At 61.9% G+C, this 57,309-nt stretch carries 51 protein-coding genes and 1 pseudogene (2 of these 52 running past the window's edge); 32 read left to right on the top strand and 20 right to left on the bottom strand.

What is annotated here, in order from left to right:
* A protein-coding gene (locus FEZ63_RS10640) for a hypothetical protein (protein WP_150944066.1) crosses the window boundary here: on the bottom strand, window positions 1-23 show its beginning. It extends 403 nt beyond the left edge of the window; only the first 23 of its 426 coding nucleotides appear in the window; it begins with the start codon at window positions 21-23; its stop codon lies beyond the left edge, outside the window.
* A gap of 205 nt (window positions 24-228) precedes the next feature.
* Here FEZ63_RS10640 and FEZ63_RS10635 point away from each other — a divergent pair, with 205 nt between their 5' ends.
* Window positions 229-810 (top strand): hypothetical protein, encoded by a 582-nt coding sequence (locus FEZ63_RS10635; protein ID WP_150944065.1) that lies wholly within the window; start codon window positions 229-231, stop codon window positions 808-810.
* 75 nt (window positions 811-885) lie between these two features.
* Here FEZ63_RS10635 and FEZ63_RS10630 read toward each other — a convergent pair whose 3' ends face one another.
* Window positions 886-1,626, bottom strand: a complete 741-nt coding sequence (locus tag FEZ63_RS10630; protein ID WP_150944063.1) for a TerC family protein — start codon at window positions 1,624-1,626, stop codon at window positions 886-888.
* Between the two features lie 270 nt (window positions 1,627-1,896).
* Here FEZ63_RS10630 and FEZ63_RS10625 point away from each other — a divergent pair, with 270 nt between their 5' ends.
* The 8 genes from FEZ63_RS10625 to FEZ63_RS10590 all read left to right on the top strand — a co-directional run bounded on the left by FEZ63_RS10625 (window position 1,897) and on the right by FEZ63_RS10590 (window position 10,892).
* Entirely contained in the window at window positions 1,897-2,673 is a 777-nt protein-coding gene (locus tag FEZ63_RS10625) for a FadR/GntR family transcriptional regulator (protein WP_150944061.1), read from the top strand.
* 23 nt (window positions 2,674-2,696) lie between these two features.
* On the top strand, window positions 2,697-3,728 hold the full coding sequence (locus tag FEZ63_RS10620; RefSeq protein ID WP_150944196.1) for an ABC transporter ATP-binding protein: 1,032 nt from the start codon (window positions 2,697-2,699) through the stop codon (window positions 3,726-3,728).
* A complete protein-coding gene (locus FEZ63_RS10615; protein WP_150944059.1) occupies window positions 3,725-4,822 on the top strand; it encodes an ABC transporter ATP-binding protein in 1,098 nt (365 codons plus the stop codon). The genes FEZ63_RS10620 and FEZ63_RS10615 overlap by 4 nt, the downstream gene beginning before the upstream one ends.
* Window positions 4,823-4,848: 26 nt before the next feature.
* The gene (locus tag FEZ63_RS10610; protein WP_150944057.1) at window positions 4,849-6,348 is read left to right on the top strand and encodes an ABC transporter substrate-binding protein; all 1,500 of its coding nucleotides are present in this window, start codon (window positions 4,849-4,851) and stop codon (window positions 6,346-6,348) included.
* A 72-nt stretch (window positions 6,349-6,420) separates the two neighbouring features.
* Window positions 6,421-7,368, top strand: coding sequence for an ABC transporter permease (locus tag FEZ63_RS10605; RefSeq protein ID WP_150944055.1), 948 nt, complete (start codon window positions 6,421-6,423; stop codon window positions 7,366-7,368).
* Entirely contained in the window at window positions 7,365-8,234 is an 870-nt protein-coding gene (locus tag FEZ63_RS10600; protein ID WP_150944054.1) for an ABC transporter permease, read from the top strand. Before FEZ63_RS10605 ends, FEZ63_RS10600 begins: the two co-directional genes overlap by 4 nt.
* 20 nt (window positions 8,235-8,254) lie before the next feature.
* Window positions 8,255-10,048 (top strand): gamma-glutamyltransferase family protein, encoded by a 1,794-nt coding sequence (locus tag FEZ63_RS10595; protein WP_150944052.1) that lies wholly within the window; start codon window positions 8,255-8,257, stop codon window positions 10,046-10,048.
* 274 nt (window positions 10,049-10,322) lie between these two features.
* Window positions 10,323-10,892 (top strand): extensin-like domain-containing protein, encoded by a 570-nt coding sequence (locus FEZ63_RS10590; RefSeq protein ID WP_162419725.1) that lies wholly within the window; start codon window positions 10,323-10,325, stop codon window positions 10,890-10,892.
* A 25-nt stretch (window positions 10,893-10,917) separates the two neighbouring features.
* Here the strand turns inward: FEZ63_RS10590 and FEZ63_RS10585 are convergent, their stop codons facing one another.
* The 3 genes and pseudogenes from FEZ63_RS10585 to FEZ63_RS10575 all read right to left on the bottom strand — a co-directional run bounded on the left by FEZ63_RS10585 (window position 10,918) and on the right by FEZ63_RS10575 (window position 13,591).
* The gene (locus FEZ63_RS10585; protein ID WP_150944048.1) at window positions 10,918-11,157 is read right to left on the bottom strand and encodes a BrnA antitoxin family protein; all 240 of its coding nucleotides are present in this window, start codon (window positions 11,155-11,157) and stop codon (window positions 10,918-10,920) included.
* A 298-nt stretch (window positions 11,158-11,455) separates the two neighbouring features.
* Complete coding sequence (gene hutC, locus FEZ63_RS10580) at window positions 11,456-12,196, bottom strand: histidine utilization repressor (protein ID WP_150944046.1); 741 nt, start codon at window positions 12,194-12,196, stop codon at window positions 11,456-11,458.
* Between the two features lie 35 nt (window positions 12,197-12,231).
* A pseudogene (locus tag FEZ63_RS10575) lies at window positions 12,232-13,591 on the bottom strand (formimidoylglutamate deiminase).
* Window positions 13,592-13,739: 148 nt separating this feature from the next.
* Between FEZ63_RS10575 and hutI the strand changes: the two are divergent.
* The 5 genes from hutI to FEZ63_RS10550 are packed head-to-tail and all read left to right on the top strand — an operon-like array spanning window position 13,740 to window position 19,576.
* Window positions 13,740-14,948: an imidazolonepropionase gene (gene hutI / locus FEZ63_RS10570; RefSeq protein WP_150944044.1), complete on the top strand. Its 1,209-nt coding sequence runs from the start codon at window positions 13,740-13,742 to the stop codon at window positions 14,946-14,948.
* Window positions 14,945-16,492 carry a histidine ammonia-lyase gene (gene hutH / locus FEZ63_RS10565; protein WP_244622733.1) on the top strand — a complete coding sequence of 516 codons (1,548 nt, stop codon included), beginning with the start codon at window positions 14,945-14,947 and terminating at the stop codon, window positions 16,490-16,492. Before hutI ends, hutH begins: the two co-directional genes overlap by 4 nt.
* Window positions 16,489-17,343: an N-formylglutamate deformylase gene (gene hutG, locus FEZ63_RS10560; protein WP_150944039.1), complete on the top strand. Its 855-nt coding sequence runs from the start codon at window positions 16,489-16,491 to the stop codon at window positions 17,341-17,343. Before hutH ends, hutG begins: the two co-directional genes overlap by 4 nt.
* Window positions 17,340-19,004, top strand: coding sequence for a urocanate hydratase (gene hutU, locus FEZ63_RS10555; RefSeq protein WP_150944037.1), 1,665 nt, complete (start codon window positions 17,340-17,342; stop codon window positions 19,002-19,004). The genes hutG and hutU overlap by 4 nt, the downstream gene beginning before the upstream one ends.
* Window positions 19,005-19,009: 5 nt before the next feature.
* Window positions 19,010-19,576, top strand: a complete 567-nt coding sequence (locus FEZ63_RS10550; RefSeq protein ID WP_150944036.1) for a HutD/Ves family protein — start codon at window positions 19,010-19,012, stop codon at window positions 19,574-19,576.
* A 118-nt stretch (window positions 19,577-19,694) separates the two neighbouring features.
* Here the strand turns inward: FEZ63_RS10550 and FEZ63_RS10545 are convergent, their stop codons facing one another.
* The gene (locus FEZ63_RS10545; protein WP_150944034.1) at window positions 19,695-20,471 is read right to left on the bottom strand and encodes a class I SAM-dependent methyltransferase; all 777 of its coding nucleotides are present in this window, start codon (window positions 20,469-20,471) and stop codon (window positions 19,695-19,697) included.
* 209 nt (window positions 20,472-20,680) lie between these two features.
* Here FEZ63_RS10545 and FEZ63_RS10540 point away from each other — a divergent pair, with 209 nt between their 5' ends.
* Genes FEZ63_RS10540 through FEZ63_RS10530 form a run of 3 tightly spaced genes read left to right on the top strand, consistent with a single transcriptional unit; the run spans window position 20,681 to window position 23,653 of the window.
* Window positions 20,681-21,820: an ABC transporter substrate-binding protein gene (locus FEZ63_RS10540; protein WP_150944032.1), complete on the top strand. Its 1,140-nt coding sequence runs from the start codon at window positions 20,681-20,683 to the stop codon at window positions 21,818-21,820.
* Window positions 21,821-21,824: 4 nt separating this feature from the next.
* Window positions 21,825-22,889, top strand: a complete 1,065-nt coding sequence (locus FEZ63_RS10535) for a FecCD family ABC transporter permease (RefSeq protein WP_150944030.1) — start codon at window positions 21,825-21,827, stop codon at window positions 22,887-22,889.
* A complete protein-coding gene (locus tag FEZ63_RS10530; RefSeq protein WP_150944028.1) occupies window positions 22,883-23,653 on the top strand; it encodes an ABC transporter ATP-binding protein in 771 nt (256 codons plus the stop codon). Before FEZ63_RS10535 ends, FEZ63_RS10530 begins: the two co-directional genes overlap by 7 nt.
* A gap of 52 nt (window positions 23,654-23,705) precedes the next feature.
* On the opposite strand, the gene FEZ63_RS10525 is transcribed toward FEZ63_RS10530, so the two are convergent.
* The 4 genes from FEZ63_RS10525 to FEZ63_RS10510 form a co-directional block, all read right to left on the bottom strand.
* Window positions 23,706-24,515 (bottom strand): carbohydrate ABC transporter permease, encoded by an 810-nt coding sequence (locus FEZ63_RS10525; protein WP_150944027.1) that lies wholly within the window; start codon window positions 24,513-24,515, stop codon window positions 23,706-23,708.
* Entirely contained in the window at window positions 24,512-25,429 is a 918-nt protein-coding gene (locus FEZ63_RS10520; RefSeq protein ID WP_150944025.1) for a carbohydrate ABC transporter permease, read from the bottom strand. Before FEZ63_RS10520 ends, FEZ63_RS10525 begins: the two co-directional genes overlap by 4 nt.
* 70 nt (window positions 25,430-25,499) lie before the next feature.
* Window positions 25,500-26,783: an ABC transporter substrate-binding protein gene (locus tag FEZ63_RS10515; protein WP_150944023.1), complete on the bottom strand. Its 1,284-nt coding sequence runs from the start codon at window positions 26,781-26,783 to the stop codon at window positions 25,500-25,502.
* 76 nt (window positions 26,784-26,859) lie between these two features.
* The gene (locus FEZ63_RS10510) at window positions 26,860-27,858 is read right to left on the bottom strand and encodes an ABC transporter ATP-binding protein (RefSeq protein ID WP_150944021.1); all 999 of its coding nucleotides are present in this window, start codon (window positions 27,856-27,858) and stop codon (window positions 26,860-26,862) included.
* Between the two features lie 174 nt (window positions 27,859-28,032).
* Between FEZ63_RS10510 and FEZ63_RS10505 the strand changes: the two genes are divergently transcribed.
* On the top strand, window positions 28,033-28,860 hold the full coding sequence (locus FEZ63_RS10505; protein ID WP_201274131.1) for a DeoR/GlpR family DNA-binding transcription regulator: 828 nt from the start codon (window positions 28,033-28,035) through the stop codon (window positions 28,858-28,860).
* A gap of 68 nt (window positions 28,861-28,928) precedes the next feature.
* Here the strand turns inward: FEZ63_RS10505 and FEZ63_RS10500 are convergent, their stop codons facing one another.
* From FEZ63_RS10500 to FEZ63_RS10470, 7 genes are all read right to left on the bottom strand, one after another.
* Complete coding sequence (locus tag FEZ63_RS10500; RefSeq protein WP_150944017.1) at window positions 28,929-29,858, bottom strand: dihydrodipicolinate synthase family protein; 930 nt, start codon at window positions 29,856-29,858, stop codon at window positions 28,929-28,931.
* Between the two features lie 8 nt (window positions 29,859-29,866).
* Entirely contained in the window at window positions 29,867-31,291 is a 1,425-nt protein-coding gene (locus FEZ63_RS10495) for an FAD-binding oxidoreductase (RefSeq protein ID WP_201274130.1), read from the bottom strand.
* The gene (locus FEZ63_RS10490) at window positions 31,288-31,977 is read right to left on the bottom strand and encodes an aspartate/glutamate racemase family protein (protein ID WP_150944015.1); all 690 of its coding nucleotides are present in this window, start codon (window positions 31,975-31,977) and stop codon (window positions 31,288-31,290) included. Before FEZ63_RS10490 ends, FEZ63_RS10495 begins: the two co-directional genes overlap by 4 nt.
* Complete coding sequence (locus FEZ63_RS10485) at window positions 31,974-32,642, bottom strand: flavin reductase family protein (RefSeq protein WP_150944013.1); 669 nt, start codon at window positions 32,640-32,642, stop codon at window positions 31,974-31,976. The genes FEZ63_RS10490 and FEZ63_RS10485 overlap by 4 nt, the downstream gene beginning before the upstream one ends.
* Before the next feature lie 3 nt (window positions 32,643-32,645).
* On the bottom strand, window positions 32,646-33,890 hold the full coding sequence (locus FEZ63_RS10480) for a Zn-dependent hydrolase (protein WP_150944011.1): 1,245 nt from the start codon (window positions 33,888-33,890) through the stop codon (window positions 32,646-32,648).
* Between the two features lie 11 nt (window positions 33,891-33,901).
* Window positions 33,902-35,251 carry a dihydroorotase gene (locus FEZ63_RS10475; protein WP_150944009.1) on the bottom strand — a complete coding sequence of 450 codons (1,350 nt, stop codon included), beginning with the start codon at window positions 35,249-35,251 and terminating at the stop codon, window positions 33,902-33,904.
* A gap of 100 nt (window positions 35,252-35,351) precedes the next feature.
* Complete coding sequence (locus FEZ63_RS10470) at window positions 35,352-36,467, bottom strand: DUF917 domain-containing protein (protein WP_150944008.1); 1,116 nt, start codon at window positions 36,465-36,467, stop codon at window positions 35,352-35,354.
* 97 nt (window positions 36,468-36,564) lie between these two features.
* Between FEZ63_RS10470 and FEZ63_RS10465 the strand changes: the two genes are divergently transcribed.
* From FEZ63_RS10465 to hydA, 6 genes are all read left to right on the top strand, one after another.
* Entirely contained in the window at window positions 36,565-37,485 is a 921-nt protein-coding gene (locus FEZ63_RS10465; RefSeq protein ID WP_150944006.1) for a LysR family transcriptional regulator, read from the top strand.
* Between the two features lie 111 nt (window positions 37,486-37,596).
* Window positions 37,597-38,472 carry a substrate-binding periplasmic protein gene (locus FEZ63_RS10460; RefSeq protein WP_150944004.1) on the top strand — a complete coding sequence of 292 codons (876 nt, stop codon included), beginning with the start codon at window positions 37,597-37,599 and terminating at the stop codon, window positions 38,470-38,472.
* On the top strand, window positions 38,469-39,233 hold the full coding sequence (locus tag FEZ63_RS10455; RefSeq protein ID WP_150943993.1) for an amino acid ABC transporter ATP-binding protein: 765 nt from the start codon (window positions 38,469-38,471) through the stop codon (window positions 39,231-39,233). Before FEZ63_RS10460 ends, FEZ63_RS10455 begins: the two co-directional genes overlap by 4 nt.
* Before the next feature lie 7 nt (window positions 39,234-39,240).
* Window positions 39,241-39,912, top strand: coding sequence for an amino acid ABC transporter permease (locus FEZ63_RS10450; RefSeq protein WP_150943991.1), 672 nt, complete (start codon window positions 39,241-39,243; stop codon window positions 39,910-39,912).
* Complete coding sequence (locus FEZ63_RS10445) at window positions 39,909-40,586, top strand: amino acid ABC transporter permease (RefSeq protein WP_244622732.1); 678 nt, start codon at window positions 39,909-39,911, stop codon at window positions 40,584-40,586. The genes FEZ63_RS10450 and FEZ63_RS10445 overlap by 4 nt, the downstream gene beginning before the upstream one ends.
* Window positions 40,587-40,687: 101 nt before the next feature.
* A complete protein-coding gene (hydA, locus tag FEZ63_RS10440) occupies window positions 40,688-42,169 on the top strand; it encodes a dihydropyrimidinase (protein ID WP_150943989.1) in 1,482 nt (493 codons plus the stop codon).
* Between the two features lie 108 nt (window positions 42,170-42,277).
* Here hydA and FEZ63_RS10435 read toward each other — a convergent pair whose 3' ends face one another.
* Entirely contained in the window at window positions 42,278-43,471 is a 1,194-nt protein-coding gene (locus FEZ63_RS10435) for an amidohydrolase family protein (protein WP_150944191.1), read from the bottom strand.
* A gap of 152 nt (window positions 43,472-43,623) precedes the next feature.
* On the opposite strand from FEZ63_RS10435, the gene FEZ63_RS10430 reads away from it, so the two are divergent.
* The 7 genes from FEZ63_RS10430 to FEZ63_RS10400 all read left to right on the top strand — a co-directional run bounded on the left by FEZ63_RS10430 (window position 43,624) and on the right by FEZ63_RS10400 (window position 52,657).
* Window positions 43,624-44,373 carry a GntR family transcriptional regulator gene (locus FEZ63_RS10430; protein WP_420846268.1) on the top strand — a complete coding sequence of 250 codons (750 nt, stop codon included), beginning with the start codon at window positions 43,624-43,626 and terminating at the stop codon, window positions 44,371-44,373.
* A 236-nt stretch (window positions 44,374-44,609) separates the two neighbouring features.
* Entirely contained in the window at window positions 44,610-46,178 is a 1,569-nt protein-coding gene (locus FEZ63_RS10425) for an ABC transporter substrate-binding protein (protein ID WP_150943985.1), read from the top strand.
* A 57-nt stretch (window positions 46,179-46,235) separates the two neighbouring features.
* Window positions 46,236-47,207 carry an ABC transporter permease gene (locus tag FEZ63_RS10420; RefSeq protein ID WP_150943983.1) on the top strand — a complete coding sequence of 324 codons (972 nt, stop codon included), beginning with the start codon at window positions 46,236-46,238 and terminating at the stop codon, window positions 47,205-47,207.
* Window positions 47,204-48,115, top strand: coding sequence for an ABC transporter permease (locus FEZ63_RS10415; RefSeq protein WP_150943981.1), 912 nt, complete (start codon window positions 47,204-47,206; stop codon window positions 48,113-48,115). The genes FEZ63_RS10420 and FEZ63_RS10415 overlap by 4 nt, the downstream gene beginning before the upstream one ends.
* Window positions 48,112-49,842 (top strand): dipeptide ABC transporter ATP-binding protein, encoded by a 1,731-nt coding sequence (locus FEZ63_RS10410; protein ID WP_150943979.1) that lies wholly within the window; start codon window positions 48,112-48,114, stop codon window positions 49,840-49,842. Before FEZ63_RS10415 ends, FEZ63_RS10410 begins: the two co-directional genes overlap by 4 nt.
* 38 nt (window positions 49,843-49,880) lie before the next feature.
* A complete protein-coding gene (locus FEZ63_RS10405) occupies window positions 49,881-51,335 on the top strand; it encodes an amidohydrolase family protein (protein ID WP_150943977.1) in 1,455 nt (484 codons plus the stop codon).
* 86 nt (window positions 51,336-51,421) lie between these two features.
* The gene (locus FEZ63_RS10400) at window positions 51,422-52,657 is read left to right on the top strand and encodes an MFS transporter (RefSeq protein ID WP_150943975.1); all 1,236 of its coding nucleotides are present in this window, start codon (window positions 51,422-51,424) and stop codon (window positions 52,655-52,657) included.
* A 30-nt stretch (window positions 52,658-52,687) separates the two neighbouring features.
* Here the strand turns inward: FEZ63_RS10400 and FEZ63_RS10395 are convergent, their stop codons facing one another.
* Window positions 52,688-53,416 carry a class I SAM-dependent methyltransferase gene (locus tag FEZ63_RS10395; RefSeq protein ID WP_150943973.1) on the bottom strand — a complete coding sequence of 243 codons (729 nt, stop codon included), beginning with the start codon at window positions 53,414-53,416 and terminating at the stop codon, window positions 52,688-52,690.
* An 80-nt stretch (window positions 53,417-53,496) separates the two neighbouring features.
* Window positions 53,497-55,314, bottom strand: a complete 1,818-nt coding sequence (locus tag FEZ63_RS10390) for an ABC transporter ATP-binding protein (protein WP_150943971.1) — start codon at window positions 55,312-55,314, stop codon at window positions 53,497-53,499.
* A gap of 656 nt (window positions 55,315-55,970) precedes the next feature.
* Between FEZ63_RS10390 and FEZ63_RS10385 the strand changes: the two genes are divergently transcribed.
* On the top strand, window positions 55,971-57,309 hold the 5' portion of the coding sequence (locus FEZ63_RS10385) for an SLC13 family permease (protein WP_150943969.1). The gene runs 476 nt beyond the window's last position; only the first 1,339 of its 1,815 coding nucleotides appear in the window; it begins with the start codon at window positions 55,971-55,973; its stop codon lies beyond the right edge, outside the window.

The raw sequence follows: 57,309 nt of genomic DNA, 5'->3' as shown, positions 1-57,309 counted from the left end.
ATCAATGGCGCGATGGTGGCCACCGCCGCCTTGCGTCCCTGACGCGCTTTCCACAATTGGAGCATGCGGCTCTTACCAATGATTACCCAGCATGCTCGATTGACAGCAAACCGGCAATGCTGGTCGCATCGCTCTTAAGGGTGAACCGCGCTATACTGCTGACGATGCGCGGAAGCCGGCCAGACCTATCCGTGCCATCTTTCACAACTCTTGAGGAAAATCTGCCGCATGCCATCACGGCTCCCGCCGAAACCCGACTTCGAAGCCATCGAGGCAGCGGCCATAAATTCCGCCGACCGGAGGACGATGATCCTCGCTCTCATCGGCAATCTCGTGTTCAGCTGGTCCAACAACGAGAGCATGTTCATCTATATTCTGATGGTCCTGCTTGAGACTGACGAAGTGTCGGCCGCGATCGTTTTTGCAACCCTGAACACGACACGTGCACGTCTCGATCTCGTGCAGCGTCTGGCGACAGCGAAGATCAACGATAAGGAAACGGCGAAAACCCTCGACAAGATCATCACGCGCTTCAACGAGAGCACGCGCGTCCGCAACGAGTTCAACCATTGCATGTACACGGTCAACGACCGTGGTGAGATCACACACACGCATGCGATGAAGATCAGGGAAAGTCGCGGTCGTCTGACCCTGGGGGAATTGCGGCCGATAGACGATGCGCGAATCGCCGAACTGGCAAAGTCGATCGCGGATCTCAGGAGGCTCAACCGCGACCTATGGGAGTTTCTGCCCCGGCTGCAGAAGGCCGTGGTTCCGCTGACAGCCCAGCCAAGCAGGACCCAGCTTTGACCTGACAACGCCGGGGGCCGGCAGTCTATTGCCAGAGGCGCAGGCGCGGACGCCCTGCCCGCGCCTCTGAAGCTTTTACCGGGCTCGCTTCTCCCTTGCCCTCCGGGAGAGCATATTCAGGCCTTCGACGAGAGCCGAGAAGGCCATAGCGGCGTAGATGTAGCCCTTCGACACGTGGGCGCCGAAACCTTCGGCGATCAACGTCATGCCGATCATGAGGAGGAAGCCGAGCGCCAGCATGACGACTGTCGGATTGGCCTCGATGAATTTGGCAAGCGGCTCGGCCGCGAGAAGCATCACGCTGACCGCTACGACCACCGCGATCACCATGATCGGCACATGGTCGGTCATTCCGACGGCCGTGATAATGCTGTCGATGGAGAAAACCAGATCGAGGACGAGGATCTGACCGATGGCGGCCGCGAACCCCAGTTGCACCACTTTGCCGTCGAACATGTCCGGACCGGGATCTTTATCGACGTTATGATGTATCTCTTTGGTGGCCTTCCAGACAAGAAACAGACCACCGGCGATCAGGATGAGATCGCGCCACGAGAAGCCGTGGCCGAATGCGGTGAAGATCGGCTCCGTCAACTGCACGATGATGGCGATCGTCCCGAGCAGGCCCAGGCGCATGACCAGTGCGAGCCCGATGCCGATCCGCCGCGCCTTGGTTTGCTGATGAGCCGGCAGCTTGTTTGTCAGGATCGAGATGAAGATGAGGTTGTCGATCCCGAGGACCACCTCCATGACGATCAGGGTCGCAAGCGCGATCCAAGCGGTCGGGTCCGCGGCTAAGGCAATAATTGATTCCATGATCCTGTCCGTTTGAGCGTGACAGTTATGTCGTTTCTGCCGCGCGATGAACAAGAGGCAGCGCGCCAATGAGGCGCGATATGTTCGTTCCGCATCATTTTCTGCCGTGACAGTGGGGCCTGAGACCAAGGTCGAACGAAAGATTTTTGTGGAACCAATTGCCAAGTGGTTCGGCTTGGCGCTAGCTTTCTTCTCCGAAAATGCGGGATTCGGTTTAAGCAATCCGGCGCAGAGCGATACCAATCCGCAGATTGGTTCTCGCGAGGGCATATGCAGCACCCTGAGACTTTCGCAGATAGCTCCGACTTCGCGCTGAGGCAGATGCGCGCCCTGCTCGACGAAAGGTCCGAGCCTGACGGCGATCGACGCCTGCCCCCCGAGCGGACACTCGCCGTGCAATTGGGGGTCGGGCGTCGAACCCTCCGGCGGGCGCTCGAGGTGCTGGAGGCGGAAGGGCATATCTGGCGGCAGCAGGGAAAAGGCACCTTCGTCGGGCCGCGGCCGCTGCGGGGCGAGGTCAGCCTGGTCGAACTCTCCAGCCGCACCAATCCGCTGGAGGTCATGGAGGCGAGGCTGGAGATCGAGCCGGCGCTTGCGCGACTGGCAGCACTGAGAGCTTCGAATGGCGACATTGAACGGCTGAAGCACCTCGCCGAGAAGACCGAGTTCATGGCCGACGGCGATGCGGATAGCCGCGAATTGTGGGACGGTGCCTTTCATCGCGCCATCGCCGAGGCCGCCGGCAATAGCCTGTTGTTTGCGTTCGTCGACGTGGTCGACCGCATCAGGCAGGATCCGACCTGGCGTCGGCTCCGTGAGCGGGCGCGCGCACCGGCCAGCCAGCGCGGCTACGTGGCCCAGCATCACCGTGTGGTCGCGGCGATTGCAGCACGCGATGCCGGAGGCGCCGAAACCGCCATGCGCGACCATCTGGAAGCCGTCCGCGCCAGCGTGCTCCGGGTCATGACCCGGCCGGCAGGAGGCGAACAGGACAACCAGATCGAACAACCGGCGCATGCCGCCTCTCACGGAAGACCGGCAGCATGATGAACACCAGCGCCCTGCCCTCGATGCTCGATCACACCAGACGCAAGTCCGAATCCGACGCCGCGCATCCGCTTTTGAAAGTCGAAAACCTCTCGGTGCGCTTCGATGGCGCGCCTGCCGGCATCAATGTGGTCGACGATGTGTCGTTCGCGGTGGCAAAGGGCAGAACGCTTTGCATCGTGGGTGAATCAGGTTGCGGCAAGAGCGTGACGGCGCTGGCCCTCATGGGCCTCCTGCCGACGCCGCCGGCGCGGATCGTCGGCGGCCGCGCGCTGTTCGACGGCAAGGACCTGTTGGCGCTCCCCGACCGGGAGCGAGCCGACATGCGCGGCAACCAGACTGCGATGATCTTCCAGGAGCCGATGACGTCCCTCAACCCGGTCTTCACGGTCGGCGACCAGATCACCGAAGGAATCCTGCGACACCGCAAAATTTCCAAGGCGGCGGCGTCCGAACGCGCACTGGAAATGCTCCGGCGCGTGCGCATCCCAGCGCCAGAGAAGCGCATGCGCGCCTTTCCGCATGAATTGTCGGGCGGCATGCGTCAGCGTGTCATGATCGCAATGGCGCTCGCAAACGAACCGCAGCTTCTTATCGCGGATGAACCGACCACGGCGCTCGATGTAACCATCCAGGCGCAGATCATCGCGCTCATCCACCAGCTCCAGAAAGAGAGCGGAATGGCGATGATCCTGATCACGCACGATCTTGGAGTGGTGGCCGAGGTCGCCGACGAGGTGGTGGTGATGTATGCCGGCCGCGTCGTCGAGAGCGGACCGGTTGAGGACATCTTTGCCGATCCGCAACATCCCTACACGATTGGATTGATGGGCTCGGTCCCATCCCTCGGGCGCCGGCAGGGACGGCTGACGACGATTCCCGGCACGGTCCCGCCCGCGGAGCTCATGCCGCGCGGATGTCGTTTCTCACCGCGTTGCCCCTTCGCCGATCAGCGCTGCGTGAGCGACCCGCCGCCGCTTATCGAACTCTCGCCGGGTCACCGCGCTCGCTGCTGGTATGCCCCTCTCGAACTCCACCGTGAGCCAATACGATGAACACGCAGGCAAGCGACATCATCATCGAGAGCACCGGCCTGGTGAAGCATTTCGGGGGCGGGGGCCTCCTGTCCTCCCCCACGATTGTCCGCGCGGTCGATGGTGTGTCGATGGCCGTCAAGCGCGGAGAGACATTTGCAATCGTGGGCGAATCCGGTTGCGGCAAATCAACGCTCGGTCGCCTCCTGCTTCGCCTGATAGAACCCACGGCCGGCGACGTTCGTTACGAGGGACGGTCCATTCTCGGGCTGCCGCCGAACGAGATGCGAAAATTGCGTCGCGAGATGCAGATCATCTTTCAGGACCCCTTTGGGTCTCTCAACCCGCGCATGAATGTGCGCGACATCGTCGGCGAACCGATCTGGCTTCACGGGCTGGCGCACGGGGCGGAGAAGCAGGAACGCGTGGCTGATCTTCTGCGCACCGTCGGGCTCATTCCGGCGCACGGCGAACGCTACCCACACGAGTTTTCCGGCGGCCAGCGTCAGCGCATCGGCATCGCACGGGCGCTTGCGGGCGAGCCGAAGCTCATTATCGGCGACGAGCCGGTGTCCGCGCTCGACGTGTCGATCCAGGCGCAGATCATCAACCTGCTCGAGCATCTGAAAGATCGGTTTGGTCTGACGCTCGTCATCATCGCACATGATCTGGCGGTGATCCGGCACATGAGCGACAGAGTTGCGGTAATGTATCTCGGTGAGATCGTCGAACTCAGCGACACGGACGACCTGTTCGACGACCCGCTCCATCCCTACACGCAGGCACTCTTGACGGCGATCCCGGTCCCCAGCCCAGTCAACCGGCAGCCGAAGCCGCTGCTCCAGGGTGACGTACCGAGCCCGGCTGCACCGCCGAGCGGGTGCCGGTTCCACACCCGCTGTCCGCACGCGAAGGCACGTTGCCGCGAGGAGCATCCTCGGCTCGAGGCGGCAGCCGACGGACGGCAGGTCGCCTGTCACTTCTGGCGAGAAATTCAGAACGCCGGCTCGGGCGCACTGACGGCGCCGCCGGCAAGCCCGGCGCTTACGAAACGGCTGGCACTCTACAAGACCTGGCGCGAGCGGCACGACAAGACCGCAACGCCAGGGCTCTAAAAACCAACACAGAGGAGAACGTGTCGATGAAACCAATTTTTATGATGGCCATGGCCGTAGGGCTCTTGATGAGCACGGCGGCGTCCGCGCAGACTCTCAGGGTCGGTTTGCAGGAGGATCCTGACGTGCTGGATCCTCACCGCGCTCGCACGTTCGTCGGGCGTATCGTGTTCACGTCCCTGTGCGACAAGCTCGTGGAAATCACGCCTGAGCTCAAATTCGTGCCGCAACTTGCGACCGAATGGAAATGGAGCGACGACAGCAAGACGCTGACCATGAAGCTGCGGCCCGGCGTCAAATTCCACGATGGCGAGGCGATGAACGCCGCCGCGGTGAAGGTCAATCTCGACCGCGCCCGCACCCTGCCCGACAGTCTGCGCAAGAGCGAACTCGGCTCTGTCGAGGGCGTCGACGTCGTAGACGACATGACCGTTGCGCTCAAGCTGTCGCGCCCGGACGCCACGCTGGTCTCGCAGCTCTCGGACCGCGCCGGCATGATCATGTCCCCCAAGGCGCTCGCCGCGCCTGATTTCGCGCAGAAACCTATATGCTCGGGGGCCTATCAGTTCGTCGAGCGCGTGCAGAACGACCGCATCGTCCTGGAGCGTTTCAAGGATCACTGGGATGCCAAGAACTACAACTTCGACCGGCTCGTCTTCACGCCGATCCCTGACGCGACGGTGCGCCTGGCGAACCTGAAGGCCGGAAATCTCGACATCCTCGAGCGCCTTGCACCGAGCGACGTCGCCGACGTCAAGAGCGATGCGAGACTCGTGTTCGCCCCCGTCAGCGGCATCGGCTACCAAGGCTTGACGATCAACACGGCAAACGGAGAGCGCGCAAAAGGCCCCCTCGGGAAAGACAAGCGCGTCCGCCAGGCTTTGCAGTTCGCGATCGATCGTGACGTGATCAATGAAGTTGTCGGGCAAGGCATCTACCCGCCGGCCGGGCAGCCCTTCCCTCTCGCAAGCGCCTTCAACGACAAGAAGTTTTCGGCCGGGAAACGCGACGTGGCGAAGGCCAAGGCATTGCTGAAGCAAGCCGGCGTCGAACGGGTGAAATTCGAACTCTCCTTCGGCAACAGCACAACCACACAGCAGATCGCCGAGATCATCCAAGCGATGGCCGCCGAGGCCGGTTTCGACATCTCGCTGCGCCCGACCGAGTTTGCGGCGTTGCAGAAAGAGGCACAGGCCGGCAACTTCGACGTCAACGTGATCGGCTGGTCCGGCCGCGTCGATCCCGATGGCAACATCCATCAATTCGTCACTTGCAAGGGCGGGTTGAACGACGGCCGCTATTGCAATCCGGAAGTGGATCGCATCCTCAACGAGGCGCGTGCCATCAACGACGAGGAGCAGCGCAAGGCATTGTATGATTCCGCGCAAGCGATCCTGCAGGACGAACTGCCGATCATCTATACCTATTACCAGCCATGGCCGTTCGTCGTGGCCAAGAAGGTCGAGGGTTTCAAGCCGTATCCGGACGGGATGATCCGCCTCAAGGGCGTCAAATTCGCGTCCTGAGAACCCTGAAGATCGCGTGCCCGGAACGCCTCCGGGCACGCACCTCCCTCGAAAGTCAGGTCCCCGCACCTCATGCTTCGCTTCATCGCCAGACGTATTCTGATTGCGATTCCGACGATCATCATCGTGTCGGTGCTGGTGTTCACGCTGCAGCAACTCCTGCCGGGAGACCCCGTTCTGACCATGGCCGGGGAAGAGCGGGATCCGGAAGTTCTTGCCTTCCTGCGCGAAAAATATCGGCTCAACGATCCGGTTCCGATTCAGTACTTTGCGTGGATCGGTCAGGTCCTGCAGGGCAATCTCGGCATCTCGCTGAGGACCGACATTCCGGTGCTGACGCTGATCCTCGGCAAGCTTCCGGTCACGCTCGAACTTGCGATCTTCGCGATGATCATCGCACTGGCCATCGGCATTCCGACCGGCATCGTGTCGGCCGTCAAGAAAGGCACGAGTGTCGATTACGCCGCGAACGTCGTCGCCCTGTCCGGCCTCTCGATTCCAAACTTCTGGCTTGGCATCCTGCTTATCATGCTGGTCTCAGTCCGCTGGCAGCTCTTGCCTGCATCCGGTTTCGTACCGCCGAGCGAGGATCTATGGCTTAATATCAAGACCATGATCATGCCCGCTTTTGTTCTTGGCACGGGACTTGCCGCCAGCCTGATGCGCCACACCCGAAGCGCGATGCTGGGCGTTCTTCGTTCAGACTATATTCGGACTGCCCGCGCCAAGGGGCTGATCTCGCGTGTCGTCATCATGAAGCACGCGCTTCGCAATGCCCTGATCCCGATCATCACCCTATCGACCTTGCTGTTCGGCGAACTGCTCGCAGGTGCCGTGTTGACCGAGCAGATTTTCACAATTCCGGGATTCGGCAAGCTTGTCGTCGATGCCGTGTTCAACCGGGACTACGCGGTGGTTCAGGGCGTAGTGCTTTGTACGGCGGTGGGCTTCATCATCATGAACCTGCTGGCCGATATCCTCTATGTTCTGGTCAATCCGCGCCTGAGGCATGCACAATGACGATCGCCATTGCCGACGACCTCGTTCTTCCAAGAAAACGCAACCGGATCCTCTCGAAGTTTCTCGGCAACCGGAGCGCCATGATGGGCGCCGGCCTCGTGCTGTTCTTCATCGTCATCGCTGTCCTGGCGCCGCTGATCGCACCGCACGACCCCATCAAGCCAAGCTTCTCGACAATCCGCAAAGCACCCTCGGCGATCTTCTGGTTCGGCACAGATGAACTCGGGCGCGACGTCTTCTCCCGCATGGTGATTGGCGCGCGCGCCTCTCTGATGGCGGGCGTCGTATCGGTCGCCATCGCGGTTTTGCTCGGGGTGCCGTTTGGTCTGATCTCGGGATATTTCGGCGGCTGGATCGACGCAACGATCTCGCGCTCGACCGAAGCCATGCTGGCAATCCCCTTTCTGATTTTCGCAATTGCACTTGCGGCCTTCCTTGGCCCAAGCCTCACCAATGCGATGATCGCCATCGGGCTTTCGGCGATGCCGATCTTCGTGCGGCTCACGCGCGGGCAGGTGCTGACGATCAAGGCCGAGGATTACGTTGAGGGCGCTCGTGCCATCGGGCTCCCGAATTTCTGGATTATCCTGCGCTACATCCTGCCCAACGTTCTCCCGCCCATCCTTGTCCAGGCAACACTCACGGTCGCCACGGCCATTATCGCAGAAGCCAGTCTGTCGTTCCTGGGCCTTGGACAGCAGCCGCCGAATCCTTCGTGGGGCTCGATGCTCAACACGGCAAAGAACTTCATGAGTCAGGCGCCCTGGATGTCCTTCTTTCCGGGCTCGGCAATTTTCCTGATCGTACTTGGCTTCAACCTGTTCGGTGATGGCTTGCGTGACGCCCTCGACCCTCGCGAAAACTGAACTCAAAATCGGATTGTTTCATGTTCACGACACGGCCTGAAATTCTCGGCACCTTCGGCGTCGTCACATCGACCCATTGGCTTGGCTCCGCCGCCGGCATGGCGATGCTCGAGCGCGGCGGCAACGCTTTCGATGCCTGCGTGGCGACGGGCTTCGTGTTGCAGGTCGTCGAACCTCACCTGGTCGGTCCCGCAGGCGAAGTGCCGGCGGTGTTCTATTCGACCAGAACCCGAAAAATCGAGGTCCTTTGCGGGCAAGGTACCGCGCCTGCGGGCGCCACCATCGAGCATTATCGTCGCCAGGGTCTCGCGCTCGTTCCCGGCAACGGCTTGCTGGCGACTGTCGTTCCCGGCGCGTTCGACGCCTGGATGTTGCTGTTGCGCGATCATGGCACGATGCGCCTGCGCGAAGTCCTCGAACCGGCGATCTACTATGCCGAAAAGGGACACCCGCTGCTCCCGCGCGTTTCCGACACGATCAAAGGCCTGAAGGATTTTTTCGAGACCGAATGGCTCACCTCCGCCGCGGTGTTTCTGCCCGGCGGCAACGTTCCTTCCGGCCGCCAGCTCTTCCGCAATCCCGCACTGGCCGAAACCTGGAAGCGCATCCTCAAGGAAGCCGAGGCCAAGGGCGGAAATCGCGAGGCGGAAATCGAAGCCGCACGCGCGGCGTTCTACAAGGGTTTCGTGGCGGACGCGATCGATCGCTTCGCGCGCTCGAATGAAGTCATGGATCAAAGCGGATCGCGCCATCGCGGCGTCATCAACGGCGACGATCTCGCCAACTGGTCGGCAAGTTACGACGTACCGCAGACTTACGACTATCACAACTACCGTGTGAACAAGACGCGTCCGTGGGGACAAGGCCCGGTCTTCCTGCAAACGCTCGCATTGCTGAAGGGTTTCGATATCGCCGCGATGGGACCGACGAGTGGGCGCTTCGTCCATACGGTCGTCGAGGCGATGAAGCTCGCCTTCGCGGATCGCGAGGCTTATTACGGCGATCCGGATTTCGTGAAGGTCCCGATGGAGACGCTTCTGTCGGACGCCTATTCCGACGAGCGGCGCAAGCTGATCGGCCAACGGGCATCCACCGAACTGCGTCCCGGCCATGTGGACGGATACGAGCAACAGGTCGCTCGCACGCTGGAAGCCTTGCGCGAACTTTCCACGACCGATCGCAAGATCACGGGCGGTGAGCCGACGATGGCCTCCATGCGGTCGGCGCGCCGCGGCGACACGGTGCATATCGATGTGATCGACCGCCATGGCAACATGATCGCCGCGATGCCATCCGGCGGATGGCTGCAATCGTCGCCCGTCATTCCCGAACTCGGTTTCATGTTGAATTCGCGCGCGCAGATGTTCTGGCTCGAGGACGGCCTCCCGGCGTCTTTGGAGCCGGGGAAACGGCCGCGCACGACCCTCACTCCGTCGCTGGCCGAACGAGACGGCGAACCCTACATGGTGTTCGGCTCGCCCGGAGGCGACCAACAGGAGCAATGGCAATTGTTTCTGTTTCTGCGCCATGTGCATCATGGCCTCAACCTGCAGGAAGCCATCGACCTGCCGATGGCGCATACGGCGCATTTCCCATCATCGTTCTATCCGCGCGAACAGAAGCCCGGGCACCTTGCGGTGGAAGAGAGCTTTGGTGCCGAGGTTATGGCGGACCTGCGCGCACGTGGACACCAGTTGGAAACAGCGCCGGAGTGGACGGTCGGCCGTCTCGTGGCTGCCAGTCGCGATGCGGACGGGTTGCTCCATGGAGCCGCAACCCCGCGCCTGATGCAGGCCTACGCCGTCGGCAGGTAGGGCGATTCGACCCTAGATTCGCCTCACGAGCACCTTTTCCGAACTTGAGCGTTATCGAGGGAGAGGAAGTGGGGATAGAATGCCAGAGCGGGTTCTTCGACCGGATAAAGCTTCGTGCGATCGCCGAGGCCTTGCGATTCTCCTCGCTTTTGCCGCTCTGTCCGGCACCGCACTCCGGGCAGAGCCCTGGCCGCCGCTTCCGCCGCCGCGACCTCCGATCCCCTCGCTCAATGAATCCCCGGCAGCACCCTCGACGCCAAATAACCTGTCGCAGGTGAGCGGGACCAGTGAATGCCTGTCACGACTTCGGATCGCGGGCTTCGATGTGGAGGCCGCGGAGACGCCTGCGGTGGCCAATGGCGATTGCCGCATCGACAACCCGGTGAAACTACGCGCCATTGCGGTTGCCGGACGGGAAAGCCCCCTGCTGCTCGCGGCCGAACCGATCGTCGCCTGCCGATTTGCCGAAAGCCTCGGCGGCTGGCTGGGCTCCCTTGTGGCGCCTGCGATCGTCGGGGCCACGAACTCCGAGCTTGCGGTTGTTCACACCGGCCCGGGATTCCAATGCCGGAACAGAAACCGCCTCCCCTCAGGCAAGCTCTCGGCACATGCAGAAGGGTTGGCGATCGACATCGCGAGTTTTCAACTTGCCGACAAGAGCCATATCCCGGTGAAACCCGACGGCAACGAGCAGCATGTGGCGACAATCAATGCAGTGCGGCGAGCGGCCTGCGGCTGGTTTACGACGGTGCTGGGTCCGGGCTCAGATGCCTCTCATGCGGACCATCTCCACCTCGACGTGCAACTTCACGGGTCGAGCGATCGCTACCGGATCTGCCAATAGGCCGTGAACTGGTTTGGCTTATGGGCTATTTGCCGGCGGCCTTCCGGAGCGCCTCATTAATTCTATCCTGCCAGCCGGGTCCGCCTTCCTGGAAGAATTCAAGCACCTCGCGGTCGATCCGCAGTGATACCATCTCGCGGGTACCGGGTACGACAGGAGCCTTCGGCGGCAGTTCGACAGGCTTTGTCGTGGCCTTCTTGAAGGCCGCCTCCGCTGCCTGACGCGGGTCAGTGGACCGGCGCGTGCCAATCGGCGGTTTAGACATCGAGTGTCTCCTAGAAGCGTTTCTGATTTCGCGACCGCCTCTCGATCGCCGCCGAGACGGGCCTGTCGGACGGGGTGACGAGGTTGGAACGGGTCCGACGATAGCGTCGGGCTATCCGCACTGGCGAAAGTCCCGGTCACTGACGATACCAATTCACGCGCCGCTCACAAGCGGGAAGCAACGGAATTCGCTAAATTTGCTGTGACAAATTTGACGCGAGCCATGTTGGCAGCCGAACCGGTCAATCCGGCCGCCACTGCCGACGGATACCGGCGAATGGCGGTTGCGAACTGATGCGTCATGGCGAAACGGCCGCAGAACCGCCGGCGGGTCCTTGCGCGGCTGGCGAGAAACGTCCGATCAGGTGGTGCCTATCGCCGGGGTAGGTGATGCGCGCCTCGGTGACGAAGGCGCCAGCCTGCCAGGTCCGCCGCTCGAGCACCAGGCAGGCGGCGCCCGTTTTCATCTGCAGTCGACGGGCGAGTTCGGCATCGGCGTTGACCGCACGGAGGACATGTTCGGCATCCGTCCAAGGCACGCGCCTAAGCAGCCATGTTCCTGGCGGATCATTGGCAAAGTGCTCCGTGGCCGCCTCGGGGACGGTGTCAAGATTGATCAACCGCTGCTCGTAGGCCCCTGGCACTCCGTCCATCAGATGAAGCGTGGTGACGCTGAGCATCCGGGTTCCCGCCGGAAGTCCGGTCCGCTGCGCGGCGGCGGCGTCAATCGGTTCAATGGTTCGATGCAGGATCTGAAAGCGGTAGACCGTGCCGGCACGCGCTGCCTCGAGCGCAAAATCCTGAATTTCCAGCACAGCCCGTTGGGTGCTTGGCTCCGCAACAACAGAGCCCGCCCGCCGCCGACGGGTGATCAGGCCATTGGTCGCCAGAGTTGAAAGCACCTTGTTCACGGTCATGCGCGAGCAGCCATACTCGGCCATCAATTGATGCTCGAACGGCACGCGGTGGCCCGGCGGCCACTGCCCGGACATGATGCGCGACTCGATGTCGTCGCGGATTCGTTGATGCAGATGTTTCATGCCGGGCGGTTGTTTCTTCGCCGAAGTATCATTGTTCATGCCAGAATACGAGCCATCGTGCGCACATATCGGGCGCTGATCGCGTCTCGCCCGACATGTCGTCCCTTCAGGACGAGGGGCATTCCTGCAACCATGACTGTGTCGATGGCGGCCTTTCCGGTGACGAACACATAGGTATCGAGCCAACGGTCGCCAGACAATGCAGCGAGATCGGGATGCGTCGCATCGAGCACGACGACATCCGCCCGATGACCGACTTCGATGGCCCCAATGCGCCGGCCGAGGGCACGGGCCCCGCCCGCCAGAGCGTTTTCGTACAAGCTGCGTCCCGTTGATTGGCCCTCGCGTTCCGCTAGCACATTGCGGGCGCGGCGCTTCAGTCGCTGGCTGTATTCGAGTTGTTTGAGCTCTCCCGGCGCGCTGATCTCAATATTCGAGTCGGAGCCCACGCCGAACCGACCGTCAGCGGCAAGGAAACCAGCTCCTTCGAAGATGCCATCGCCGAGATTGGCTTCGGTCAGAGGGCATAATCCCGCCACCGCGCCTGTCGTGGCGAGGCCTCGCATCTCGTGCGGATCGAGGTGGGTCGCATGGATGAGACACCACCGACGATCAACCCGGGGCATGATCGAGCAGCCAGGCAACCGGGCGCTGCCCCGACCAGGCGAGGCAGTCCTCGACCTCCTTCACCTGTTCGGCCACATGGATGTGGATCGGTCCTTCCTCGGCGAGCGCGAGAATCTCGCCGAGACTTCGGGGTCCAACGGCACGCAGGCTGTGCGGCGCAACTCCCACTACGGCGTCGTCCATGCTCGCAACGGCTCGGCGCGCTCCCTCGACAAGCTTTGAATAGAGTTGAAGGTCAGTGATGAAACGTCGCTGTCCCTCCGTTGGGGCAGCTCCAGCGAAGCCACCCTGCGCGTAAAATACGGGCAGCAGCGTGAGCCCCATGCCAGTCTCGTGCGCCGCCGCCGCAACGCGGGTCGCAAGTTCCGCGGGATCGTCATAGGTGCGGCCATCGGTATCGTGGTGCAGGTAGTGAAACTCGGCAAGCGCCGTAAAGCCGCCCTCGAGCATCTCCATCATGGCGAAAGCTGCAATCGCCTCGACGTCATCCGGCGTGAGATTGCCGAGAAAGCGGTACATCACCTGCCGCCAGGTCCAGAAACTGTCGCCCTCCGGACCACGTGTCTCGGCCAATCCCGCCATGCCACGCTGAAAGGTGTGGCTGTGCAGGTTCGGCAGCCCGGGCAACGCGACCCCGGCAACGCGCTCGAAGCCATCCGGGGCGGCGCGAGGGTGGACGGCGCGAATGACACCACGCGCGACCTCGATTCCGACGTTCTGCTCCCATCCCGTCGGCAGCAAGGCATGATCGAAGATGAGCTTCCGCATTGCCCGCACCTCTTTGAGTTTGTCGACCGTGCGCCGATTGCCGTTCCAAAGCTAAGGCCGGACGTCGGAACCGAACGAATATATCTGGACAATAATGGGTTGGGGCGATTATGTATAGACATTAACAGAAGGTCACCGGAGCCGAAACATGCGCTTTGACCGGGTCTGGTTCAATGCTCGCCTTGCGACGCTCGCCCCTGCCGAGGACGGCTTGGGGATTGTCGAGCGTGGCGCCATCGCGGCCCGGGACGGCCGCATCGCTTTTGCCGGAGCGATGGAAGATCTGCCATCCTCATGGGATGCGGCCGATCGGATCGACTGCGCCGGGCGGTGGATCACGCCGGGCCTCGTCGACTGCCACACCCATCTCATCTTCGGGGGCGATCGGGCCGAGGAATTCGAGCTGCGCCTGAAGGGCGCGAGCTACGAGGAAATCGCCCAGGCTGGTGGCGGTATCGTTTCCACCGTCAGGGCGACCCGTGGCGCGAGCGAGGACGATCTCGTCACCGGCGCCCTGCCCCGCCTCGACCACCTCATCGCCGAAGGCTGCACGACGGTGGAGGTCAAATCCGGCTACGGGCTCGACCTCGACACCGAGGCACGGATGCTGCGCGCAGCCCGGCGTCTCGCACATGAACGTCCCGTCTCGATCACCACGACATTCCTGGGCGCGCACGCCGTGCCGCCCGAGGGGAGCGGTGACAAGGATGTCTATATCACCAGGGTTTGCGAAGAGATGATGCCCGTCCTCGTGCGCGAGGGTCTTGTCCACGCGGTCGACGCATTCTGTGAACGGATCGCGTTCTCGCCGGAACAGACCGCCCGCGTGTTCGCGGCGGCGAAGGCGCTGGGACTGAACATTAAGCTTCATGCCGACCAACTCTCCAATCTGCACGGGGCGAAGCTCGCCGCAGAGTATGGAGCACTTTCAGCCGATCATCTCGAACACACGGACGACGAGGGCGCCGCCGCAATGGCGAAGTCGGGCGCGGTTGCGGTGCTGCTGCCGGGCGCCTTCTACATGCTGCGCGAGACGCAGGCACCGCCAGTGGCCGCTTTCCGGCGATACGGCACCCGCATGGCGCTCGCAACCGACTGCAATCCCGGAACCTCGCCGCTGACCTCGCTCCTGCTCGCCATGAATATGGGCGCGACCCTGTTCCGTCTGACGGTCGAGGAATGCCTTGCGGGCGTGACGCGGGAAGCCGCCCGCGCCCTCGGGCGGCTTCCCGAGATAGGGACGCTTGAGCGAGGCAAGTCATGCGACCTCGCCATCTGGAACATCGAACGCCCCGCCGAGCTCGTCTACCGGCTCGGCTTCAACCCGCTGCATGCCCGCATCTGGAGAGGACAGTGACCGAAACCGTGACGCTTACCCCAGGCTCCGTAACGCTGGCCGATTGGCGCCGCGTTTACGACGGCGCCGTCGCTACATTGGAGAACGCATGCCGGCCCCAGGTCGAGGCTGCGGCCAGGACCATCGACCTGATCGTCGCCAAAGGGGATCCGGTCTACGGCATCAATACCGGCTTCGGGAAACTCGCAGGCGTTCGGATCGGCCAAGCCGATCTCGCGGCGCTGCAGCGCAACATCGTGTTGTCCCACGCGGCTGGCGTCGGCGAACCTCTGCCCGCGCCGGTGGTGCGCCTTGTGATGGCGCTCAAACTCGCGAGCCTCGCGCAGGGCGCATCCGGCGTGCGCTGGTCCACCATCACGCATCTGGCGACCTGCCTGGAAGCCGGCCTCATTCCGGTTATTCCCGGACAGGGATCGGTGGGTGCGTCGGGCGATCTTGCTCCCCTCGCCCACATGACAGCGACCCTCATGGGCATCGGCGAATTTATTGTCGACGGCGCGCGCGTTCCAGCAGCCGACGCACTCGCGCGTATCGATCTGGCACCACTTGCGCTCGGCCCGAAAGAGGGCCTCGCCCTTCTCAACGGCACGCAGGTTTCGACTGCGCTCGCGTTGGCAGGACTGTTCGAGGCCGAGCGGGTGTTTCAAGCCGCCATCGTCACCGGCGCCCTTGCGACCGATGCCGCCAAGGGGTCGGATGGACCGTTCGATGAGCGCATCCAGAAGCTGCGGCGGCATCGCGGCCAGATCGAGGTGGCGGCCGCTTTGCGCACGCTGATGCAGGGCAGCGCCATTCGAGCCTCGCACCTCATCAACGATGCTCGCGTGCAGGACCCCTATTGCCTGCGCTGCCAACCACAGGTGATGGGAGCGGTGCTCGACCTGCTGCGGCAGGCAGGTGAGACGCTCGGCACCGAGGCCAACGGCGTTTCCGACAATCCGCTCGTCTTTTCGGACACCAACGAAGTCATCTCCGGAGGCAATTTTCACGCGGAACCGGTTGCCTTCGCGGCCGATATGATCGCGATGGCCCTTTGTGAAATCGGATCGCTGGCGGAACGGCGCATCGCCATGCTGGTCGATCCGGCCCTCTCCGGCCTGCCGGCTTTCCTGACGCCGAAACCCGGCCTCCATTCCGGTTTCATGATTCCGCAGGTAACAGCCGCAGCTCTCGTGTCTGAAAACAAGCAGCGCGCCTACCCGGCGAGCGTCGACTCGATCCCGACCTCGGCCAACCAGGAGGACCATGTGTCCATGGCGACCCATGGCGCGCGGCGGCTGCTGCCGATGGCGACCAATACCGTGCATGTGATCGGCATCGAGTTTCTCGTCGCCGTTCAGGGCTGCGACTTCCACGCGCCGATGCCGTCAAGCGAGCGACTGGAGCGAGCGCGGGCGCTTCTGCGTGGTGCGGTGCCGCATCTGAATGAGGACAGGTACATGGCCCCCGACATTGCGCAGGCGAGTGCTTTTGTGAGGTCCGGCGCATTGGCTGCCGCAGTGGGTGGCGATGTGTTGCCGGTTGTCGCCGGGGACGCGCGATGAGCGACTCGATTCCTCTCCCGTGGCTGGAGGTGACACGCGGAGATGCACCACTCGTGGTGAGCCTGCCGCATACGGGCACGGAAATCCCCGCCGGCTGCGAACGCGGGCTCGTCTCGCTCTGGCTTGCCCGGAAGGACGCGGATTGGTGGATCGACCGCCTCTACGATTTTGCCGGAGATCTCGGCGCAACCATCATCAGGACGGCTATTTCTCGCACGGTGATCGACGTCAACAGGGACCCGTCCGGCATCTCGCTTTATCCCGGACAGGCGACGACGGAGCTTTGTCCGACGACGACGTTCGACGGCGAGCCTCTCTACTTGTCTGGCGCGGAGCCCGACGCAGCAAGCGTCGCCGAACGCCGCACCCGCTTCTTCGAGCCGTATCACGCCGCGCTCCAAAACGAGGTCGACCGCCTGCGCGCAAGTCACCCCCGTGTCGTGGTTTATGATTGCCACTCGATCCGATCAGCGATCCCGCGCCTTTTCGACGGTACGCTGCCGAACTTCAACATCGGCACGAATGGCGGAGCGACCTGCGCCGCCGCTTTGAGCGACGCCGTCGAGCAGATCTGCGCGGCCAGCAATTTCAGCCATGTGCTCAACGGCCGGTTCAAGGGCGGGTTCATCACCCGGACACTCGGACGACCTGAGAACGGCGTTCATGCGGTTCAGATGGAACTCGCCTGTCGTGGCTACATGATGGAGCGAGCAGGCCCGGTTGCGGAAGGGCGATGGCCCACCGCCTATGACGACGCCTACGCTGCTCCCATGCGTGCCGTTCTCACCCGCATTCTCGAGGAATGCCTGAATTTTGCTCAACCCGGATTCCGAGGAAGGACAACCTCATGACTCGCACCGACAACGCCCGCGTGATCCGCGCCGCCCACGGCACTGAACTGTCGGCCAAGAGCTGGCTGACCGAGGCGCCGCTGCGCATGCTCATGAACAATCTCGACCCCGACGTGGCGGAGAAGCCGAGCGAACTTGTCGTCTATGGCGGGATCGGACGCGCGGCGCGCAATTGGGAGAGCTTCGACCGCATTGTCGCCTCCCTCAAAACACTGGGTGACGACGAAACGCTTCTCGTGCAATCCGGCAAACCTGTCGGAATTTTTCGCACGCATGCGGATGCCCCGCGCGTGCTGATCGCCAATTCAAATCTTGTTCCGCATTGGGCAAACTGGGACAAATTTCACGAGCTCGATCGCATGGGGCTCATGATGTACGGCCAGATGACGGCCGGCTCGTGGATCTATATCGGCAGCCAAGGCATTGTGCAGGGCACCTACGAGACCTTCGTCGAAATGGGCCGCCAGCATTACGGCGGCGATCTTTCCGGCCGCTGGATCCTGACCGCCGGCCTCGGCGGCATGGGCGGGGCGCAACCGCTTGCCGCAACCATGGCGGGCGCCTCGTGCCTCGCTGTCGAATGTCAGGCCAGCCGGATCGAGATGCGCCTGAAGACCGGCTATGTCGACAGGCAAGCGGAGACGCTGGATGAGGCGCTTGCCATCATCGAGCAATCCTGCCGCGACAGGAAAGCTGTATCGGTTGGCCTTCTCGGCAATGCGGCCGAAATTTTCCCGGAGATCCTTCGGCGCGGCGTCCGGCCCGATGCGGTAACGGACCAGACCTCGGCACACGATCCGATCAACGGCTATCTGCCGAAGGGCTGGACGTTGTCTGAATGGATGGAACGGCGCGAAAGCGATCCCAAGGCCGTTGAGCAAGCGGCCAAGCGCTCCATGGCGGAGCATGTTCGCGCCATGCTGGGCTTCCACGAGGCCGGCGTTCCGACGTTCGATTACGGCAACAACATTCGTCAGATGGCGAAGGAAGAGGGCGTCGAGGACGCCTTTGCGTTCCCGGGTTTCGTGCCGGCTTATATCCGGCCGCTGTTCTGCCGTGGCATCGGGCCGTTCCGCTGGGCCGCACTTTCGGGCGACCCGGAGGATATCTACAAGACCGACGCCAAGGTGAAGGAGTTGCTGCCCGACAACGCCCACCTGCACAACTGGCTCGATATGGCGCGGGAGCGGATCAGGTTTCAGGGCCTGCCCGCGCGGATCTGCTGGGTGGGTCTTGGCGACCGTCATCGGCTCGGTCTGGCCTTCAACGAGATGGTCGCCCGCGGCGAGTTGAAAGCTCCCATCGTGATCGGCCGCGACCACCTCGATTCAGGTTCGGTCGCGAGCCCGAACCGCGAAACGGAATCCATGAGGGACGGCTCGGATGCCGTTTCGGACTGGCCCCTCCTCAACGCCCTCCTCAACTGCGCATCCGGTGCAACTTGGGTGTCGCTGCATCACGGCGGTGGCGTGGGTATGGGCTTTTCCCAGCATTCCGGCATGGTTATCGTCTGCGACGGGACACCGGACGCCGCTCGTCGTCTCGAGCGCGTTCTATGGAACGACCCGGCAAGCGGCGTCATGCGTCACGCCGATGCGGGCTACGAGGGTGCCATCGCGTGCGCTCGTGAGCACGGACTCAACCTGCCGAGCCTGGACTGAACACCATGGATGTCCGGGTGATCCGTGCCGAACATCTTGTCAGAGTTCCGTGGAAGAATGGCGGCGGCACGACGGCGGAGATCGCGGCTTTCCCGGAGGGCTCGAGCTTCGAGACGTTCGGCTGGCGCATCAGCATGGCCGACGTGGAATCCGACGGCCCATTCTCGCCCTTCCCGCAGATCGACCGAACGCTCGTCGTGCTGCAAGGGAACGGCATCGAACTCGATGTGAACGGGGTTCCCTATCGGCTGAACCGGACGTCTCCCAAGCTCTCTTTCTCCGGTAACGATACGACGGCCTGCAAGCTCCTTTCGGGGCCAATCCGCGATCTCAACGTGATGACACGGCGCGGATATTTCGAGCATCGGACGAGGATCCTGGGTGCGGGTGTCATGCTGCTGTCCGAAGGGACCCGTGCGGCGTTTCTCGTGCCGATGGATAGTTCGTTCGACGTGACATTGGACGGCGTCATCTACTCCCTTCAGTGTTTCGACACGATGAGACTCGGTAACACCCAGGAGCTGATACAATTATCTGGAAGCGGCAGAGCCATTCTGGTGGAGATTGCCTGACTGTTCGACGCCAGCTCCGGCTACTACGTGGCCGAGCCATTGGAGAGCGCCCGCTTTGCCGCGGATCGGCGTTGTGTGCACAAAAAGCGTTGCGACGGCTCCCTAATGCCTCAACTCTTCACCGTTTCGTCGAGACGATGGCATAGCGATGTTGCGTTGCGCGCTCCAAACCCTTGAGCAGTGGCATATGTTTGGCCTGCTCGCGGTGAATACGCTTGAGATCGCGGTCGACAATATTCTCGGCAAAACCTGCCTGACGCAGCAGGTCCACGACCTCGCGTGCGCGCGCTCCCTTGGAGAAGTGCACCTGGCGCAGGATCCTCTCGTGGGTCTGACGCATGGCGTCCGAGGCAACGGCGATGGGTGACGCTCGCCCCTTGAGACGCTCGAGCATCCTGATCATGCGTTTCAGGATCGTGTCGGAGACGAAATCGCCGTCGATTATCAGCAATTTGCCGCCGGGCTTCAGCAGGGAATGCCATTCCTTGAAAGCAGCCTCCGGGTCCACCAATGTCCAGACCAGATGGCGCGTCACGATGACGTCGTAGCTCGCCCGACTCTCCAGCGTGCGCTCCACATCACCCATGACGAAGCGGATCTGCGTTCCGCGCGCTGCCGCCTTGGCGCGCGCACGGGCCAGCATCGCCTCGGACCAGTCGAGCCCGGTCACATCGAAACCCAAGCCGTCGAGCAAGTGGGAGATCACTCCGGTTCCGCTCGCGAGATCGAGCGCCCGGCGGCCCTCGCCCGGCCCGAGGTGGCGCAGGAAAAGCGCGCGCCAGGCCTGACGCTCCGCTTCCGAGAAAATCTCGTGCCCTACTTGATCATCGAATGTCGGCGCGCGAGCCGACCAGTATTCGCGGATCTCGTCGCGAAGCGTGTAATTCGACGTCATTGAAATTTTCTCACACTCGCAAATTTTTGCGTGACTTAGCGCCGGGTATTATCGTCGTCAAGTTATAAGTATTCTAATCTCTAGAATTGAATTGTTCTAATGAAAGGCCACATCAGTTTGTAATTATAGTAATTCTAAAAGATAACCCTTGATATACCTTTGTGGTCGCCATACGAGGAGCCGCTTTCCTTTATAATGCGAGGCACCTCATGCAGCTTCTCCACTTGGTTCTCGGCGCGGCTCTAACGCTTGTCTCATTCCTGCCTGCCTCCACCAAGGCGGCCGAGGGCAAGATCACGGTCACTGACGTCCTTGGCCGTCAGGTCGAGGTCAAGGCACCGGTCAACAAGGTGATCCTCGGCGAGGGACGCCAGATCTATTTTGTCGCCGCTCTCGATACCGATGCGCCTTTCAAGCGGGTCGTTGGCTGGCGGGACGATTTCGAGAAGGCGGATCTCGACGGCTACAGGGATTACCTCGCCAAGTATCCGCAGATCGCGACGCTTCCAAAGTTCGGCGGCTCGAAGGAAGGGACCTTCGATATTGAGCAGGCCGTCGCGCTTGCCCCCGACGTCATGATCATGAACGTCGAGGCAAAGACCGCGACGGACGACTCGAAGCTCATCGAGAAGCTCGCCAAACTCGGAATCCCTGTCGTGTTCGTGGATTTTCGCGACAAGCCGTTCGAGAACACCGAGCCGAGCATGCGGCTGATCGGCAAGCTGTTCGGCAAGGAAGCGCGATCGGAGGAGTTCATCGCTTTCCGCAAGGAGCAGATTGATCGCGTCACTGAACGGCTCGCCAAGGCGAACCCCGCAAAGCCGCTCGTGATGATGGAGCGCGCCGCAGGCTATACCGACGATTGCTGCATGTCCTTCGGCAACGAGAATTTCGGCAAAATGGTCGAAGTCGCCGGCGGAACCAATTTGGCAGCCAAGATCATTCCCGGCACGTTCGGCGTCGTGAACCCGGAACAGGTCATCGCGTCCAATCCGGATCAGGTCATCGTCACCGGCTCGAATTGGGAATTGTTCGTGCCCGGCGGCGCATGGGTTGGTGTCGGCTCCGGTGCGAATGCCGCAGAGGCGCGCAACAAGCTGGCGGCCCTGATGAAGCGTCCCGCTTATACCGGCGTGAAGGCGGTGGGGAATAAGCAGGTCCACGCCATCTGGCATCAGTTCTACAACAGCCCCTATCAATTCGTCGCCATCCAGCAGATGGCCAAGTGGCTGCACCCCGAATTGTTCAAAGACCTCGACCCGGACCAAACGATGCACTCTCTCCACGAGCGCTTTCTGCCGGTCGCCTACAAGCCCGGATACTGGGTCTCACTGACCGACAAGGAATAGGTGCTTGACGATTGCAGCACCCATTGCAGCGCAGGCAGGGCGCGGCGCTTACCGCGCCCTCGTCCGGCGCAAAAAACTCGTCCTCCTCGCACTCACCGTCGTGCTGATCCTCTCTGTCATCGCCGATCTGGGCCTGGGGCCGGCCCGCTACAGCATGCGGGAGGTCGTTCTCGCCCTGGTCGGTTCGGTGGAGGTTCCTCATCAGGTCAGCGTCGTGCTCTGGGACATCCGCATGCCCGTCGCGCTGACGGCGGTTGTTGTCGGGGCGGCGCTCTCCGCCGCCGGTGCGCAGATGCAGACCATCCTCAATAACCCGCTTGCCAGCCCCTTCACGCTCGGCATCTCAGCCGCCGCGAGCTTCGGCGCGTCCCTGGCCCTCGTGTTCGGGGTCGGCCTCCTGCCGTTCGCCATCGAATACGTGGTGTCGATCAACGCCTTGATCATGGCGATGGCGGCCGCCCTGTTCATTCACCTCATGAGCCAGAAGCGCGGCGTAACGGTTGAGACCATCGTCCTCTTGGGCATCACTCTTGTTTTCACGTTCAATGCCTTGCTGGCGCTCGTCCAGTTTCTCGCCTCGGAGCAGGCCCTTGCCGCCGTCGTGTTCTGGACCATGGGCAGCCTCACCCGCGCGACTTGGCCGAAGCTTGCGATCATGACGCTCGTCCTTGCCGTATCCCTTCCGGTTTTCGTCCGTCGTGCCTGGGCCCTGACGGCGCTTCGCCTGGGCGACGACAAGGCTGCGAGTTTTGGCGTGAATATTCGTCGGGTGCGGCTCGAGACGATGCTCGTCGTCAGCGTTCTCGCCGCCGTGCCTGTGGCCTTCGTCGGAACGATTGGTTTCATCGGGCTCGTCGGACCGCACATTGCGCGGATGCTGATCGGCGAGGATCAAAGATTTTTCCTGCCCGCTTCCGTTCTCTCGGGCGCCGCCATGCTGTCCCTGACATCCGTAATCAGCAAATCCATCTTGCCAGGAAGCATCATTCCCATCGGCATCATCACGGCGCTCGTGGGTGTGCCGTTCCTTTTCAGTCTCATTATGACCAACCGGGGGCGCGCATGGTAGCAACGCTGCAACTCAACGACGTTGGTGTCCGCTACGGCAGACAGAATGTGCTCTCGGGCATCACCACACCTCTGCTGAAGGGAGGCGAGGTGACGGCGGTCATCGGGCCGAACGCCGCCGGCAAATCGAGCCTCTTCCGCCGGATCGCCGGCCTTCTGGGTGGGCCGGGACACATCTCGATCGGCGGCGCAAACGAGACTAGCCTTAGTGGTGTCTGCTATATGCCGCAGGACACCTCGGTGAACACCGTCCTTACCGTTTTCGAGTCGATTCTTCTGGCGCGCAAACAGGGGGCCACTTCCAGGGTTCGCGACCAGGACCTTGAGGCGGTGGAAAGCACTCTCGCATCCGTGCGGATCGAGAGCATCGCGTTCAAGAATCTGTGCGAACTGAGCGGTGGCCAGCGGCAATTGGTTTCGCTGGCGCAGACCCTGGCGCGTGAGCCGAAGATCCTCCTCCTGGACGAGCCGACGAGCGCCCTCGACCTCCACCGACAGGTGGAGGTGTTGGCGCTGATCCGAGCCTTATCGACGAAGCAACAGATCTGCGTCGTTCTCGCGATTCATGATCTCAACCAGGTTCTGCGAGTAGCGGACCGTGTCATGGTGATCGACGCGGGAACGATGGTCAGCTGCGGCCCGGTCGAGGCAGTGATCACGCCCGCGCTTCTCAGGGACATCTACAAAGTCGATGGCAGGATCGAGCGGTGCTCCCGCTTGTGCTCCCAGGTCATCATCGATGGTCCCATTGTCGATCACGCATGAATGGGCGCCGTGAAATCGGCCCTCCGTAGCGAGTGGAGCCGAGGCGTGCTTGTCAGCGGATTCCGACACGCATGAACGATTGAACGAACTGCCGCTGAAACAAAAGGAAGGCGAGGAGAAGCGGGGCCATGGTCATGACCGTCGCGGCGGTGATGATCGACCAATCGACCCCTGTCTCAGGCGCGCCGAAAACCGCAAGGCCAACGGTAAGCGGGCGGCTTTCAACCGAGTTCGTAACGATGAGCGGCCAAAGGAAGTTGTTCCAGTGGTAGCTGACAGACACGAGACCAAAGGCGATGTAAGTGGTCTTTCCGAGCGGCACGAAGACCCGCCACAGCACACCGAAAGAGGATGCGCCTTCCACGCGCGCAGCGTCGACGAGTTCGTTCGGCACGCTTTTGAAGGCCTGCCGCAGCAGGAAAATGCCGAAGGCTGAGGCCATGTAGGGCAGCGCGATGGCCGGGATGGTGTCGAGCAGATTGAGCGCGCTGATGACGCGATAATTCTCCACGATCAGCACGTCCGGCATGATCATGAGTTGGACGAGTACGAGTGCGAACAGGACATCGCGGCCGACGAAGCGAAACCGCGCGAGTGCATAAGCCGCCAGTGTCGCGACCACAATCTGTCCGGCCAGAACCAGCGTAACCAGCATCACCGTGTTGAGATAATATCTGGCAAAGGGCGCCTGGCGCCAGGCACGGGCGAAATTCTCCAGCGTTAGCGGCGCTGTGAGATCGAAGTTCGTCGCATACTCGGCGGGGTGAAGCGCGCTCCACAGGCAATAGACCAGCGGCAGCAGCCACAGGAGCGCGAGGATCCAGGCGGCAATGGTCTCGATCAGATAACCGTTCTGCCTCATTGATAGTGAATCCTTCGATCCAGATAAATGAACTTGGTCAGCGCCACGGCCGCCAGGATCGTGATGAGGGTCACAGTCAATGTGGCCGCATAGGTCGTATCCCAGAATGTGAAGGCGACCTCGTAGATGTAGTAGAGAAGGAGGGAACTGGCATTGTTGGGCCCGCCCTTCGTCATGATGACAAGCTGATCGACAAGCTTGAAGGAATTGATCAACGCATTGATCGAGACAAAGAGCGTCGTGGGCATCAGCAGCGGAAGCGTGATCCGGCGGAAGAAATACCAGCGGCCCGCCCCTTCGACTGCGGCGGCTTCCTTCAAGTCCGGCGGAATCGTCTGAAGCGCCGCGAGATAGAAGATCATGAAGAAGCCCGCTTCTTTCCAGACCACCATGACGGAGAGCGCGGTCATGACGGTTGCCGGATCCCCGAGCCAGTTATGCCCTGACAAACCGATCATCTTGAGGAATTGGTCGAGCAATCCATAGCCGGGCGTGTAGAAAAAAAGCCAGATATTCGCGACTGCAATCATGGGCAGGACCGTCGGTGTGAAAAAGGCGAGACGCAGAAAAGACCGCCCGGCAATTTTCTTGTCCACCCATACGGCCATGAGGAGGGCAAGCGCGATGCTCGTGGGCACGGTCGCCAAGGCAAAGATGACGTTGTTGCGCAGAACCTGCCAGAAAACGTCGTCGTCCAGCATGTAGCTGTAGTTGTCGAGACCCACAAATGCCGCCGGGCCGCTGCGTCCGAGGGAAAAGAAGCTATGATAGAGCGTCGCGAGAATCGGATAATGCGTGAAGGTCGCCAGGAGCACGATTGCAGGGAGAAGCAGGAGCCAGGCATTCACATTCGTGAGCCAATTTCTTCGCCGAAGTCCTCTCGACTCGGTGGCGCTCATGACGGCGGCTACCATGAAACTCTCCCGCTTGGTGCCAGGCAGGTGCCGCGGCGGGAGAACCGCCGCGGCACCTGGTTCGGTAATCTTACTTGTAGCGGCTGAGGATTCGCTCGGATTGCTTCTGCGCGCTGTCGAGAGCTTCCTGTGGAGTCTGCGTGCCGGTCACCGCCGCCTGCACGGCATCGTTGACGATCTTGTAGATGCGTCCGTTGTCATGCACCGACAGCTCTGCCACTGCGTGTTTGAGCTGGTCGCGTGCGACGATGGCCTGGGGAAAGTCCTTCACGTAGGACTTCATCGTCTCGGTCTCGTAGGCAGCCGGGGTAACGGCCACATAGCCGGTCTTGATGCTCCATTCCGCCGCGCGCTCGGGAGCCGTCATCCAGCGAATGAACTTCACGGAGGCCAGTTGCTGCTCCGGCGACGAACTCTTGAAGACATAGAAGTTCCCACCGCCGGTCGGCGAGCCGCGCTGCTCTTTCGCAGGCAGCATGGCGACGCCGAAGTTGAACTTCGCCGCATCCTTCACCGCGGTCAGATTGCCCGTGGTGTGCCACATCATGGCGGTCTTGCCTTCAAGGAAGTCTGCGCGCAGCGTGCCCCACTCGATAGCGCCTGTCGGCATCACATTTTCTTTGCGGGACATATCCACCCAGTATTGCAGGGCTTCGACTGTTTTCTTCTCGTTGAAGAAAACCTTGGTGCCGGACTCGTTCATGAGCTTCTGGCCATTCTCGATGGCGAGTGCCTGCAGCATCCAATAGCCGTAGCCGGTCGAGGGGATTTCGACACCCCAGCGCGTGACGTTTCCGGACGCGTCCTTCTTCACCAGTTTCTTCGACATTTCGGCCATCTCGGCCCAGGTTGCCGGCGGCTTTTCTGGGTCGAGGCCGGCATCCTTGAAAGCGTCCTTATTGTAGTACAGGACGATGGTGGAGCGTTGGAACGGAACGCTCCACGTCTTACCATCGATGCGTCCGTTCTCCATGAAGGCGGGGTAGAGGCTGTCGAGCCACGCCTTGCCGTCTGCGCCGGCGAGATCATCAATCGGTACGATGGCCTTCTCGTCAATGAGTGTGAACAAATCAGTCGAGAACAGAACCGACAATTGCGGTGGTTGCCCGCCCTTCATGGCGGTCATCGCCTTCGTCATGGTGTCGGTGTAGTTACCCGCATAAACCGCATCGACCTTGATATCCGGGTTTTCCTTCTGAAACCGCTGGACCATGTCGTCGATCACCTTCGTGACCGGGCCGCCGACGGCGACAGGATAGTACATGGTGAGATCGACGGCTTGAGCCATGCTTGCGCCAAAGCCCGCTACCGTTATGAATCCGGCGGTGATCAGTGCCTTTGTCTTGAACTTCATGTTTTTCCCCTCCCTGGAGTTTGGAAGCCGTACGCTCGCGGCGGGAGCCGGAACGTTTCTTTGCAGAAGAAAACGTCTATTGAGGCAAACCCCCTTCACGACGCTTTCCGCTGTTCTTCTCAAACAGATGTACGTGACGGTTTTGCCAGCCGAGATTGACCTTGGTGCCAGTTGTCACCGAGCAGTATCCCGACTGCCGGACAGCGACGGTCTCGCCCTTCACATCGCAAATGATAATGCTGTCGGCACCAAGGTATTCAACCGCCTTGATCGTTGCCGACACCCCGTCGTGATCATCAAGCGTGATATGTTCGGGACGAACACCGAGCGATGTGTCGTCGCGCCAGGAGATGATGTTCATCGGCGGCGTGCCGATGAAGCGTGCTGCAAAGTCGCTCGCTGGTTGATTATAGAGCTCGTGCGGCGCCCCGTTCTGCTCGATTTGGCCGTCCCGCATCAGGATAACCCGGTCGGCCATGGTCATCGCTTCTGTCTGATCATGCGTGACGTAGACCATGGTCATGCCGAGGCGCTGCTGCAGGCTGCGGATCTCCGTCCGCATCTCGTGGCGCAGTTTCGCATCGAGGTTTGAAAGGGGCTCATCCATCAAACAGACGGCGGCTTCCGCGATGATCGCTCGGCCGAGGGCCACGCGCTGCCGCTGGCCGCCCGAGAGTTGGGATGGTTTCCGATCGAGAAGTTGGCTAAGGCCCACGATGTCGGCCACTTTTTTCAGCCGTTCGTCGCGCTCGGCGCGTCCGACACGCCGAACCTTCAGTCCAAAGATGATGTTCTCGGCGACACTCAGATGAGGAAACAGCGCATAGGATTGAAACACCATCGAGATGCGGCGTTCAGCCGGCGAGAGATGCGTGACATCGCGTCCACCGATCGTGATGTGTCCAGATTCAATCTCCTCCAACCCCGCTATGAGACGCAGTGTCGTGGATTTGCCGCATCCTGATGGCCCCAACAGAACCAGCAACGTCCCTGCCTCGGCCTTGAAGCTGACGCGGTCCACCCCACCCACTCCGCCCCAGGATTTGGAGACGGCATTGACGACAATTTCAGACATCGACGCGAACCTTTGAAATCACAGGCGCAGTTTGAAACTTCAGCAGATTCCGCTTGAGAGAGCTTAGGCGTTCTCCCGAAACCTAGAAGACAGAATGTGGGAGATCAAGCATACTTATGTGGAATGTCCCAGATCTACTGTGGCTTCTACAATGCTTGTCGTGGAGGGTGTGAGGTGTCGCTGTCTGAGGGCAAGAAGGTCACGCGCCAGAGATTAATCGTCGCCGAGCTCGGCATGACCCCTGCTGTTCGGACTTCCGACCTTGCTCGCCGCCTCGGCGTTTCCGCAGAGACTGTCAGACGCGATATCGAGGAGCTGACTCATCGTGGCCTCGTCAGCCGCACCTATGGTGGCGCGGCTGGACGCCAGCTTGGTCTCCAGCCGAAATTCCAGGATCGTGACACTCTTGCGGTGGAAGAGCGCGATGCCATTGCCCGCGCGGGGCTCGCGCTCGTCAAGCCGGGCGATGTCTTGATGATCGATTCGGGCTCAACGACGGCCCGCTTCGCTCATGCGTTGGCACAGGGCGCGGAACGGATTACGGTGATCACCAACTGCTTCGCGGTCGCCAACGCCTTGGTCCAGCAGAATAATGTGCGGGTGGTTTTCTGCCCGGGGGATTTTTCCTCGCGCGAGCGGGGCGTGTATGGCTCCGAGACATGCGCGTTTCTGCAGCGCTTCTACGCCGATATCGCGTTTATCGGGGCAAGCGGGTTGACCGTCGAAGGGCCCACCGACGTCGAGACTCAAGCCTGCTGGATCAAAAGAACGATGCTCGAACGAGCGGAACGAGGGGTGCTTCTCCTGGACGCGGCAAAGTTCAACCGCCGCCATCTGGAACTCGTCTGCCCATTGGACACATTGTCGGACATCGTGACCGATCGCGCTCCAAGCGGAGCTCTCGCGAGCAAGTTGCAAGCCGCCAATGTCACCGTTCATGTCGACGACGGGAAACGATCGCCTGTCGCCGACCTCATGCCCCCAACGGCCATGTCACGGTAACTTGATAACCGCCGGACCGGCACTTGCACCAACAACGAGAGCGTGCTTGGCGCCTAGACCGGGATCCTTCAGCTGACCGCCTGCAGCCTGCGCGTTTGACGGGCGACGAGACGCTCGATATCGGCGATATCGGCGCCGGACAGTTTGGCACCCGGCTTGCGTAGGGCACCTGAGGCGATCGCGCCTCGTTTGGCGAGAGTGTATTTACGGATCGTCAGACCGAGTCCCGGCTGCTGCTCGTAGCGGGCGAGCGGCAGATAGGCGTCGAACAAATCATGCGCGCGTTCGATATTTCCGGCCGCATAGGCCTTTGTGACATCGACCATCATCTCGGGATAGGCGAAACCGGTCATCGCGCCGTCCGCACCGCGTCCCATTTCTTCCGGCAGAAACATGCCGCCATTGCCGACAAGAATGGAAATACGCCGCCCTTCACCCGTCTCGCTCGCTTGTCGCAAGGTGGAAATCTTGGACAATCCTGGCCAGTCCTCGTGCTTGAGCATCACGCAGGTGGGCAACGTCTTGATGATCCGCAGGATGACGGCAGCCGAGATCTGGACGTTGGTGACCAGCGGAAAATCCTGCAGCACGAACGGTGTTTTGCCGAGCGTTTCCGCCACCATTTCATAATAGCCGTAGATCTGGTCGTCGGTCCGCAGATGTCCTGGAGGAGCCACCATGACCCCCGCTGCGCCTTCGCCCATGACGCTCTCACTCAATTCACGCATGGGCGCAAAGCCGGACGCCGAGACGCCGACGACGACCGGGACGCGGCCGGCAACGCGTGCCAGGACGCGCTTCACGAAAGTGCTCGATTCCGCGGCGGTGAGCTTGGTCGCTTCTCCCATCATGCCGAGAACGGTCAGACCCGTCGCCCCCTTTTCAAGATAGAAATCCACCATGCGATCGGTGCTCTGGAGATCCAATGCGCCCTCGTCCGTAAACGGCGTTACAGCAATCACGTAGACACCGGCGGCCTGTTCGTTCAGCAAAGTCATGGAATTCCTCAATGGTTCGACATATCGGGCAAGAGCTTGCCCGGGTTGAGAAGACCGGTCGGATCGAACACCGCCTTCAGGGCATTCATCAGCTCAAGTTCAATCGGCGCTTTGTAGCGGGACATATCCGCGACGCGAAGCTGGCCAATCCCATGCTCTGCACTGATCGAGCCGCGGCAACGCGCGGTCTCGTCGTGAACGATGCGAGTCAGAACGGGAGCGACCGCGGCAAAATCGGCATCGTTCGTGTTCTCGGCTTTCAGCAAGTTATAATGCAGATTGCCGTCGCCGAGATGGCCGAACATGATGGGCCTAACCCCGGGCGCGGCGGCAGCCACGGCCGCGTCCGCAGCCACGATGAAGTCCGCCATTTGTGCCACCGGTACTGAAACATCGTGCTTGGCGGCTCTACCCTCTCGCACGAGCGCTTCCGAGATGCCTTCGCGCAGGCGCCAGAAGGATCGGGCTTGCGTCGCCCCCTGGGCGATGGCTGCATCGAGGATGATCTCCGCTTCCGCGGCGTCGACGAGGGACGCCTCGAGCCTTGCGCCAAGCGCTGAATCGTCATCCGAGTCTGAAAGCTCGACCAGCACGGCAGCGGGCGGGACTTGGGTAAAAGGCAAACGTACATCACCCACGTGCCGCAGCACCAAAGTCAGGCAATCCCCCGTGATAAATTCAAATGCTGTCAGCCGGTCACCGCAGCGTTCGCGGACCCGCGCCAGAAGCGACAACGCCGCGCTCGTATCGCGCAGCGAGACAAAAGCGGTGGCACGAGCCTTTGGTTCTGGAAACAATTTCAACACCGCCCCGGTAATGATCCCGAGCGTGCCTTCTGAACCGACGAAGAGATCGCGAAGCGAGTATCCGGTATTGTCCTTGCGCAGAGCCTTGAGGCCGTCCCAGACGCGGCCATCGGCGAAAGCGACCTCGAGACCCAGCGTTAGCTCTCGCATTGTCCCGTAGCGCAGCACTGCAACGCCGCCGGCATTTGTTGCGAGATTGCCGCCGATCGTGCAGCTTCCTTCCGCACCGAGACTGAGCGGAAAAAAACGTCCCGCGGCCTTGGCCGCCTCCTGGACGGCAGCAAGGACCACGCCGGCGTCGACCGTCATCGTGTTTCCAACCGGATCGACATCGCGAATTCGGTTCATGCGCGTGAGAGAGAGCACGATGGCTCTGCCGGCCGGATCGGGCGTCGCCCCTCCTGACATGCTCGTGTTGCCGCCCTGAGGAACGACCGAAATTCCGGCCTCGCGACAGGCCGCCAAAACCGACGCGACCTCGTCCGTCCCGCCGGGTCGCACCACGGCCGCGGCCGCGCCGCGATATTTGCCGAGCCAATCCTGGAGGAACGGAGCCTTCGCCGCTTCATCGACCAGCACATTCTTTTCGCCGACGATCGCAGCAAGTCGTGCCACAAGCGTGGTCACGATAATCCTCCGCCCAGTGGCCGGCCACCCCAGCCGAGCCGCACCCGGCCGATTGCCATCGTGACGGCCGCCTGGGTCGGCTCGACCACGGGGATTCCCAGCTCTCGCTCGAGCGGTGCGCGGAACCGCGCCATTCCGGCGCATCCCATCACCACGACGTCGGCCCCGTGAACATCCCGGAGGATGCGCCCCACATCGATCATGCGCGCCAGTGTCCGCTCGCCATCGGCAAGTTCGGTCACTCCCAGTCCGACCGAGAGGTCGGCGGCGAAGCGGTCGTTGACGCCCATGGCGCCGAAATACCGAAGGTGTCTCGGGATCGATGTCGGCAAAATGGCGATGACACCAAACCGCTGACCGAGTGTCAGCGCCGTGAGCACGCCACATTCCGCGATCCCCAGCACCGGGCGGTTGCTCTGCTCACGCAACGGATACATGCCCGGATCGGAAAAGCACGCGATGACAAAGGCCGCCGCATCATCTTCGAGCGCGGCAGCCCGCTTCAACAACGGCGCCACAATGCCATCCACGTCGCGTTGCGATTGGATTCCGGGCGGACCATCCGCCAATGTCACGCACGCGATGGGGGGGCCGTCCGCCGAACGCAGCGGCGTGACCGCGGCGTCGATGCCGGCCGTTATCGACTCAGTCGAATTCGGGTTGATGACGTAGATCGTTTTGCTCATGCTTCACCTGTATCCGCGATTGACTGTGTCGCTTGTTGCGAGCGCCACTTGTCGAAGGTCTGACGCGGCACCTGGAAACGGTCCCGCGTCGTCGTGTACCAGTCCGCCCCGTGCAGCCGTGCCACAAGGTCCAGCCCATCGACATCGACATGAAACTGATCGTCCACAAGCCCATCGCGGATGTGCAAATGAACGATTTCACCTACCACCAGGTTGCGGTTGCGGGTTCCGAGCGAGAGCGAGACGGTCTCTCGGCATTCAAGCTGCACCGGCGACGATGCGATGCGAGGCGCTGCGACCTGCTGACTCGGCAGCGATGTGAGGCCGGCAGCCGCGAACTCATCCATCTCAGCCGGGAAGTCGATGGCGCAGACATTCATCGCTTCCACAAGCGCGCGATCGACAAGATTGACCACGAAGGTTCCGGTCGCGCGAATGTTCCGCATGGTGTCCTTCAGCGGAGACTCTGCTGGCGACCGTCCTTCGATGCCCAGAACGACCAGCGGCGGCGCGTGGCTGAATACGTTGAAGAAGCTGAACGGCGCAGCATTGGCGTGGCCGTTCGCATCCACCGTCGTGACCAGCGCGATCGGCCGGGGCAGCACCGTGTTCACGAGGAGCTTATAAAGGTTCCTCTCCGATAGTTCGCTTGTCACCCAGTCCATGGTCTACTCCACAACCATATCGAGGTGGCGCACGGTTTCCGCCAGCACACGAGCACCGTCCGCGGCTTGGCTCGGCTCGATCGATTCCTCCGGTGCGTGACTGCGACCATCGAGACAGGGAACGAAGATCATGCCGATCGGACCTGTTCTGGCGACAAACATGCCGTCATGTCCCGCGCCACTCGGCAGATCGCGGAAAGACAGACGAAGGTCCGCCGCTGCCTTTCCAATGGCCCCTCGGATTGCCTGTGCGCATGGCGTTGGCGGTACATGACTGATCAGTTCGGAGCGCACGCTCAGCCGGAGATCCGCGAGGTGGGACCTCAGACCGCTCACCACTTCGTCACCGAAGGTCGAAAAGACGCCTTCATCGCCGGAACGGACTTCGAGGATCATCTCGACCTCGCCCGGAACGGCGTTTGCCGCGTTCGGCGTGACATTGATGTTGCCGATCGTGGCCACGAGAGGCTTCTCGCCGCCTGACAATCTCAGAGCCCTCGCATGCACTTCCTCGATCAGGCGAGCTGCGCCGACCAGCGCATCGGCGCGCAGCGCCATCGGCGTCGCGCCGGCATGATCGGCCCGTCCCGTGATGGTGATGCGCTCGCGCCTGATACCGACGATGTCCGTGACGATGCCGATGGCTGCGCCCTCGCTTTCAAGAACCCGTCCCTGCTCGATGTGGAGCTCCACGTAAGCTGCGATGTCGCCCGGCTGGCGTCTCGCCGAGGAAAGTTCCTCCGGACGCCCGCCCACAAAGCGCAACCCGTCTCGGAGCGACATTCCGTCGGGACGCTTGAGCTCCAGCATTTCCGGCGACAGCGCACCGGCGAGGGCGCGGCTGCCGATGCACGAAAGACCGAACTCGCTCGGCTCCTCTGCGAGGAAATCATAGACCTCCAGCGAATGACGAAGGCCGACACCCCGTTCGACCAACCCTTGCGCTACTTCCAGGCCGGCCAGCACGCCGAGAATACCATCGTACCGTCCGCCCGAAGGGACCGTATCCGAATGAGATCCGATCACGATCGGCTTCAGATCGGGAACGATGCCCGGGAGGCGACCGAGGAGGTTGCCACCTGCATCGATGCTCGTCTCCAGACCCGATGCGCGAAACTCGGCTTCGAGCCAACGGCGACCCTCAAGAAACCGAGGCGAGAAGGAGCGTCTTGTCCACGGACGATCGGGATCGGTGATCCGCGACAGCGCCTCGATCCGACGCCACAGGCGATCGGCGTTGACCGGCATCACGGCCTCGATCACGCGGCTGGACGCAGGAAGCGTCCGTCGCCTGCCGCGTTGCGGATTGTCGAACCGTCCCAGGCCAAGGATCCGCGCACGAATGTCGCGGCGACGCGGACGGTGAACTCGCGCCCTTCGAAGGAGCTCCAACGGACCGCCGACAGGCTCTTCGACGGATCAAAGGGGAAACGACCGGGTTCGAGCACGACAATATCTGCATCCGCACCTGCGGCGAGACGGCCCTTATCGGCGAGTTTGAACGCCTTCGCGGGCCCTTCGCAGAGCTGCTTGACGACCATCGTCGGCGAAATTCCATGTTCGTCGCAACCGGTCCACAAGGCCGGCAACAGGGTTTCGATGCCGGGACCGCCCGACGTGTTCTTGAACACGTTCGGATCACCCTTTTTCTCAAGACCCCAAGAAACGTGATCCGATGAAATAAAGTCGCAATGACCCGCCGCCAGATGACTCCAGAGCAGTTCGCTTTCTGCCTTTGAGCGGATTGGCGGATAATGCTTCGCCTTCGCGCCGAACTTCCGAACGTGCTCCTCTTCGTTCAGCATGAAATACTGCACGCAGCTTTCGATCGAGGCTTTGTGGCCGGCCCGCTTGTACATGTTGGCGATGTCGAAACCGCGTGAGGTGGAAACATGCACCGCGTGAGCACGCGCGCCGGTCTCGGCGCCGATTTCGTAGATCCGCGCCGTTGCAAGGTTTTCGATCAGGTGCGTATGCGCGCGACCGAAAGCATCGGGACCCGTGTCGCCAGCCTCGATGAGACGGGCGATGTTGCGCCGCGTCATCTCCTGGTCCTGATTATGAACACCGCAAAGCAGACCAGTGGGCGCAATGAGCTTGAACGCTTCGTACAGCGTATCGTCGCCGATGCGCGGGAAGCGGGTCGGGTTCGCCTCGAAGGTCGAGAACTTGAACGCGCAGGCGCCGGCATCGACCAGGCCGGGAATTGCATGAAGGCCGTTCTCCACCGTGATCGTCGCATAGAGCGCCACATCCACGTGGGAATCGCGCTCGACGGTTGCGACCTTCTCGTTGAAGATCCTCGTATTCGTGACAGGCTCCGGCTCGTCGTAAGGCATTTCGACCATGACCGTCACGCCACCGGCCGCTGCCGCCCGCGAGCACATCCCGATGCCCTCGTGATTGGCCTGACTGCCGGAATGGACCTGGCCGTCGATCGCTCCCGGTATGATCCATTGGCCGCGAAAATCGTGGGAGTCGCGCGCTGATGGCGGAGATCCGGCTCCGACAACCGCCACCTTCCCGCCGGAAACGGCCACATATCCCTCATCGATGATTTTGTCGGACAAAACCACGTTGCCACGCAGGACGAGATCGAAATCGCTCATGAGTATCACCTGTTCGTTCGATTAACCGGCAGCTTCCGGCGCATTTCGTGCGAGCATAGCGGCTGCCGCTCGCGAGGAATTATGCTTATTGGGTGGTGCCCTATAACTGCGTGTTATCAACCGACGCGCCGCCGAGCGCATAGGAGGTGAGGTCGAGGCCGAGGGCGTTTTCCACCACCGGGTACACGCTTGGATCGGTGGCGCTGGCGCTCAAGGGGATCCGGTCCTTGGGAATGCGCATGACCAAGAGCTCCCTTCCTTCGCGCACCGCTCCGACACTGATGGGGCGGCCCTCCGCGTCGAGGGTCGTGATGACATCCGGATAGCTTGCCAGGCGGCGACCTTCGAGATCCGTCACTGCCATGTATTCATTCATGACATGCAGGATACAGGCGTCCTTGCCGGTGCCGACCTGGATTGTTCCAATGTCGAAAGCTTCCGCCGTATATTGGACAACCTTGGAAACGACGCTGCCGCGCCTGATGATGGACCCTCCCGTCTCATCGCAGATAGCATCGACGACAGCAGTTCCGCCTTTCGATTCTGCTGCAAGGATTCGTTCGCCCAACGCCAACGCCATCGAGATGCCGCCGAGAGCAGCATGTTTGCGGACGTAAGAGGCCGGGAGGGGATTGCGGCACGAGGCGATGAAGCCGCCCGACATGTCGGAGGCGGTGCGTAGGATCGGCGATACCTTTGCGGTCGCGCCGCGCACTACCAATTCGACATAGGAATTGCGCGATCGGTTGCCGCCCGCGGCGGTCTGAATGGTTGCGTCCGGGCTGTTGGCGAGGCCGATCGAACCCATGTCGCCGGTGGGATGCGCCCGGATATCACCAACCGCGTCGATCACCTTGGTGCCGAGAATGGCCCCCGGCAACCAGGCGTTCAGCGTACTCGACATTCCATTTTGCCCGATGATCAAGCCGTAGATCGGCTTGCCGAGAGCCTCCTGAAGGAGTTCGACGGCGCGTACATAATCGACGCCGCGCATCTCCCATTCGGTGGTGCCGGCGGGCGCGCCGATCGCTGCGGCGGTGGCAATGATGGCATCGTCGGGCACCTCGTCCAGGGAAACAAGCTCAGGTTGGCCGGCAAGGACTGCTGCGGTCCCCAGCATACGGCCGTGATCCGGCCATCCGCCGCCGCCTGCTGCATAAATCGAACCGCCGGCAACGGCTGCCTCCACATCTCTGATGGTCAGAATCCGTGCCATGGCCCCTCCGGCGTGTTTTCCCGAGCTGACCATAGAGACTATCGCGACCGCCGAGATATGCTATTTCCGAGAGCGGCCATAACAAGGTGTTATCTCGATGCGGTTCAATTTGCGGCAGATAGAGGTATTCCGCGCGGTGATGGTGACCGGCTCGATCAGCGGCGCGGCACGGCTGCTATCCGTGTCCCAACCTGCCATCAGCCGCCTTCTGGCCTACACGGAGGATCGGCTCGGCCTGACGCTGTTCGAGCGGGTCAAGGGTCGCGTTCATCCGACACCGGAGGCGCGACGCCTCTTCTCCGAAGTCGATCAGGTTCATCAGGGTGTCTTGCGAGTCAACGAGCTTGCGCAAGAACTCCGGGAGCGCGGGACTGGAGCGCTCCACGTGGTGGCGAGCCCGAGCGTCGGGCAGGCGTTGGTTCCCGAGGCGATCGGCCGGTTTCGAGAGCGATTCTCGGATGTGAGGGTCGAACTCGAAATTCTTACGATCCACGATCTTGTCGCGCGGGTCGGCGGCAACCGTGTCGATCTCGGCGTCTCAGTGCTGCCGGTCGATGAACCGACGATTTCATGCGTACCCATCATGGAGGGACAGCTACAGGTTATCTGCCCGCGCGACCATCCGCTCGCCGCCCTGTCTGCCGTGAGGCCGGCTGATCTTGCTCCCTACCCGCTGATCGGTTACGGGCCGCAGACACCGTACGGGCTGCTGGTCGAGCGCGCACTGGGAGCGGGGATGAAGCCGATCCGCATCAACACCATCGTCCGCTTTACGCCCATCGCTTGTGCGATGGTCCAGGCGGGAGCGGGCGTCGCGGTCGTTGACGAGTTCGTGCTCCGGGGCGCCACCTGGCCAAGCATCGTGTCGCGGCCGCTTGAGCCACCGGCCCCGATACGCGCCCATCTTTTGACGTCTCGCCTCGAGCCTCTCTCACGTATGGCGCAAGCCTTTGTGGCCATGATGCGCGAACTTCCGCCTCCCCGGATTCCGGGCGAAGGCGACGGACGATCGACTTAACGTCATGTTATGCCCGGGGCACAACAAGTAATAGGCAGGGAATGGATTTGACCTGTTAGGGTAATGGTTGGACGCGCTTCTCATTCGATCAACGATAAAGGGAACCATGCTATGAGGTGTTTGCCGATCAAGGCCGCTCGCGCCGCCGTTCAGGGTTTTGCCGTCGCCGCTTTGTTGTCGTTTCCTGTTGTGGCGCAGGACGCCGATCACCCCGCTGGCGAGAAGCTGAAGGTCGCCTGCGATCTTGGCTTTGCTCCCTTCTGTTTCAAGACAGCCTCGGGAGAGGTCACCGGCTTTACCTATGATTTCGCCGATGCCATCGCCAAGAAACTCGGTCGTCCAGGCGTCGAGGTGACGGATGCGAATTTCTCGGCGATCTTCGCCGGCATGTTTTCAAAGCGCTACGAGATGATCCCGGCGCCGACAAACATCACCAGCGAACGTGCCGCGCAGATGCTCTTCAGCGAACCCTATATGCCGACAGGCTTGGGTTTTCTCGTCAAGAAAGGGAGCAAGATTGCCAGCCTTGAGGAATTGAAGGGGAAGGCGCTCACCGTCAACAACGGTAGCATCTCGGACAAGTGGCTGACCGACAACGAGGCCAAGTACGGCTTCACCATCCAACGCTATAACAAGAATGCCGACGCGGTCCAGGCGGTCATGATCGGTCGCGCCTTCGCCAACGTGGCCGACGTGCCCGTATCGCGCTATGTCGCCACGCAGACACCGGCAGCCGAGGTCGCCTTTGTCCTCGACAGCGGTCGCAATTTCGGCATCGCCTTCCGCAAGGAAGACACGGCGTTCCGCGCACAGGTCGAACAAGCCGTCGAATGCCTCAAGAGCGACGGCACGCTCGCCAAGATCCACGAGAAGTGGTTCGGTGTGGCGCCGGATGCTGCTTCCTCCACCAGCAAGGTGTATCCTGGCACGGGCGCTCCCGATTTCGAGGGCTACGATGCGACCGAGCGCAAGGCCGCCTGCAAATGACAGTGAGCGAGCGGGGGCGAAGCACCCTGGAGGACAGCGTTGTCATCCGGGGCCTGGGCAAGACCTTCGGTTCGGTCGAGGTTCTTCGGAACGTGAACCTCGACGTCAAGAAGGGCGAGGCCGTCGTGATTGTCGGTTCGTCCGGGTCGGGCAAAAGCACCTGCTTGCGCTGCATCAATCGCCTTGAAGAGCCGACGGAGGGTCACATTTTCGTCGGCGGCCACGAGGTGACCGGCAAGGGCGTCGATTTGAACGCCCTTCGCCGCCGGATCGGGATGGTCTTCCAGAGTATCAACCTCTATCCACACAAGACCGCGCTCGGCAACGTGACGCTCGCGCTGCGCAAGGTCGCGGGCCTTTCGAAGGCCGAGGCCAACGAAAAGGGCCGCCGGCACCTCGAACTTGTCGGCTTGGGTCAAAAGGCCGATTCCTATCCGGCGCAACTGTCCGGTGGCCAGCAGCAGCGGGTGGGGATCGCCCGCGCCATGGCGTTGGAACCTGACGTCATCCTGTTCGACGAACCCACGTCCGCGCTCGATCCTGAACTGGTCGGCGAGGTGCTCAACGTGATGGTCCGCACCAAGGAACTGGGGATGACCATGGTGGTGGTCACGCATGAAATGCAGTTTGCCCGCGAGGTCGCCGACCGGGTGGTGTTCATGGATCACGGCGTCGTGTTGGCAGAAGGCACGCCCGAAGAAATCCTCGTCGCACCTGAGCATCCGCGGATCCGCGAGTTCTTGACGCGTACCAAGAGCTGACGATCCAATGGATCAGATCATCAGGTACTTCTTCGATTTCCCGCTAATGGCGGCCTATTGGCCGGACATCCTCAGAGGCTTCCTCATCACCATTCAGATGTCGATCCTCACGGTCGTGATCGGCATTCCGCTCGGCCTCCTGATCGCGATCGTGCGTCTCTATGGCATCAGGCCGCTAAACATCCTGATCATTTTCTACATCGATTTCTTTCGCTCGATCCCGCAACTCGTGCTGATCGTTCTGGCGTATTTCGCCCTTCCCTATTTCGGTCTCGTGCTGGAGCCCATTACCGCAACCGTGATGGCGCTCGCGATCGTTCTTTCGGCCTTCTCCGAGGAAATCTTCTGGGCCGGCATCAGCTCAGTTGCAAAGGGGCAATGGGAGGCAGGCCGATCGACGGGCCTGAACTTCACACAGACCCTCGCCTACATCGTGCTGCCACAAGTGGTCAGGATGTCGATCCCGCCGCTCACCAACCGGGCGATCGGAATCAGCAAGGGGACCACCCTCGGGTCGGTTGTTGCGGTACCCGAACTTCTCAATGTGACGTCGAGTATCCAATCGAACGTCGCCAATCCCACGGCGCTGACGGTCGGCGCGCTTCTTTTTCTCGTCCTCTTCCTGCCCTTCGTGCGGTTCACGCGGTGGCTGGAACGGGTCTACGCACATCCGAGATGATGATGACCGAGTTCGTCACCACCTTTTTCAATTGGGATGTGTTGCTGGAGGTCTGGCCGCTGCTGCTGCAGGGTCTCTGGATGACTCTCGGTCTGGCGGCCGTTGCAGTGCCGCTCTCGATCGCACTCGGCGTAGGCATCGCCATGGCGCAGGATTCGCGCAGCAAGCTGGTGCGTATGCTGCTCGTGTCCTACGTGGACACCATGCGGGCCATTCCGCCACTGGTGCTGCTCATCTTCATCTTCTTCGGGCTGCCATTCCTTGGAGTGAATCTCGGCGAGTTCGCAGCTGCGGTTCTCGCCCTGACCCTCAACGGTTCGAGCTATTTCGCCGAAATTTTTCGCGCCGGCCTCGAATCCGTGCCCAAGGGCCAGCGTGAGGCCGCCCGCTCGACGGGGCTCAATTGGGCGCAGAGCATGGCCTATGTGGTGGTGCCGCAGGGGACACGCAACGTTCTTCCCGATCTCGTGAGCAACACGGTGGAACTCGTCAAGCAAACGTCGATCGCCTCGGCTGTAGCGCTGCAGGAACTGCTGCGATCGGCCCAACTGGCGCAAGGACTGCTCTACAATCCGACGCCGCTCGTGGCTGCGGCGATCGTGTATTTCATCATGTTCTGGCCCTTCGTCCGGCTCGTCTCCCGGATGCAGAACAAGGCAGTCGTCCATTCGTAGGAAGAAGCCGGAGATGGCTTCTTCTCGTTGCGAAACGATCAAGTGCCTCGCGTCGATGATGAGGCGCGGCTCCCTCACCGATTGAAGCCCGAGGATTTACCATGAGCACCGAACCATTCGATGTCGTCATTCGTCACGGCCGGGTCGTTACTTCGCGCGGCACAGAAGACACGGATGTGGGCATTCGAGGCGGCCGGATCGCCGCGATCGGCCCCGGACTTTCCGCCGCAGGGGAAACGATCGATGCCCGGGGATTGCTGGTTTTGCCCGGCGGCGTCGATGCCCATTGCCACATCGATCAAATGGTCTCAAGCGGGGCTCGCACAGCGGATGACTTTGAAAGCGCCAGCGTTGCTGCAGCCTTTGGTGGCACGACCACGCTGATCTCGTTTGCGGCCCAACATCGGGGGCAAAGCCTGCGCGCCGTCGTCGAGGACTACAAAAGCCGCGCGCACGGCAAATCCGTCGTGGATTATGGTTTCCATCTCATCCTGACGGATGCCACAGCGCAGACCCTCGACCATGACCTGCCGGCGCTGGTCGACGAGGGTTTCACCTCGGTCAAGATTTATCTCACCTACGATGCTCTTCGCCTCGACGATCGGGCTGCGCTGGATGTGCTCACCGCAATTCGGCGGGAGGGCGCGATGCCTTTGATTCATGCGGAAAGCCACGACCTGATCGCCTGGTTCACGGATCGACTTCTGCAATCCGGGCATAGACAAATCCAACATCTGGCGACCGCGCGCCCCTCGTTGGCTGAACGGGATGCCGTCCACCACGCGGTGTCCCTGGCGGAGCTCGTAAATGTCCCGATCCTGCTCGTCCACATGTCGAGCGCCGACGCCGTGGAGCAGGTCCGTTGGGCGAGAAATCGCGGCATGCCTGTCTATGCCGAAACCTGTCCGCAATATCTCGTCCTGACTGCCGATTCTCTCAGGCAGCCTGCATTCGAGGCCGCCAAATTCTGCTGCAGCCCGCCGCTGCGTGACAAGACGAACCAGGATGCGGTCTGGTCCGCGCTTGCGGACGGAACACTCTCGATCCTGTCATCTGACCACTCAGCCTTCGAGATGGAGGGACCGGACGGCAAGCTTAGAGACGGCCCCGACAGCGCGTTCAACAGAGTGCAATATGGCATGCCGGGTCTTGAAACCCGCCTCCCGTTGATCTTCTCGGAAGGGGTCGTCGGTGGCCGTCTTTCCCTAGAACGATTTGTCGAGGTAACCGCCACCGAGCCCGCACGTCTCTACGGCTTAAGCGGACGCAAGGGCGTCATTGCGCTCGGCGCCGATGCAGACATCGTCCTGTGGGACGCAAAGCGACGCATGACCATTTCGCCCGACACGTTGCACGATGGTCTCGGCTGGACACCCTACGACGGCCGCCAGGTGACCGGCATGCCCGTGACCACGATGGTAAGGGGCACCGTTATTTGTCGCGATGGCGAACGTGTCGGAACAAGTGGCCATGGTCAGCTCCTTGCCCGCGACAGGCCCGAAGCTTCGTTGCCCACAGCGCCGCCGCGGACCGGCTTCGACGTGGTCAGCAACCGCTTCGTCTGCGAAGAACTGGATCAGTGACCGCATCGGTGTGGCCGGGGGCCATGATCCGCCGGTTTTACGTTTCCGCCGGTCGCGGCAGCGCCCGAACTACGATCGCGCGCTGCTTGCACTCGGCCCTCGACGCGTTTACGGCGCGGTCATGATCGACTTGCCGTCTTGCGCGACAATGCGGCCGGACTTGATCACGGCCTTGCGCGGCCTGCGGGCGACGACAGCCTCGGCAAGGGTCTCACCGTCGAGCAGCACAAGATCGGCGCTGCATCCGGGCTCCAGGCCGTAGCCCTCGCACTCCATCATCCGCGCGCCGCCATGGGTGCAGGTCTCAAGCGCCATGGCGACTTCGTCGTCGCGGCGGAAATTGTTGCGCAGACCGACGAACACGGCCCGCTCCAGCATGTCGGCATTGCCATAGGGCCCCCAGGTGTCCCTGACACCGTCCGACCCCGCTCCGACCACGACGCCCGCATCCATCAAGCGCTTCACCGGCGGCACGGATTTGAAGGCCGGTGCCGTGGTGAGGATGTGAACGCGGGCTTCGGCGAGCGCGTCGATCAGCGCCGCCACATAATCCTGGTCGGGCATTCCGAGGCAGAAGGCATGGCTGACGGTGACGTGACCCTGCATGCCGAGTGCCTTCGTGCGCTCGACGATCAATTCCATAGAGAATGCGCCAAGTTCACCGGTCTCATGCAGGTGGATATCGACGGGGCGGCCGTAGCGCTCGGCCAGTTCGAACACCACGTCCAGGTGACCCTTCGGATCGCGATCGATTGCCGAGGGATCGAGACCGCCGACCACCTGGGCGCCGAGTTTCATCGCCTGGTCCATCAACGCCACGGTGCCGGGGCGAACCAGCATCCCGCTCTGCGGGAAGGCCACGATCTCGATGTCGACGATGTCGCGAAGCTTTTCGCGCGTCTCGAGTACGCCCTCGATGCCAGCGAGTCCGAGATCCGTGTCGACGTCCACATGGGAGCGGATGTGGGTCGAGCCGAGAGATGATGACAGGAGAGCCTGCCGCTCTGACTGCCGCGCCGGGTCGATTCCAAGAAGACGCTTCTGCGCGCGCTCGTTTTCGATCTTGTCGATCAGCCGCGGCCCGACATCGTTATGATACCAGGGCATCCCCAACAGCGTCTTGTCGAGATGCGTGTGGGCTTCGACGAGGCCCGGAATCAGGATCGCGCCATCGCCATCGAGAGTGTCCGCGTCGTCACGCACGGCTTCGCCATAACCGGTGATGCGGCCTTTCGTGATGGTGATGCTCGTTGCGTCGGCGCCCATCGGCCGCACGTTCGTCATGATCAAGTTGCCGCTCATCATTCTCTCTTTTCTCCATTCCGCCCGAAATTTCGGGTCCGCTCCCCATCACCTCATGGGTGCCGCGTGCCCGGAGCTTGCCGATTCCTACATTTCGTATACAATGATGGGGACAATCTGTAGGCCAGATTTCGCGATTGTGCGAGAGCAAAATGGATGCAAAGTGGTGGAGACCTCATTTCGTTTCACCAGCCCCTGTGACCATGCCCCCCAGCAAACCCAAAACCAAAAGCCCTCGGAGCGAGTCCGTCTATTACGGCCTTCGCCGCGCTATTATCGAACAGGCTTTAATGCCTGGCGACAAACTGACGGAGGATCTGATCGGGGACCGGTTCGGCGTCAGTCGCACCATTGTTCGCACGGCTCTTGCCCGCTTGAATGTCGAAGGACTCGTGGATTTGCAGCCGAACAAGGGCGCGGCGATCGCCCAGCCGAGCCTGTCCGAGGCGCACGATGTCTTCGAGGCCCGCATGTGCCTCGAGCGGCAGGTCCTCACCCGTCTGGCCGACAAGGTCACCGACAGCGATATCGAGCGCCTGGAAAGGCACATCGCGCTGGAAAACAAGGCCACCCCCAATGACGGCCCCGCTTCGATCAGGCTTGCGGGTGAGTTCCATATCCTGCTGGCGGATCTCGCCGGCAACTCGGTCCTGTCACGCTACGTGGATGAGGTCGTCTCGCGCTGCTCGTTGATTCTGGCTCTCTATGGCCGTCCCCATTCGTCGGATTGCTCGCTGAACGAGCACCAGCAGATCGTTGACGCCCTGCGCGCGCGGGATGGAACGCGCGCTGTCGCCAGCATGGGCCATCATCTCGAAGCCGTCACCGAGCGCGCGCTCCTGTCCTCGACGACCGACAAGCACCGCGATATCCGCACTATCCTCGACTACTACGCAAAGTAAGGACCGTCGTACCGTTGCGGCCGGGCCTGCCCGATCCCGTGACGCGGCCCCTAGGGGCCATCGACCATCGACCCTCTCGGGACAGCCGCCGGTGAAACCGTGTGCGGCCAATGAACTCCTGGCCCCAAATAACCACACATTCAAACCGCGCCGCCGTTGACGTCGAACGCATTGTATGCAAATTTTTTATTCATTGTATCCAATAATGACAGTCCAGAAGGATTGGGAGGCTATCAATGAACATCAAGCTTGCCGTCACCCTGTCGGTCGCCGCGGGCGCTCTCATGAGCGCTTCCGCCGAGGCCAAGACCCTCCGGTGGTCGTCTCCCACCGATGTCACGACGCTCGATCCCTATGCCCACACCGAGAGCTTCACCACGAGCATGCTGCACCATGTGTTCGACCCATTAGTGCGCCGCGGGCGCACTCTGGAACTCGAACCCGCGCTCGCAGTGAGCTGGAAGAACGTGAAACCGGACACCTGGCGCTTCGAGCTGCGCCGTGACGTCAAGTTCCACAACGGCAATCCTTTCACGGCGGATGACGTCGTCGCCTCGTTCGCACGCCTTCTCGATCCGGGTGCTCGCGCCCGCGGCAATATTGCAACGGTTCGCAAGGCGGAGAAGGTCGACGATTTCACCGTCGACATCGTCACGGACGGCCCCTACCCGCTCCTGCTGAACGATCTCGCAGGGGTCTACATTCTCGACAAGGAATGGATGGAGGCGAACGGCGCGCTGAAGCCCGGCAACATCGCAACCGGCGTCACCACGGCGGCCTCGACGACGGCTGTCGGCACAGGTCCCTTCAAGGTCGAATCCTACAAGCCGGATGCGGGCACGAACTTCGTCGTCAACCCGGACTGGTGGGACAAGCCCCAGCACAATCTGACGCGGATCGAGTTCAAGCCGGTCAAGTCCGACGCGACCCGCGTTGCGGCTCTGCTTTCAGGTGAACTCGACCTGATCGCACCGGCTCCGCTGCAGGACCTGGGACGGATCGGCTCGGCCTCCGGCTTCAAGGTGATCGAAGAGCCTTCGCTGCGCCTCATCATGCTGTCGCTCAATTTCCGGCCTGAATTGAAGGCCATGCCGGGGCAGAAGAACCCGCTTCTCGATCCGAAGGTGCGCCAGGCCATGTGGCACGCCATCGACATGGAAACCATCAAGAAGCGCGTCATGCGCGACAAGTCGCGCAATACCGGCACTCTCGTTGCGCCGCCGGTCCCCGGCTATGCCAAGGAAAACGATGCGATTCTTGCCTACGATACCAACAGGGCGAAGGCGCTGCTCGCGGAGGCGGGTTATCCGAACGGCTTCAAGGTGAAGCTCAACTGCCCGAACGATCGCTACATCAACGACGAACAGACCTGCGTGGCGATCGCCGCCATGTGGACGCGCGCGGGAATCCAGACCGAGTTGCAGACCGAATCCCGCGCCACGTATTTCCCGCGTCAGGATCGCGGCGAATTCGACGTGTCGATGGTCGGCTGGGCGACGCTTCCGCCCATGGATGGGTTCAGTGTGCTCTCGTCGCTGCTCGCGGCTCAGAAGGACGGCCACGGCGGCTCGAATTCCAGCACTTATACGAACCCGAAGATCGAAGAGCTGACCCGCAAATCCGCATCGGAACTCGATGAGACCAAGCGCCGCGGGATGCTGGTGGAGGCCCTGAAGGTCGCCCATGACGACGTCGCGTATATTCCGCTCCACCAGCAGCCCGTCGCCTGGGCTGTGCGGGACGGCGTCGATGTGCCCCAGTTTCCGGACGAGTATGTCCGTCTCTGGTTCGCAACCATCAAATAGCCCCGTTTCCGGACGGGCCGGCCCGCATCCTGGCGATGCGGGCCGCGGGTGAAAACCATGTTTAAAGTCATTCTCTCCCGCATCGGCCAAGCAGCGCTCGTGATGCTGGTCGTCTCGGCGGTGTCGTTCGTGATGTTCCGCTATGTGGGCGACCCTGTCGCCAGCATGTCGCGTGAGAATGCGCCGATCGAGGAAAAACAGGCGCTGCGCCGCTCACTCGGGCTCGATCAGTCGTTCGTTGTCCAATATGGCGGTTTCCTCAAGCGCACCCTCTCGGGTGATCTCGGCATCAGCTATCGCAATCAGCGTCCGGTGACGGAGCTGATCGCCGAACGCCTGCCGGCCACCATGGAATTGGTGATCGTCGCGACTTTCCTGTCGCTGGCGCTTGGCATTCCGCTGGGTGTGCTGTGTGCGCTGAGGCCAAGCGGTGCTGCGGCGCGCCTTGTGCAGGCCGTGTCCCTCATCGGCATTTCGACGCCAACCTTCGTCACCGGGATCGTGCTGATCCTGGTTTTTGCCGTCACTCTTGGCTGGCTGCCCTCGTTCGGGCGGGGTCAGGTGGTGGAGATCGGCTGGTGGTCGACCGGGTTTCTGACCTGGAGCGGCCTTAAATCTCTCATCCTGCCCGGCATTACGCTGGCTCTGTACCAGCTGACGCTGATCATGCGGCTGGTGCGCTCCGAGATGATCGACGTGCTGTCGACCGACTATATCCGCTTCGCCAAGGCGCGCGGATTACCGATGCGCTACATCCATTTCCGTCTGGCTTTGCGCAATGCACTGATGCCTGTCATCACTGTCACGGGATTGCAGATCGGCTCGCTGATCGCCTTCGCGATCGTCACCGAAACCGTGTTCCAGTGGCCTGGGATGGGATTGCTCTTCATCCAGGCTGTAAGCTTCGCCGACATTCCCGTCATGGCGGCCTACCTTCTGTTCGTCGGTCTGCTCTTCGTCATCATCAACACGATCGTCGACATCCTCTACGCTGTCGTCGATCCGCGGCTGCGCGCGAGGTCCGCATGAACACGCTCGCTTCTCCAAACCTGATCATGCGCATCGGCGCTCCGATTTCCGTGATGCTGGCGGCTTTGCTGGCGCTCGTCATCGTCGGCTGCGCCCTGCTCGCGGGCTGGCTGGCGCCTTATGATCCAACCGATCTTTCCACCTTCGAGCTGATCAATGCGGAGATTCCGCCGGCCTTCACAGCAGATGGCGACAGTCGGTTCCTTCTCGGCACCGACAATCAGGGGCGCGATCTTCTGTCCGCCATGATGTACGGCGCCCGCGTGTCGATCGCCATCGGCGGCGGCGCCGTGCTGCTGGCGGCCTCCATCGGCGTCTTCTTGGGTCTCATCGCCGGCTATTTCGGCGGCCGGATCGACGCGCTGATCATGCGCATCGGCGACGTGATCCTGAGCTTCCCGACGATCCTGCTGGCGCTGCTCGTCAGCGGAATCGCCCGCGCGCTGTTTCCGCAGGCCGGCACGGCCGAGTGGGCGCCCCTCATCCTCATCTGCGCCATCGCGATCCACGAATGGGTGCAATATGCGCGCACCGTCCGTGCCGCCACCATGGTGGAAACCGCGAAGGATTATGTGAAGGCCGTCAAGGTGATCGGCCTCCCCGGCCGCCGCATCATGCTGCGGCATATCTTGCCCAACGTCATGGGCCCGGTACTGGTGATCGCCACGATCAATCTAGCCGCCGCGGTTCTGACCGAGGCCACCTTGTCGTTTCTCGGCGTCGGCATGCCGCCGACCTATCCGTCGCTCGGAACGCTGATCCGCATCGGCAACGAATTCGTCTTCTCCGGGATTTGGTGGATCGCGCTCTTCCCGGCCCTCACGCTCGTGCTGCTTGTTCTCGCGGTAAACGTCGTCGGCGATTGGCTGCGCGACCGCTTCAATCCCAAATTGCGGGTGAAACGATGAGCAATCGACAGCCGCCCGTTCTCGAAATCGACAACCTCCGGGTCGAATACCCGCTCGCCAACGGCGGCCTCTTCACGGCCGTCGAGAACGCGTCGCTTATCATCCAACCCGGTGAAATTCACGCGCTCGTCGGCGAATCCGGAGCCGGCAAGACCACTATCGGCAATGCCGTCATGGGGCTTCTGGAAAAGCCTGGCCGCATCGCCTCCGGTTCGATCCATATCGGCGGCAAGCTACTCGACCCAACGAGCGGATCAGCCGATGGCGTCGTCCTCGGCCGTGACGTGGGCGCTGTCTTCCAGGATCCGATGACGAGCCTCAATCCGCTCTTCACGGTCGAGAGCCAGCTCACCGAAACATTGCGGACCCATCTCAAGATGGACAGGGCTGCCTCTCGCGTCCGCGCGCTCGAACTGATGAAGGCCGTGGGCATCCCCGAGCCGGAGCGCCGTCTCAAGGCCTATCCGCATCAATTGTCCGGCGGACAGCGGCAGCGCGTGGTCATCGCGGCGGCCCTGTCATGCGATCCCACCCTGGTGGTGGCCGACGAGCCCACCACTGCGCTCGACGTTTCGGTTCAGGCGCAGATCCTCAAGCTCCTGCGCGATCTCGCCGATAACCGCCGGATTGGCATTCTCCTCGTCACCCACAACATGGGCGTGGTGGCGCAGATCGCCGACCGCGTCACCATCATGCATCGCGGCAAGGTCGTCGAGAGCGGCCCGACCGCGGAAGTGCTGCGTCATCCCAAGGCCGAATATGCGAAAGCGCTCATCGGCGCCGTGCCGCGCATCGACATGCGGCTCGACCGCTTTCCGGTCGTTGGCGAAGAGGCCAAGGGTCGCGCGGCCGATGCGCGCGAAGCCATCCGCGCCAAGGCGTTTCGCGCCGACGCGACAATCGACGGATCCGAAATCCTGTCGGTCGAGAATCTCTGCGTCGATTATGTGACCAGCGGTCTGATCCCGGGATCGAAGGGCCACCGCTTCCGTGCGGTCGACAATGTGAGCTTCAAGGTGCGCAGCGGAGAGGTTTTCGGCCTTGTAGGCGAGTCGGGCTGCGGCAAGACCACCATCGCCAACGTGGTCGCCGGACTCGTCAAGCCGACGTCGGGCCGCGTTCTGTATCAGGGCAAGCCTGTCGCCGGCGAGGGTGGAATCCGCCGCGTCGGGCCGCTGCGGCAGGCGATCCAGATGATTTTTCAGGACCCCTATTCATCGCTCAACAGCCGCATCCGCATCGGTTCGATCCTTGCCGAGCCGATCCTGTTCTATCGTCTCGCCCCTAGCCGCGCCGAGGCCGAGAGCGACGTGGCGCAGCTCATCGAGGCCGTGGGGCTCGATGCGGATTCGGCCGGCCGCTACGCGCACGCATTTTCGGGCGGCCAACGACAACGCCTGTCGATTGCGCGTGCGCTCGGCGCCAGGCCCCGTCTTATCGTCTGCGACGAGCCGACCTCGTCCCTCGACGTCTCGGTGCAGGCGCAGATTCTCAACCTGTTGAAGGACTTGCGCGACGCGACCGGCCTGACCCTCCTTCTCATCAGCCACGACCTCGCGGTGGTGCGCCAGATGTGCGACCGCATCGCCGTGATGAAGTCTGGCAAGCTTGTCGAGGAAGCGGCGGCCGAGGCTCTTTTTCAATCGCCGCAGCATCCCTATACGCAGGAGTTGCTGTCGCTCGTGCCCACGCTCGACCGCATTCGAGGCGAGACAGAGGTCGCGTAAACCACCCGAAAAATGCCCGAACGACTGGAGAATCCTGAATGGCCGACATCATCATCACCAACGGCATCGTCGTCACGATGGATGAAGACCGCCGGGTCATCGAAAACGGCGCTGTCGCTATCACGAACGACCGAATCGTCGCCGTCGGCACCACAGCCGAAGTCACGGCTGCCCACCAGGCCGTGACTGTGATCGACGCCAGGAACAAGATCGTCATGCCGGGCCTGATCGATGGTCACGCCCATGCGGGCCATGGCCTGATCAAGACCATGGGCGGCGGCGACAGCGATCAGTGGTACGACGCCTGTCACGCCGCCTACACGGTTGCGTCGACGCCGGACTTCTGGCGCGCGGAAGCCCGCCTTGCGGCGCTCGAGCGCCTGCGCTTCGGCGTCACTACCGGTGTGTCGCTGCTTGGTGGCGGCGACACCATCCTGCGCACAGACGATCCGATCTACGGCGATGCCCATTGCGAAGGCGTTCGCGAAGTCGGCACCCGCTCAGTTGTCGCCATCGGGCCGACCCGTCCGCCCCACCCGCGCACCTATGCGCGGATCGAGAACGGCAAGGCCACCGAATACCCGGTCGATTTCGACCGTCAATACGACACATGCGTGAAGCTGATCGACACTTGGCACGGCAGCCACGGCGGACGCCTCAACATCGCGCTGATCACCCCGACGTTACGCCCGGAGCATATCGACACCCTCGGCGCCGACAATCTCGCGAAGGCACGGGATCAGGCGGTAAAGGTTGCGGGGCTTGCCCGCGAACGCGGCCTCGTCTTCACGCAGGACGGTCACAACAAAGGCAGCGTCGCCTACGCGCAGGAGCTCGGAATTCTCGGCCCGAACGCGCTGCTCTCCCATTCGACCGATCTGACGGCGGAGGAGATCCGTATCGTCGCCGATACCGGAACCAGCATCGCGCATAATCCGAGCGCGATCGCGTCCATCCTCGGCCGCTGCCCGGTGCCGGAGCTTCTCGATGCTGGGGCGAATGTCTGCATCGGCTCTGACGCCACCGCGCCGGATCGATCGGGCGACATGTTCCGCCACATGCAGCAATGCATGCATTACCATCGCACGTTCTTTAAGGATCCGACCTGGTTGCCACCGGGCCGTGTCTTGGAGATGTGCACCATCGACGCCGCCAAGGCACTTGGAATGCAAGAGGACATCGGCTCGCTCGAAGTCGGCAAGAAGGCCGACGTCGTTCTGGTGGACATGCGCCGCCCGCACCTTTATCCGCTCAACATGCCGGTCTCGCGGCTGATCTATTTCGCCAACGGCAACGACGTCCACACGGTCATCGTCGATGGCCGCATCGCGCTGCAAAACCGTGAGGCTCTGTTCGTCGACGAGGACGAGGTCCTTGACGATGCGCAGCGCGAGACCGAGGCCATGCTCGATCGCACAGGCTTCCGACACATGCTCGATACGCCGAAAATGTTCTGGAAGCACACACGGGCGACGGATCAAATCGAGCACTAGTTCGACGATCCGGCGGGCCGCGGCACGCGCCCGTCAGTTCCCTTCCCCGATCCCATCTCGGGCTCACTGTCCGGGAGAGCCGGCTCATGGCCGGTCGAGTATTCGACATGCAGCAGGAACGACCTGTTCCGAGATCAACCGCATCGCCGATTCTGCAGCTTGCAGGATTTGTCGGGCTATGCCTGCTGGTCGCAGCGTTCAATCTGCGACCAGCTCTGACGAGCCTCGCGACGGTGTTGTCTGAGATTCAGGGCACCCTTCGGATCAACAGCTTCTGGGCGGGCATTCTCACCACGATTCCGGTCCTGTGTTTCGGCGTGTTCGGCCCGCTCGCGCCGCTGTTGTCGGCGCGGTTCGGGATCGAGAAGGCGATCTTCGCCATGTTCGTGCTCCTGACTGCGGCGTTGGGTCTGCGCATCATCGATTCCCGGCTTGCGCTCCTTGTCAGTACGCTTGCGGGAGGCGCGGCGATCGGGGTGGTCGGCGTGCTGCTGCCAGTCATCATCCGGCGCGACTTCTCCCATCGACTAGGCTTGATGACGGGCCTCTATACCATGGTGTTGAGCGTGGGCGGCGCCGTCGCTGCCGGCTTTACGCCAATTCTTGAACGCTCTGTCGGCTCGTGGAACGTTGCCCTTGCGGCGTGGTGCCTGCCGGCGGTGGCGGCGGCGATCCTTTGGGGCATGTTCGCCGCCCGAGGCGACACCGCGCACAAGGCTGGTCGCCTGCCCCGCTTCTCGATGCTGTTCGGCGACAAGACCGCCTGGTACGTTACCGGATTCATGGGCCTGCAGGCCGCACTCGCATTTATCGTCCTCGGTTGGCTGCCGACATTGCTGCGAGATCGCGGTATTGATGTGATCAATGCGGGAATGATTACGTCGTTGTCCATCGTGGCGCAGACTGTCACGGCGCTGTTGACGCCCGTTCTCGCAACGAGGCGCCTTTCTGCCGGAAAGCTTGTGCTGGCGGTCCTCGCTGCTGCCCTTGCCGGCTTCATGGGCCTGCTTTACGGACCCGTTGCGACGACGCCATTCTGGGGTCTTGTGCTTGGCCTCGGACAGGGCGGGATGTTCGGCCTCGCGCTCCTGTTCATCTCACTCCGCTCGCCCACCTCGGAGGCGGCCGCCATGCTGTCTGGCATGGCCCAAAGCATCGGCTACCTTGGCGCGGCGCTAGGGCCGCTTGCGGTTTCTCTCTTGCGAGATGTTGGAGCGAGCACTCTCGGAACGGCCTGGCTCTTCGCCGCAATCACTATCGCGGGACTCTGGTGTGGTCTTCAGGCTGCCAGGCCCGGATCGGTCCGGACTCGCGAAGCGTGAGGTCGTGTGATTTCTCGATAACGAACCGGACTACCGCTGGGCAGCGATCAATAGGATCATCGGCCTTTCCAACTCCTCGGCCAGATCCAGGTTTGCGGCAATTTGCTCAGAAGTTGGTTTCCATTCCTGAACGTGGCGGATCGTGAAACCTGTCTCGATCAGGGTGTTCAACGTCGTGCCCATGGTTCGATGCTGCTTGATCACCCCTTTGGCCAGCCAATCCGTCGTGCGCGGACCCTCTACGGAATAGCGGTTGACTGGCCACGTCTTGCAGCCTTCGTTGTCGATCGACCAACCGGGGTTCATCGGAGCCATGTAAATCGGATGCTCGATGGTGAAAATGAAACGCGAGCCAGGAATAAGGGCCCGGTACACCGTCTTCACGAGCCTATCGAGATTTTCGATGTAGTGAATTGCAAGAGAACTATAGACGAAATCGAGCGACGCCTCCGGCAACTCAAAGTGTTCCAAGTCGGCGATCGCATAGTCTATGGCAGGATCCGTGGTATCTGCCTTGGCTCGAGCGATCATGTTCTCGGATACGTCCAGTCCGAGAACGTGCGCAGCACTGTTCTCTCGCGCCCACCTGCAGAACCAGCCGAAGCCACATCCGAGATCCACAATCCTCAGGTCTGCGAGATCCGGAATGAGGGCACGGATGGCAGGCCATTCAGCAGCGCCGTCGAGCCCGTGCACAGAGCGGCCCAGCTGACTGTACCCGGCAAAGAACTCCGGCTTGTCATACATATTTTGCGTCATTTTGTTCTCCATCGAGACTGGTGACAGACGCGCCAGATCAATAATCCCGGCGGCGGATCGTGTTCGTGACGAGCGGTCGGTCACGCTTTACTGAGCTTTGATCTGGCATTCGGCTGCCGCTTGAATTCCAGTCCTTGATGGTCGCACAAACGTCGGTACAAGCCGTCGAGCCGATAAAGGCTTGCATGATTGCCCTGTTCCACGATCCGACCCGCATCGAACACCAGAATACGGTCGAGGGCGCGCACCGTGGACAAGCGGTGCGCGATTACAATCGACGTGCGCCCATTCATCAGGCGTTCCATCGCCTCTTGAATCAGTGTTTCCGATTCCGAATCGAGCGCGGCGGTCGCCTCGTCGAGAATGAGGATCGGTGCATCGGCCAGAAAGGCGCGGGCAATGGCAACGCGTTGACGTTCGCCCCCTGAGAGTTTCACCCCGCGCTCGCCGACAAGAGTCGCATAGCCTTTCGGGAGACGTGTAATGAATTCGTGCGCGTGGGCGAGCTTGGCTGCGCGTTCGATATCCGCGGTTGACGCACCAGGACGCGCATAGGCGATGTTTTCCGCGAGGGTGCGATGAAACAGGATAGGTTCCTGCTGCACGATCGCAATCTGTGCGCGCAACGATGATTGCCGGGCGTCGGCTATATTTCTCCCGTCGATGAGAATGCGCCCGCTCGTCACGTCGTGCAGGCGCTGAATCAGTTTGACGAGCGTGGTTTTACCCGAGCCGGACGGTCCGACCAATCCCACGCGCTCGCCTGCACGGATCGTCAACGACAAATCCCGATAAAGCGCCGTCGCGTGGCCGGAATAGTGAAACGTCACACGGTCGAAGACGATCATTCCCGCCTGAATGATCATGGGCGAAGCGCCGATGCGATCTTCGACGGTGGATGCCTCACGATGAATCGCGATCAATTCCTCCATGTCGTTGACGGAGCGGCGCAGATTGTTGACGTGCATTCCGACGTCCCGCAGATAACCGTGGATCACGAAATAGGTCGTCAACACATAGGTGAGGTCCCCCGGCGTCGCGCGGTCGTTCCACCACAGCCACAACGCCGTGCCGATGATCGAGGCGCGGATGAGGACAAGGGCGATCAGCTGCAGCGTGCCGCTGTTGGTGGCCCGTTGCCAGATCCTTGCGGTACGGCTCTGCCATTTGCCCAATACGTAGGACAGACGCAGATCCTCTCGCTCCTCCGCGCCAAAGGCTTTCACCACGGCGTTGCAGCTCAGGGCGTCGGCTAGTGTGCCGCCGACTTTCGTGTCCCAGGTGTTGGCAAGTCGGGCTGCCGGCGCGACATAGAGCGTCGATAAGAGCACCGTCATGAGGATGTAAGCCGCGCTGCCGATTGCAACCACGGTGCCCATGACCGGCCAATGCATGCCGAGCAGCACCATCGAGCCGCCGAGCACGATCAATGACGGCAAAAGCGCGAGCAGGATCGTGTCGTGGAGCAAATCGAGCGCCCACATGCCACGCGTGATCTTCCGCACGGTGGAACCCGCGAAGCTGTTGGCGTGCCAATCCGCAGAAAACCGCTGGACTCGCGCGAACGCATTGCGCGCCACCTCCGACATCACCCGTAGCGACAGTTCCACAATGCCCACAAAGGCAATATGCCGGAAGACAACCATCGCGAGACCGAGCCCTGTCATGCCCGCGAAAGCGATCAATGCGGCATCTAAAGCCGCGTCGCGGTCCCCGGTGGCGGCCGCGATCGCGTCGACGAGCCGGCCGGCGAAGAGCGGCATGAAGACGTCGGCGAGGGTCGAGATCATGATCGTGGCGACGATGAGCGCGACATAGCGGGGGTGTCCGCGCCAGTGCTGAAAGACGAACGCTAACGTTTCACGGGTCGTATCCCCGTTTTTGGACTTGCGGACCATCGTATGAATAGGCCGCCCGCGGCAGCCTCTCCCGAACAGAGGCGCAGCGTTCGGCGACGTGAAATCAAGCCGAAGGCAGCGCTCAAATGTCTGATTGTGATAAAAGGGAATTGAGAAAGCGGAGAGCCCGGCGGGCCCCGCGGCTGCCCGACCTAACGTCTGGACATGCAGGGAGGCGCGGTCAGCAAGCGTTCAAATGCCATGCAATCCTCCCTCGTTCGAATGAAATCCGACGAACACATAGCCAATTACGCCGGATTTGGCAATCGCAGATGTCATATCGTTGAATTGCAACGCGTGAATCGTCACGGGCCGCGAGGCTTCCAATGCCTTTGCTCAATCCAAAAGCCGCCTCGGCCGTGAGCAGCCGTTGATTGATTGCGAGGTCTGCGAAGCCGTCGCACAGCGGAGGCGGCCAAGTACGCGGCGGAAACCGGGCTTGATCGCGACTTGACCGCGGCGGAGCGTTGGCAGGCGGATGTCTCGCGACGCGCGGAACAGCTTGACCTTGAGCCTTGCAGCGGCGACCTTGGGTCTGGCCCGATACTGCCGGCTGGCCAAGGCACGACGCTTCATGACCCTTGGTTCGACGACGATGGGCAACTGTTTCGAGGCATGCCAGTTGTTGGCCCGTTTCACGCCGAGGAGATATCGCCTTGAGCGACATTACAATCACGGCAATCATCATCATTGGCGCGGTCGTTCTTTTTGTCTGGAACCGCCTTCCCGTCGTTGTCGTGGCGATGGCGACGGCCCTTGCTCTCTACGCCACCGACGTTCTATCGCTTGATGACGCTCTGAGCGGCCTCGGCGATCCGGCCGTTATTTTCATCGCCACCCTGTTCGTCGTCAGCGCGGGCCTTGAAGCCACGGGTGTCACGACCTGGGCCGGGCAACTTCTCATCGCCAAGGCGGGGATGGACAGCCGCACCCGGCTGCTCGTCCTGACGATGCTGCTGGTCTCCTTCCTGACGGCCCTCATCAGCGTGAACGGTGCCGTGGCGGCTTTGCTGCCGGTGGTCGTTGTGATGGCGGTTCGCCTGAAGCGTGCGCCGTCCCAACTCCTGATGCCTCTCGTCTTCTCGGCTCATGCAGGGTCGATGCTTGCCTTGACGGGCACACCCGTCAATGTGCTCGTCTCCAATGCGGCACTCGAAGCCGGTTTGGGCCGGTTCGGGTTCTTCGAGTTCACCCTCGTTGGCGTCCCTCTGCTGATCGGCACCATGGTGATCATCATCGTTTTTGGAGAGCGCCTTCTGCCGCATCGCGGCGGCCCTACGATCCCCTCCGACTTCAGCAAGCATGCACAAACGCTCGTCGAGCAGTATGGCCTCAGCAGTGGAATGTTCCAGATGCGGGTGCGCGGCAGCTCATCCCTAATCGGCAACTCGCCCGCGTCGCTCGACCTCAGCGAGTTCGCCAACCTTCAGTTCGTGAGCATTCAAGCGGGCGATGAAGGAGGCCCGCTCCGCCGGCCCGCCATCGCCGAGGGCGATTACATCATCCTGCGCGGCGATGCAGATTCGGCCGCAGCGTTCGCGGCGGGGAAGCACTTGGCGTTCCGGCAGGAGAGCATCACCGCAGATCTCCAGGAAACGCTTTTCAACCGGGAATCCGGCCTTGCCGAAGTCATCATACCGCCGCGCTCCGGCATGATCGGCGCGTCCGTATTTCCCGGCATGATTACGGAGAGTGGTGATCTGATCATCATGGCGGTGCAGCGCCAGGGCGCGGACATTGGTCCGGACAGGGTCATGCTGCAGGCGGGCGATACGTTGCTGCTGCAGGGGACGTGGAAGGCACTCGACTTGCACCTGAACGATCCTGACGTCCTCGTCGTCAACTCGCCTGATCTCGTGCGTCGGCAAGCTATCCCCCTGGGCGCGGGTGCAAAGCAGGCGATCGCGATTCTGGTCATCATGGTCATCCTGCTGGCCACGGGCCTGGTGCCGCCGGCTATCGTGGGAATTCTGGCGGCCGGCGCCATGATATTGG

Source organism: Microvirga brassicacearum (genome assembly GCF_008757455.1).
Lineage (GTDB): Bacteria > Pseudomonadota > Alphaproteobacteria > Rhizobiales > Beijerinckiaceae > Microvirga > Microvirga brassicacearum.
This window is presented reverse-complemented; position numbering and strand designations above follow the sequence as displayed.

Bases quoted from the DNA above. Each gene is read 5' to 3' on its own strand.
- FEZ63_RS10445 (WP_244622732.1), top strand. From the start codon at position 39,909: ATGATGATGACCGAGTTCGTCACCACCTTTTTCAATTGGGATGTGTTG.
- FEZ63_RS10470 (WP_150944008.1), bottom strand. From the start codon at position 36,467: ATGGCACGGATTCTGACCATCAGAGATGTGGAGGCAGCCGTTGCCGGC.
- FEZ63_RS10635 (WP_150944065.1), top strand. From the start codon at position 229: ATGCCATCACGGCTCCCGCCGAAACCCGACTTCGAAGCCATCGAGGCA.
- FEZ63_RS10510 (WP_150944021.1), bottom strand. From the start codon at position 27,858: ATGTCTGAAATTGTCGTCAATGCCGTCTCCAAATCCTGGGGCGGAGTG.
- hydA (WP_150943989.1), top strand. From the start codon at position 40,688: ATGAGCACCGAACCATTCGATGTCGTCATTCGTCACGGCCGGGTCGTT.
- hutG (WP_150944039.1), top strand. From the start codon at position 16,489: ATGAGCGACTCGATTCCTCTCCCGTGGCTGGAGGTGACACGCGGAGAT.
- FEZ63_RS10620 (WP_150944196.1), top strand. From the start codon at position 2,697: ATGCTCGATCACACCAGACGCAAGTCCGAATCCGACGCCGCGCATCCG.
- FEZ63_RS10585 (WP_150944048.1), bottom strand. From the start codon at position 11,157: ATGTCTAAACCGCCGATTGGCACGCGCCGGTCCACTGACCCGCGTCAG.
- hutU (WP_150944037.1), top strand. From the start codon at position 17,340: ATGACTCGCACCGACAACGCCCGCGTGATCCGCGCCGCCCACGGCACT.
- FEZ63_RS10630 (WP_150944063.1), bottom strand. From the start codon at position 1,626: ATGGAATCAATTATTGCCTTAGCCGCGGACCCGACCGCTTGGATCGCG.
- FEZ63_RS10395 (WP_150943973.1), bottom strand. From the start codon at position 53,416: ATGACGCAAAATATGTATGACAAGCCGGAGTTCTTTGCCGGGTACAGT.
- FEZ63_RS10525 (WP_150944027.1), bottom strand. From the start codon at position 24,515: ATGAGGCAGAACGGTTATCTGATCGAGACCATTGCCGCCTGGATCCTC.
- FEZ63_RS10420 (WP_150943983.1), top strand. From the start codon at position 46,236: ATGTTTAAAGTCATTCTCTCCCGCATCGGCCAAGCAGCGCTCGTGATG.
- hutC (WP_150944046.1), bottom strand. From the start codon at position 12,196: ATGAAACATCTGCATCAACGAATCCGCGACGACATCGAGTCGCGCATC.
- FEZ63_RS10405 (WP_150943977.1), top strand. From the start codon at position 49,881: ATGGCCGACATCATCATCACCAACGGCATCGTCGTCACGATGGATGAA.
- FEZ63_RS10515 (WP_150944023.1), bottom strand. From the start codon at position 26,783: ATGAAGTTCAAGACAAAGGCACTGATCACCGCCGGATTCATAACGGTA.
- FEZ63_RS10615 (WP_150944059.1), top strand. From the start codon at position 3,725: ATGAACACGCAGGCAAGCGACATCATCATCGAGAGCACCGGCCTGGTG.
- FEZ63_RS10415 (WP_150943981.1), top strand. From the start codon at position 47,204: ATGAACACGCTCGCTTCTCCAAACCTGATCATGCGCATCGGCGCTCCG.
- FEZ63_RS10400 (WP_150943975.1), top strand. From the start codon at position 51,422: ATGGCCGGTCGAGTATTCGACATGCAGCAGGAACGACCTGTTCCGAGA.
- FEZ63_RS10465 (WP_150944006.1), top strand. From the start codon at position 36,565: ATGCGGTTCAATTTGCGGCAGATAGAGGTATTCCGCGCGGTGATGGTG.
- FEZ63_RS10540 (WP_150944032.1), top strand. From the start codon at position 20,681: ATGCAGCTTCTCCACTTGGTTCTCGGCGCGGCTCTAACGCTTGTCTCA.
- FEZ63_RS10490 (WP_150944015.1), bottom strand. From the start codon at position 31,977: ATGAGCAAAACGATCTACGTCATCAACCCGAATTCGACTGAGTCGATA.
- FEZ63_RS10600 (WP_150944054.1), top strand. From the start codon at position 7,365: ATGACGATCGCCATTGCCGACGACCTCGTTCTTCCAAGAAAACGCAAC.
- FEZ63_RS10435 (WP_150944191.1), bottom strand. From the start codon at position 43,471: ATGAGCGGCAACTTGATCATGACGAACGTGCGGCCGATGGGCGCCGAC.
- hutI (WP_150944044.1), top strand. From the start codon at position 13,740: ATGCGCTTTGACCGGGTCTGGTTCAATGCTCGCCTTGCGACGCTCGCC.
- FEZ63_RS10545 (WP_150944034.1), bottom strand. From the start codon at position 20,471: ATGACGTCGAATTACACGCTTCGCGACGAGATCCGCGAATACTGGTCG.
- FEZ63_RS10430 (WP_420846268.1), top strand. From the start codon at position 43,624: ATGGATGCAAAGTGGTGGAGACCTCATTTCGTTTCACCAGCCCCTGTG.
- FEZ63_RS10450 (WP_150943991.1), top strand. From the start codon at position 39,241: ATGGATCAGATCATCAGGTACTTCTTCGATTTCCCGCTAATGGCGGCC.
- FEZ63_RS10530 (WP_150944028.1), top strand. From the start codon at position 22,883: ATGGTAGCAACGCTGCAACTCAACGACGTTGGTGTCCGCTACGGCAGA.
- FEZ63_RS10455 (WP_150943993.1), top strand. From the start codon at position 38,469: ATGACAGTGAGCGAGCGGGGGCGAAGCACCCTGGAGGACAGCGTTGTC.
- FEZ63_RS10500 (WP_150944017.1), bottom strand. From the start codon at position 29,858: ATGACTTTGCTGAACGAACAGGCCGCCGGTGTCTACGTGATTGCTGTA.
- FEZ63_RS10605 (WP_150944055.1), top strand. From the start codon at position 6,421: ATGCTTCGCTTCATCGCCAGACGTATTCTGATTGCGATTCCGACGATC.
- FEZ63_RS10475 (WP_150944009.1), bottom strand. From the start codon at position 35,251: ATGAGCGATTTCGATCTCGTCCTGCGTGGCAACGTGGTTTTGTCCGAC.
- FEZ63_RS10390 (WP_150943971.1), bottom strand. From the start codon at position 55,314: ATGGTCCGCAAGTCCAAAAACGGGGATACGACCCGTGAAACGTTAGCG.
- FEZ63_RS10425 (WP_150943985.1), top strand. From the start codon at position 44,610: ATGAACATCAAGCTTGCCGTCACCCTGTCGGTCGCCGCGGGCGCTCTC.
- FEZ63_RS10595 (WP_150944052.1), top strand. From the start codon at position 8,255: ATGTTCACGACACGGCCTGAAATTCTCGGCACCTTCGGCGTCGTCACA.
- FEZ63_RS10610 (WP_150944057.1), top strand. From the start codon at position 4,849: ATGAAACCAATTTTTATGATGGCCATGGCCGTAGGGCTCTTGATGAGC.
- FEZ63_RS10410 (WP_150943979.1), top strand. From the start codon at position 48,112: ATGAGCAATCGACAGCCGCCCGTTCTCGAAATCGACAACCTCCGGGTC.
- FEZ63_RS10485 (WP_150944013.1), bottom strand. From the start codon at position 32,642: ATGGACTGGGTGACAAGCGAACTATCGGAGAGGAACCTTTATAAGCTC.
- FEZ63_RS10625 (WP_150944061.1), top strand. From the start codon at position 1,897: ATGCAGCACCCTGAGACTTTCGCAGATAGCTCCGACTTCGCGCTGAGG.
- FEZ63_RS10460 (WP_150944004.1), top strand. From the start codon at position 37,597: ATGAGGTGTTTGCCGATCAAGGCCGCTCGCGCCGCCGTTCAGGGTTTT.
- FEZ63_RS10480 (WP_150944011.1), bottom strand. From the start codon at position 33,890: ATGCCGGTCAACGCCGATCGCCTGTGGCGTCGGATCGAGGCGCTGTCG.
- FEZ63_RS10520 (WP_150944025.1), bottom strand. From the start codon at position 25,429: ATGGTAGCCGCCGTCATGAGCGCCACCGAGTCGAGAGGACTTCGGCGA.
- FEZ63_RS10550 (WP_150944036.1), top strand. From the start codon at position 19,010: ATGGATGTCCGGGTGATCCGTGCCGAACATCTTGTCAGAGTTCCGTGG.